Source organism: Pseudomonas sp. NKUCC02_KPG (assembly GCF_019345465.1).
Lineage (GTDB): Bacteria > Pseudomonadota > Gammaproteobacteria > Pseudomonadales > Pseudomonadaceae > Aquipseudomonas.
Genome location: NZ_JAHKRC010000001.1, coordinates 1 through 57,162, shown reverse-complemented (window position 1 = coordinate 57,162; position 57,162 = coordinate 1). Strand labels below are relative to the sequence as shown.

Here is a 57,162-nt window from a genome sequence, read left to right as displayed (position 1 = left end):
ACAGCTGCGCAATGTGCGCGGACATCTGGTCCTGGAAAACGCGCCAGTCAGCGGCTACGAAATCCACGCGGGCGTAACCACGGGGGCGGCTCTGGAGCAGCCTGTGGTGCACCTGGATGACGGGCGCTGTGATGGCGCGCAAAGTGCGGACGGGCAAATTCTCGGCACCTACCTGCATGGTGTGTTCGAGTCGCCTGCGGCTTGCAGCGCGTTGCTGCGTTGGGCCGGTTTGCAGGATGTGCAAGAAGTGGACTACCACGCTCTTCGCGAACGGGATATCGAGCGGCTGGCGGATCTGGTGGAAAACCATCTGGATACCGCCTGCCTGCGAGCGTTGTGCGGGATTTGAGATTCATGGCGTCAATGGCCGCTAGAGGTTTAACACCATGCTGCAACTGATTCTGGGCGGTGCCCGCTCGGGTAAAAGTCGTCTGGCTGAAAAGCTGGCGGCCGAGTCCGGCTGTGCCGTCACCTACATAGCCACCAGTCAGCCGCTGGACGGTGAGATGAACGAGCGCGTGCGCCATCATCGCGAACGCCGTCCAGAACATTGGGCGCTTATCGAAGAGCCGATTGAACTGGCCCGCGTGCTGCGTGAAAACGCTCGCGCCGATACTTGCCTGTTGGTGGACTGCCTGACCCTGTGGCTGACCAACCTGCTGATGCTTGAAGACCTGCAGCGCCTGAATACCGAGCGCGATGCGCTGCTGGAATGCCTGGCTGATTTGCCGGGCGAAATTGTGTTTGTCAGCAACGAAACCGGAATGGGTGTCGTGCCGCTGGGCGAATTGACTCGCCGCTATGTCGATGAAGCCGGTTGGTTGCATCAAGCCCTGGCCGAGCGCTGTCAGCGAGTCGTGCTGACAGTGGCGGGCCTGCCCCTGACGTTGAAAGGAACTGCACTATGAGCACCCCTTGGTGGCTGAACCCCTGCAAGCCCGTTGACCGTGACATGCAAGCGGCCGCGGCCGAGCGTCAGCAGCAACTGACCAAACCCGCAGGCTCCCTGGGCCAGCTTGAGGCCCTGGCGGTGCAACTGGCCGGTTTGCAAGGGCGGCTCAAACCCCGTGTCGATCAGTTGTGGATCGGGATTTTTGCAGGTGATCACGGTGTGGTCGCCGAAGGTGTGTCGGCCTATCCGCAAGCGGTCACCGGGCAAATGCTGCACAACTTTGTCAGTGGGGGGGCGGCAATCAGCGTGTTGGCCCGCCAATTGGGCGCGCAGCTGGATGTGGTGGACCTGGGCACGGTGACGCCGATGCTGGATCTGGCGGGGGTACGGCACTTGCAGTTGGGTGCGGGTACAACCAATTTTGCGACGGGCCCTGCGATGTCCGACGCTCAGGGTCTGAAAGCCCTGCAGGCCGGGCGCGACAGCGTGTTGCGGGCGCAGGCGGCGGGCAGCGAGGTGTTTATCGGCGGTGAAATGGGCATTGGCAACACGGCGTCTGCCAGTGCCGTGGCCAGTGCGCTGCTGGATTGCCCTGCCTCGCAATTGACCGGGCCAGGCACTGGTCTGGATGCAGCCGGTGTCAGCCACAAGGCGGGGGTGATTGACCGTGCACTGGCGTTGCATGCCGGTCACCTCGACGATCCATTGCAGACACTGTTTCGCCTGGGTGGCTTTGAAATTGCCGCCTTGGTCGGCGCCTATGTGGCCTGCGCACAGGAAGGCGTGGTGGCGGTGGTGGATGGCTTTATCTGCACGGTGGCGGCCATGGTCGCGGTGCGTATGAATCCTGACTGCCGCGCGTGGCTGATCTTCAGTCATCGCGGAGCTGAGCAGGGTCATCGCCATGTGTTGGAAAGCTTGCAGGCCGAGCCGTTGCTGGACCTGGGCCTGCGTCTGGGCGAGGGCAGCGGTGCTGCGTTGGCGGTGCCGTTGATGCGTCTGGCGTGTGATCTGCACGGGCAGATGGCGACCTTTGCCGAAGCCGCCGTGGCAGATCGTCCGGCATGACCGTGCAGCTCGATTTGCTGCGTCACGGCGAGACTGAGCTGGGTGGCGGTTTGCGCGGCAGCATCGACGATGCCTTGACGGCGCTGGGCTGGGCGCAAATGCGTGATGCCGTGAAAGGCCAGGGGCCGTGGGATCGCATCGTCAGCTCACCGTTGCAACGTTGCGCATTGTTTGCCCGAGAACTGAGTGAGCAGCTCGATCTTCCGGTGTCTATGGACAAGGATCTGCAGGAACTTCATTTTGGTGCGTGGGAAGGGCAGAGCGCGGCAGCGCTGATGGAGGTTGATGAGCAGGCCTTGGGCTTGTTCTGGGCCGACCCCTACGCCTTTACCCCACCCGACGGTGAGCCAGTGCTTGAGTTCTCGGCGCGGGTGTTGTCAGCCGTCAGCCGTTTGCAGCAGGACTTCGCAGGGCAGCGGGTGCTGGTGGTATGCCATGGCGGGGTGATGAAATTGCTGCTGGCTCAGGCCCGTGGCTTGCCTCGCGAGCAGTTACTGCAAGTGCCGGTGATCCACGGCGCACTGTTCGGGCTGCAGGTCGACGCCGATGGGCAGCTCACCGAGGCCAACAGGTGATGCTGCCTTTCTGGATTGCATTGCAGTTTTTAAGCAGCTTGCCGATTCGATTGCCGGGTATGCCGCAGCCTCAGGAACTGGGGCGTTCCCTGCTGTTTTATCCGCTGGTGGGTTTGCTGTTTGGCGGGCTGTTGTGGGGCCTGAGTGCGCTGCTGGCCGGTGCACCGCTGATGTTGCACGCGGCGTTGCTGCTGACGGTATGGGTGTTGCTCAGTGGCGGGCTGCATCTGGATGGCCTGGCTGACAGTGCAGATGCCTGGCTGGGGGGCTTTGGCGACCACGAGCGCACCCTGACCATCATGAAAGACCCCCGCAGCGGACCGATCGCGGTGGTGACGCTGGTATTGGTGCTGTTGCTCAAGTTCTGCGCGCTGCTCGCACTGATTGAGCAGCAAAACAGCGCGGTGCTTCTGGTCGCGCCGTTGATCGGGCGCAGCGCTTTGCTGGCCGTATTCCTGACGACCCCGTACGTGCGGGCCGGTGGATTGGGTCAGGCGCTGGCCGATCATTTGCCACGCAGGGCGGGATGGTGGGTGTTGGGGCTCAGTGCCCTGGGGTGTGTGGTGTTGGCCGGGTATGCCGGGTTATGGGCCCTGGTGCTGGCAACAGCGGGGTTTGTATGGCTGCGCCGGGTGGTGATGCGCCGTCTGGGGGGCACCACGGGCGATACCGCCGGTGCGCTGCTGGAGTTGCTGGAAGTGCTGGTGCTGGTGGGGCTGGCGTTGATCGTTGCTTGACCAGTTGCCAGTTTCACCAAGGTTGATCGCTCCGAGATAAATCTTGATTCTGTTTTATTGCGGGTATATACATACAAAATGTTACCAACTCAGTGTTTATGCACCAATCTGCGACGTGCTGCGCGTGGCGTGAGCAGGCATTACGACGGCGCTCTCGACGGCTTCGGGATCAACGTCGCCCAGTATTCTTTGCTGTGTAATCTCAAGCGGCTCGATCAACCCAGCATTTCCAGCCTGGCAGAAGCCATGGGGCTGGATCGCAGTACGTTGGGGCGTAACGTGCGGGTGCTTGAGGGCGCTGGTCTGTTGAAACTGATGGAGGGGGCTGATCAGCGTAATCGTCTGGTTTGCCTGACTCCGGCAGGGGACGAGTGCCTGAAGGCTGCCTTGCCTGCCTGGGAGGACGCTCAGCAGCGCTTGATGGATCGTTTGGGTGAAGCCAAGCGCGCACAACTGTTACAGCTATTGGATGAGTTGGCAGGCACTGACTAGAGTTCAGTCGCTCGATTATAAATGGGTATATACCCGCTCCCGGAGAACAACAATGACATCGGTGTGGCGCAACAGTGGATGGGTCCTTCTTGGCAGTGCGCTTATCCTGGCCCTGTCTTTGGGCGTAAGGCATGGGTTCGGGCTGTTTCTGCCTCCCATGAGCGCGCAATTTGGCTGGGGGCGTGAGGTGTTTGCCTTTGCCATTGCCTTGCAGAACCTGATCTGGGGCCTGGCTCAGCCTTTTACCGGGGCACTGGCAGACCGCTTTGGCGCGGCCAGGGTGGTAATCGTCGGGGGTGTGTTGTATGCGGTGGGGCTGCTGCTGATGGGGCTGTCGGATTCGCCGCTGTCACTGTCGTTGAGCGCGGGGCTGCTGATCGGGATCGGTCTGTCCGGTACTTCGTTCTCGGTAATCCTGGGTGTCGTCGGGCGCGCCTTGCCCGCAGAAAAACGCAGTATGGGCATGGGGATTGCCAGTGCGGCGGGGTCTTTTGGTCAGTTCGCGATGTTGCCAGGCACTTTGGGGCTGATTGGCTGGCTCGGCTGGTCGACCGCGCTGTTGGTCTTGGGTGTGCTGGTGGCGCTGATTGTGCCGTTGGTCAGCATGCTCAAGGATCGGCCGCTGCCCAATCTGGGTGGGGAGCAAACTCTCAAGGACGCATTGCGTGAGGCGTGTTCGCACTCGGGCTTCTGGCTATTGGCGTTCGGGTTTTTTGTCTGCGGCTTTCAGGTGGTCTTCATTGGCATCCACTTGCCGGCATATCTGGTGGATCAGCATCTCCCCGCGACAGTGGGTACGACGGTGCTGGCGCTGATTGGCCTGTTCAATATTTTTGGTACCTACACCGCCGGTTGGCTCGGCGGGCGCATGTCCAAGCCCCGTTTGTTGACGGCTTTGTACCTGGCCCGGGCGGTGGTGATCGGGTTGTTCCTGTGGGCGCCAGTGACGCAGTTCAGTGCGTATCTGTTTGGCATGGTCATGGGCTTTTTGTGGCTGTCGACCGTGCCGCTGACCAATGGCACGGTGGCAACCATGTTTGGTGTGCGTAACTTGTCGATGCTGGGCGGGATCGTATTTCTGTTCCATCAGCTCGGAGCATTCCTGGGCGGCTGGATGGGAGGTGTGGTCTATGATCAGACAGGTAGTTACGATCTGATCTGGCAGGTCTCGATCTTGTTAAGTCTGTTGGCGGCGGCGTTGAACTGGCCGGTGCGCGAGCGCCCGGTGGCCCGTTTGCAGGCGCAGGGGAGTATGGGGTGAATTCGACCTGGATATGGCTCGGCGCAGCCAGTACTGGAGTGTTGTTGCTGGCCCTGATCTGGTGGGGCTGGCATCAAGGCGGATTGGCGTTAATGCAGTTGGGCATGGGCGCTTGCTAGTGTGGTCTCGGGTGAGTAAGTTCTGAGCCTGCCTCTTTTTCAAGGACACCGATGATGCTTAAGCGCTGGATTGCGATGCCTGTACTGCTGTTAGCCTGCGCCGGTACGGTTTGGGCGGCGGACTGTCCACCCTTGCTGGAAGGCACGCTGCCTAAATTGCGGGCCAAGGAATCGATTGATCTGTGCCAGCGCTTTGCCGGTAAACCACTGTTGATCGTCAATACGGCGAGCTTTTGCGGCTTTGCGCCACAGTTCAAGGGGCTTGAGGCGCTGAACCAGCGCTACAAGGGCCAGGGGCTGGAGTTGATTGGTGTGCCGTCGGATGACTTCAAGCAGGAATCCAAAGATGGCGAAGAGACGGCCAAGGTGTGTTACGTCAATTACGGTGTGACTTTCACCATGATCGATCCGCAGCATGTGCGTGGGCCTGATGCGACGCACTTGTTCAAGGTGCTGGCAGAACAGAGCAGCGCGCCAAAATGGAACTTCTATAAATACGTGGTTGATCGTCAGGGCAATGTGATTGCCAGCTTCTCCAGCCTGACCAAGCCCGATAGCCCTGAATTGATAGAGGCGATCGATAAGGCGATTGCTTCAAAGCCCTGAAACGCACCCATTAAAAATCCCCGCCTCGGTAACGAGAGCGGGGATTTTTTTGATTCAGCGGGCGAGGCGGTTGGCCTCGCAGTGAATCAGAACTTGTAGGTTGCGCCTACTGCAAAGCCGTTTGCGCTGTTTTCATATTTGGAGCTGTAGTAGCTACCGATCTGAGGTTTGGCATCATCCACCTTGACCGACTCTTCCTTGAGGTAGGAGTAAGCCACGTCAATGCTCAGGTTGTCATTGACGGCATAACCGGCGCCCAGGCTGAAAATCGTACGGTCGCCGGTAGGGATACGAGGCGAGCGATTTTCATTGTTGGTAGGCGACTGATCCCAGGTCAGGCCAGTACGCAGTACCCACTGCTTGTTCAGCTGGTACGAGGTACCGATGGCGTATGCCCAAGTATCGTGCCAGTTTTGCTCTTCTTTAATCGTGGAGAAAAGAGCTGGGGCTGCACCACCACCGGCTGCAGCAGTAACGCCCTCGTTCTGGACGGTGATGTCTTTCAGGCGGCTCCAGCGAGTCCATGTACTACCTGCATAGACCTTCCACGCATCATTGATCTCTTGAGTAACCGACAGATCCCAGGATTCAGGGGTGTCGATTTTCAGTGTGGCGTCATAGCGGTTGCTTTTCAGGCGGGCGGCAGTGAACGGGTCGCTGCTGGCTGTGACGTTAGTGTGACCTTCGAGTTTGTATTTGACCTTGGAATGATAAGTCAAACCAACGCGCGTGGTATCAGTGGCTTGTACCAGGATGCCGGCGTTGAAACCTAGCGCGGTATCGTCACCCTTGATTTTTACATTGCTGTCGCCTGCCCCGGCCAGTGGGTTGGGGGTCAGTCTGACTTCGGACTCAAGCGTACCGGCGATGCGGTTGATGGTCGGACCGAAACCAATCGACACGCGATCATTGAAGGCATAGCTCACGGTTGGTTGCAGGGTAACAACCTTAACTTCGCTTTTGCTGCCAAAGCCGCGGCCCTGGAAGCTGCTTTCATAGTCTGTTACTAGACCGAAAGGTGCATAAACACCGAAGCCTACAGCCCACTCGTCGTTGAGCTTGTTAGTGTAAAAGCCCATAGGCACCGCAGTGAACGGAACCATGTCGCCTTTATTGGTGCCGGAGATACTGCCTCGGGCATCCTTGATGTCGGTCGAAGCGTCGATCACGGCGATACCGCCAGTCACTTGCTGGCCGCTCAGGCGGGACATACCGGCAGGGTTACCAAAAACGGTACTTGCATCGTCGGCAGAAGATGAACGACCTGCGAAACCGGTCCCCATACCGCTTACGCTTTGTTCGTTAAGTGCGAAGCCACTAGCGAAAATCTGGCTGGAAGCCAAAGTGACAGCGAGGCCAAGTGTGGTCTTGAGCATTACTTTTTTCATTATTAGAACTCCTTATGATCACCGGACGAAAACTACCAACATTTTTGTGGAAGCGCTATAGGCTAAATCGCAGAAGATAGCGATGTTTTGTAGGACAATCCGACCGGTTTCAGGCTTTTTGCAGATTATTGCAAGTGATGGAAATCTCAAGCCACTTGGTTGAGAGGTGTAACGCAGGTGCGCCAAGCATGGGCGAAATCTCGCAAACGTCCATGTGGCTCAAAGGCTTGGCGCCAAATTCTTGCCATGCCCAGCAGGTCATCTGCTGAGGGGATGGCTATTTTTTGCTGTTCGATCAGCAGCCAGGCAATGGCTGTGGCGTACCGCAAATTAACCGTGAGCTCCAGGTGAGGGCTGCACAGGAATGCATGCTGACTGGCCAGTCCACGTACCAGGCTCGCCAGGTCCGGGTCGTGGGCCAGGTACTGATCCCACAGGGCGGTATGGCGAGGTTCGCGTATGCAGTAGAGCCCGTGACCATGACGATCATGCAGGGCCGAGCCTAAATTTGACTGGCTGGCTGCAATACCCAGCAACAAAGCTTCTGCATCCGGGTTGTCCTGCCCCAGATACAGAAGCGTTGGTCGAATCACGTAATGGCTCAACTCCCTGGCGGCGATACCCATAAAGTCCTCGAGGCCCGAAATGACCAGCGATACCCCATGGCTTGGCAGCTGTGAATCGAAAGGGTTCGCTGGAAGCGGAACGTACCGCTCAAGTTGAAGTGTAGTGTCATATCTTTGCTGTAACGGCCTGTTTTTAAAACATTTAAAGCTTCGGGCCGTTGGCTATATATCCGCAAGGACTTAAGCGATGCCGAATGTTTCTTAAATAGAAGGCAACAAAAAGCCCTGCGGATCAGGCAGGGCTTGTTGTGTAACGCTCAAGCTTTCAGGCGATAAGGGCCTGACGAGTACGCTCGATCACAGCTTGCAGGGGTTCTGCGCTGGAGTATTGGTCAGGGTACAGGCGCTCGCTGTGACGCGCGATGCCGTGTTCGTTGACCAGGGTGAAGCTGAAGCATCCTTTGCGAGCGGCCATAATCAGGCAGTTCATTGGAGCAAAGGCGTTGGTTAGGGTGCGAATGGCATCCTGAGTATGGATTTGAGTAGACATAGTTATTAGGTGTTCCTACAAATGACACGGATTCAGATCCGTGCTGCGTTAAAACGTTCCAGTGACGTCGAGCCATTCTTTGGCTGGACGAAGAACCTGACTGGAACAAAGCCGCCAGTTGGAGCGCATTAATTATGTGGCGCTTGGGCTGGCAGGTAGGTACTTAGGAGGGCAGGCAATCACAACTGGAGCTAAGGTTCCGTGCTCCGGGTGAAGATCCTGATCAATTTGCAGGTTGGTTCGGTCAGAGTAAAAGAACTTCGCGATACCCTGTGCGTTTGTGCAAAGGCCGTATCGTCGCAAGTTTTACCTGGAAACCATCTAGGGGGTCGATCCCGTTTTGTCAGCGCTGCTTTGCTTTACGCAAGGTGGCTGGGAGGATTTGTTCGGCCCGAATTGACTTTCAGCTTGGTACTAACGCTGCGGATACTAACGGCTTGAAATGTTAAACGCAAGTGTGCTAGAAAAAATACTTTCTGTAGCCTTGGTTCAAGATGGGATAAATCATCTGGCCGCAGCGTGATCAGGTAGCGTTTTTGTTTGGTAGTAGTACATTTTTGGGAGTTTTCCTGGGGGCGTAAAGCTTGGATTGTTGCCCAAATATCTGCAAAACATCGCTCTGTCGCGGTGCGCTGGCCGACAGGTTGTGCTCTTTAAAGGCCCGAATTCCTGCTCTGAATGTGAACTTGTGCACATTTGCAGTGCTGCGGGCAAAATCAGCGCAGATACCCGTGTGTTCGTCCTCCTAGCCTGTCTGGTAAATTTAAGTCAATGAAAAACATCGTTTTTTTTAATTGGTGAAAAAATCGACAGTTTGACCCGAGGCCCCGTAGGGTGGGCCTTTGCGGGGGTTAAACTTGGGTTGTCCACTGACTTATCCACAGGATCTGTGGATTGTCCCGAGCGCTTGCTCTAGATCAAGGGTGTAGACTTTTTTCGACTTTACCCAAAGAAAAAAAGGAGTAGAGTGGCGCGCCTTCTGTTCTGCCCACAGTGTCGTATGAAGTTCCGCACAGCTACTTCCTCTGTTACTCGCTCAAATACCTCCAATGATGCCCCCAAGCGCTTTTCTTTGCGGGTGGCTATCTGGTTGCTGGATAACCCGCGTCTGGGTGCCAACCCAAGCATCCAGCACGTTGCCGGACATTTGCTCAAACAGCCCGCGCGCCAGGGTGTCGTGCTGGCCCAGAGCCGATTGGGGCAATTGATGTGCCGTGAATGCGGCAGCGCCCGTGATCAGCGTATCGGCCATGAACTGTTGCGTCAGGCCGCCCGTGCTGGTGATCGTCTGGCACAGCAGGAACTGAACAAGACCGAAGACTGAACTGTCTTCGGTGCCGTCTGTTGAGTACCCTTGATCTTTTACCTCGCGTGGAGGGGTTATGGCCCTGGATCTGAGCAGTCTGTTGCTTGGCTTGGCAGTAGCAGGTGTGCCATTGCTGGCGCTTGTCTGGCAGTTGCAACGCCGTGCCAGCGGTCATCATGCTGAGCTTGCGTTGATCGGTGAGCGCTTGAGTACGGCTCAGTTGGCCCAGGAAGGCCTGAGTGCCCAACTGGATGCCTGTCGCGATGAGATCAGTGATCTTGGGCATGCCAATGCAGCCAAGCAGGCAGAGCTGGCCGCGCTGCGTCGAGAGGTCGAGTTGTTGCAGGTTGAGCGCGATAATGGGCGCGATGCAGCTCACGCCTGGAACCTGGAGCGCAATCAAAAAGAAGTCGAGCTGCGTCGCCTGGATGCCCATGCGTCTGCGCTGGCTGCCGAGTTGCGCGAGCAGCAAGACAGCCATCAGCAGCGACTCAATGACCTGCAGGGTTCACGTGATGAACTGCGGGCTCAATTTGCCGAGCTGGCGGGCAAGATCTTCGATGAGCGCGAGCAGCGTTTTGCGGAGACGAGTAATGAACGCCTTGGACAACTGCTCGATCCGCTGAAAGAGCGCATCCAGTCGTTTGAAAAGCGTGTTGAAGAGAGTTATCAGCAGGAGTCGCGAGAGCGTTTCTCCCTCGGCAAAGAGCTGGAGCGCTTGCAGCAACTGAATCTGCGATTGAGTGATGAGGCGACCAACCTGACTCGCGCCCTGAAAGGCCAGAAAACCCAGGGCAACTGGGGTGAGTTGATTCTGGAACGGGTGCTGGAGCACGCAGGGCTTGAGAAAGGCCGTGAATATCAGACCCAGGTGAGCCTCAAGGGCCCCGACGGCGAGCGTTTCCAACCAGATGTGCTGATCATGTTGCCGGGTGACAAGCAGGTTGTAGTCGATTCCAAGGTTAGCCTGACGGCGTATCAACAATATGTAGCCGCAGATGACGACGTGATTGGGCAGGCGGCACTCAAGCAGCACGTGCTGTCGCTGCGCAATCATGTAAAGGGCCTGGCCGGCAAAGACTACAAGCGTCTGGAAGGGCTCCACAGTCTGGATTTCGTCTTGTTGTTCGTACCGATCGAGGCGGCATTTTCGGCGGCGTTGCAAGCCGAGCCGAACCTGTTCCAGGAAGCTTTTGATCGTCATATCGTGATCGTCAGCCCCACCACCCTGCTTGCCACCTTGCGAGTGATCGACAGCCTCTGGAAGCAGGAGCGTCAAGGCCAGAATGCCCGTGAAATTGCCGAGCGCGCCGGTTGGCTGTACGACAAATTCGTATTGTTTATTCAGGATCTGGATGAGGTAGGCAATCGCCTTCAGCAGTTGGACAAAGCCTACAGTTCAGCACGAAACAAGCTGACTGAAGGGCGAGGCAATCTGGTCAGCCGCAGCGAGCAGCTCAGGTTGCTGGGCGCTCGGGCCAGTAAAAGCTTGCCTGCCGATTTGCTGGAGCGAGCCATGACCGACGCTGATGGCGTGGCGCATCCTGCGGAGTAAGGCAAGCGCCCTTTCTGTCAAAGCGGCACATGCCTGCTCAGCAATGCTCTCAGAACCGCAGGCTTTACCGGCTTGGGCAGGTATTCAAGGCCTGCGGCATGCACCTCGGCAATCATCTCAGGGCGGCCATCGGCACTGATCACCACGCCGGGCACTGGTTCGCCCAATTGTGCCCGCAGCCAGCCCATCAGTTCTGTACCGACCTCGCCGTCATCCAGGTGGTAGTCAACCAATATCAGTTGCGGGCGCACGCCCTCGTTAAGCAGTGCCGCGCACTCTTCGCGGTTGCGTGCGGTCCAGACACGGCAGCCCCATCGAGTAAGCAGGCTCTGCATGCCGATCAGGATGCTGTCTTCATTATCGATACACAGCACCTGGGCGCCTGTCAGAGGTTGGCCATTCTGCTCGACGACGACGGGCTGCGGTGAGGCCTGGCTCTTTGCCATCGGCACGCGGACGCTGAACACGCTGCCAAAACCGGGCCATGAGCGCACTTGCAGGGTGTGGCCGAGCACCTGGCACAAGCCGTCGGCAATCGCCAGGCCCAGGCCCAGGCCTTTTTCGGCACGGGTCTGGTGGCTGTCGAGGCGTTTGAACTCTTCAAAAATGACCTGCAGTTTGTCTGCCGGGATGCCCGGTCCTCGGTCCCACACCTCAAGGCACAGTTCGCCGCCGCGTCGCCGTACGCCCAGCAACACAGGGCCTTTGGCGTAGCGAAAGGCGTTTGTCAGGAAGTTCTGCAAGATGCGGCGCAGTAACTTGATGTCGCTGTTGATCCGTACACGGCTGCCGCGAACTCTGAAGTTCAAGCCCTGTTCCTGTGCCTGGGCGGTGAACTCATTGCCCAGGGTTTCAAACAGATCGTTAATGGCGAAAGGCTTGATGTCGGGGGTGATCTTGCCGTTTTCCAGGCGCGAAATGTCCAGCAGGTCGCTGATCAGGTCTTCTGCGGAGCGCAATGAACTGTCCAGATGCTGCACCAGCTTCTGGGCATCCGCGCTCAAGCCATCTTCCTGATGAGAGAGGGCGGCCGAGAACAGTCGTGCGGCGTTCATCGGCTGCATCAGGTCATGGCTGACGGCAGCCAGGAACCGGGTTTTGGACTGGCTGGCAGTTTCGGCCACGCCTTTGGCTTCGGTCAGCGCCTGATTCAACTGCGACAGTTCAAATGTTCGCTCGGCCACCCTTTGCTCCAGGCCCTCATTGGCCTCGGTCAAGGCCTGTTCGGCTTCGCGGAACGCGGTGATGTCGGTAAAACTCATCACGAAACCGCCGCCCGGCATGGGGTTGCCGATCAGTTCAATCACACGGCCATTGGGAAACAGGCGTTCAGACGTGTGCGCCCGACCCTGACGCATCCAGTGCAGGCGACGGGCCACATGAACTTCAGCTTCGCCGGGGCCGCACAGGCCCCGTTCTGCATTGTGACGAATGATGTCTGCAATCGGGCGGCCTACGCTGATTAACCCGTCGGGGTAGTCGAACAGCTCAAGATAGCGGCGATTCCAGGCCACCAGTTTGAGTGACTGGTCGACTACGCTGATGCCCTGAGTAATGTTTTCAATCGCGCCCTGAAGCAGCGCGCGGTTGAACTGCAGCACTTCCGAAGCTTCATCGGCAATGCGTACCACGTCCTCCAGTTGCATTTCCCGGCCTTCAATGGCCGCTTTTACGACCGCGCGAGTAGATGACGCGCCAAGTACCCCGGCCAGAAGCCGTTCTGTGTGGGCGATCCACTCGCCGTTGGCGTTCTGGTTGGGGTTGAAGCCCTTGCCCTGACGGTACGCGAAGCGAATAAAGCTCTGGTGGGCGCGTTCTTCGCCGACAAAACGTGCCGCGAGGGCGAGCAGGTCGTTGACCTGTACCGAGAGCATGGAGCGGCCACTGGGGTGGCTGCTCAACTCCTGGCCGATAAAACGCCCGGCCTGCCAGTGCTCTGACACCCGGGTGCGCGACAGCACCGAGACCCAGGCGAACAGGGTGAAGTTGCCGGCCAGCGACAGCACCACGCCTTGGGTCAGCGGGGTGATGGACAGGCCCAGCGGGTTGCTGTGCAGCCACGCCAGCCCCGGGAAGTGGCTCAGATGCCAGCCAAAGCTATGGGCGATGATCGGCAGCACCAGGGTGTAAAACCAGATAAAGGTGCCTGTGGCCAGCCCGGCAAAAACCCCCCGGCGGTTGGCTTGCTTCCAGTACAGGGCGCCGAGCATGGCCGGGGCCAGTTGAGTGACGGCAGCGAAAGCGATCTGGCCAATGGTGGCAAGGCTGGCGGTCGAACCCAGCAAGCGGTAGCTGACATAGGCCAGCAGTAAAATCACCACAATCGATACGCGCCGGACCGAGAGCATCCAGTGGCGGAACACTTCGAACGGGCGCTCGGCGTTTTTGTGTCGCAGTAGCCACGGCAGGAGCATGTCGTTGGAGACCATGGTCGACAGCGCGACACTGGCAACGATCACCATGCCGGTAGCAGCCGATGCCCCCCCAATAAATGCCAGCAATGCCAGTGCCGGGTGAGCCTGGGCCAGCGGCAGGCTGATCACGAACGAGTCGGGCAATACTGAGCTGGGCAGCAACATTTGCCCGGCCAGGGCAATCGGCACCACAAACAGGCCCGCGAGAATCAGGTAGGCCGGAAACACCCATTTGGCCAGTTGCAGGTCTTGGGGCTCGATGTTTTCAACCACCGTGACGTGGAACTGTCGGGGCAGGCAAATGATCGCCATCATGGCCACGCCGGTCTGGACCACCATCGAAGGCCAATTGATGGTTTCCTTCCAGTACTGCTCAAGTCGCGGCGCTAGCATCGCCTGGTTGAACAGGTCGTCGAAACCGTCATACAGGCCATAAGTCACAAAGGCGCCTACCGCGAGAAAGGCGAACAGTTTGACCAGCGACTCAAAGGCAATGGCCAGCACCATGCCCCGGTGGTGTTCTGTGGCGTCGAGGTTGCGCGTGCCAAACAAGATAGTGAACAGCGCCAGCACCAGCGTCACGATCAGTGCCGTGTCCTCGACCCGGGAGCCGGTGGCGTCGGCGCCAGCCCCGATCAGCAGGTTAACCCCGAGCACAATACCTTTGAGTTGCAGGGCGATATAAGGCAGCACTCCCACCAGGCAGATCAGTGCCACCACAATCGCCAGCGACTGGGATTTGCCGTAGCGGGCGGCGATAAAGTCGGCAATGGAAGTGATGTTCTCCTGCTTGCTGATCATCACCATCTTTTGCAGTACCCAGGGCGCGCATACCAGTAGCAGCACAGGTCCCAGGTAAATCGGCAAGAACGCCCAGAGCTGCTCGGCAGCCTGACCAACGGCGCCGAAGAAGGTCCAACTGGTGCAGTACACGGCCAGCGACAGGCTATACACCCACGCGCGAACCCGCGGCGGCAGCGGTTTGCTGCGCCGGTCACCATAAAAGGCAATGGCGAACATGATGGCCATATAGGCGAGGGCGACGGCGGCGATAAGCCCGCTGGACAACGACATGAACACTCCTGAACGTGTAAGACCCGAGCAATCCGGCTGCGGGAAGCTAGTCTCGCATGATGTTCGGAGCGCGTCAGTGTCGACCATGGTCTGAGCGTGGTCAGGTGTCGCAGAGGTTGAGATGGTGCAGAAAAGCTATATATAGGAAAAACAGATAACAGTTAGAGAAATTACCAGTTATATAGATATTCGATTTGGTTCTACTCTAGTCCTACCTCACTTGAGGAACAGGAGGAACCCATGACTTGCCCTAACAAAGCCAATGCCGGTTTTCGGCCATTCAGCCACTTGCAGCACCCTCGCGAAGTGATCCGCCAGTTCACTCCGAACTGGTTTGCCGCGACCATGGGTACGGGGGTGTTGGCGTTGGCCCTGGCCCAGTTGCCGGTTCATATCCCTGGCCTGCGTGCCTTTGCCGAGGGGCTATGGCTGTTCAATATCGGTTTGTTCATCCTGTTCAGCGTGCTGTATGGCGCGCGCTGGATGCTTTACTTCGACGAGGCGCGACGTATTTTCGGGCACTCCACGGTGTCGATGTTCTTCGGCACCATCCCTATGGGCCTGGCGACCATCATTAACGGCTTTCTGGTGTTCGGCGTGCCGCGCTGGGGCAGCGAGATGGTGCAGGTGGCCGAGGTGCTGTGGTGGATTGATGTGGCCATGGCTCTGGGCTGCGGCGTGCTGATCCCTTATCTGATGTTTACCCGCCAGGATCACAGCATCGACCAGATGACCGCTGTCTGGCTGTTGCCGGTAGTCGCAGCAGAGGTCGCGGCGGCCAGTGGCGGGCTGTTGGCGCCCTATCTGACGGATACCGCAGCGCAGTTCCATGTGCTGATTACCAGCTATGTGCTGTGGGCATTTTCGGTACCAGTAGCGTTCAGTATTTTGACCATTTTGATCCTGCGCATGGCGCTGCATAAGTTGCCCCACGAGAGCATGGCGGCTTCCAGCTGGCTGGCCTTGGGGCCCATTGGCACGGGCGCCCTGGGCCTGTTGCTGCTGGGGGCCGATGCTCCGGCGATTTTTGCCGCCCATGGCCTGGCGCGGATCGGTGAAATTGCGGAAGGTCTGGGGCTGATCTCCGGGGTTATTTTGTGGGGCGTTGGCTTGTGGTGGATCGTTATCGCGGCGCTGATCACGATTCGTTACTTCCGCTCGGGTATCCCGTTCAATCTGGGGTGGTGGGGCTTTACCTTCCCGCTGGGCGTGTACTCGCTGGCCACCTTGCGCCTGGGCAGCATGTTGCAGCTGACCTTCTTAGATGTGGCCGGTTGTGTGCTGGTGGTGGCGCTGGCGCTGATGTGGCTGCTGGTAGGGACTCGCACGGTGCAAGGCGCTTATCGTGGTGAGCTATTTGTGTCGCCGTGTATTGCAGGCTTGAAGAAGTGAGACTTGTGCTCGGGTTCTGTGGGGAAACGCTGAAAAAGGTGTAGCCGCAAACAGAACCCGAGCAAGGTTGTGTCCTGAGTGTTACAACGGCCCTCCAAAGAGAAAGCCTATCAGCGCAACGTGAGTACATGGACGATGAGCCACCCCTCGCAATTCAGTTTGCTAAGCAAGCGCCGCTTCCTGCCTTTCTTCGTGACCCAGTCCCTGGGCGCTCTCAATGACAACCTGTTCAAGCAATCCCTGATTCTGGCCATCCTTTATAAGTTGAACATCGAGGGTGATCGGGGAATTTGGGTCAACCTCTGTGCGCTGCTCTTCATCGTGCCGTTTTTTCTGTTCTCGGCGCTGGCTGGTCAGTTCGGTGAAAAATACCCCAAGGACCGCCTGATTCGTCTGATCAAGTTGGGTGAGATTGCGATCATGATCGTCGCGGCCATAGGGTTTGCCTTCGATCATCTGGTCCTGATGTTGATTGCCTTGTTTGCAATGGGCACACATTCGGCACTGTTCGGGCCGGTGAAGTATTCGATCCTGCCGCAAACCCTGCGTGAAGAAGAGTTGGTCGGGGGGAATGGCCTGGTCGAGATGGGCACTTTTCTGTCGATTCTGGCGGGGACCATAGGGGCCGGGATCATGCTGTCGTCGAGCAATTACACCGTGGTTGTTTCAGGGGTGATCATTGCCGTGGCGGTGCTGGGCTATGTGGCCAGCCGTGGTATTCCGGCCGCGCCGGCGGATACACCACAACTGCGGCTGAACTGGAATATCTTCAGCGAATCATGGGCGACGTTGCGCATGGGGCTAAATCAGACCCCAGCCGTGTCGCGTTCTGTAGTGGGGAACTCGTGGTTCTGGTTTGTCGGTGCGATTTACCTGACGCAGATCCCGGCCTATGCTAAAGACTGGCTGTATGGCGACGAGACCGTGGTGACGTTGATCCTCACGGTATTCTCGGTGGGCATCGCTCTGGGATCGCTGCTGTGCGAGAAACTGTCGGGGCGCAAGGTCGAGATTGGTCTGGTGCCCTTCGGCTCATTTGGCCTGACAGTCTTCGGTCTGCTGCTGTGGTGGCATTCGGGGCAGATGCCGCAAAACATTCAGGCCAACGATTGGCTGGGGGTGCTGGGGTTCAGCCAGGCCTGGTGGGTGCTGTTCGATATTCTCGGGCTGGGGGTGTTTGGTGGTTTCTATATAGTGCCGCTGTACGCACTGATTCAGTCGCGTACCTCGGAAAGTGAGCGGGCGCGGGTCATTGCCGCCAACAACATTCTCAATGCGCTGTTTATGGTGGTGTCGGCGCTCGTCACCATCCTGTTGCTCAGTGTGGCCAAGCTGACGATTCCCGAGTTGTTTCTCGTGGTGTCGTTGATGAATATCGCGGTCAACACTTACATTTTCAAAATCGTTCCTGAATTCAGCATGCGTTTCATGATCTGGCTGTTGAGCCATTCCATGTACCGCGTGCAGCACAAACATCTGGAACTGATCCCCGATGAGGGGGCGGCATTGTTGGTCTGCAACCATGTGTCATTTGTAGATGCCTTGCTGATAGGCGGGGCGGTACGTCGTCCAATTCGCTTTGTGATGTATTACAAAATCTACAATCTGCCGGTGCTCAACTTTATCTTCCGCACTGCAGGCACGATTCCCATTGCCGGGCGTGCTGAAGACGAAGCTATTTATGAGAAGGCGTTCGACAAGATTGCCCAGTATCTGAACGATGGCGAACTGGTGTGCATCTTCCCGGAGGGCAAACTCACCACGGATGGGCAGATCAATGAATTCAAGGCGGGAGTGAGGCACATTCTGGAGCGCACGCCGGTGCCGGTGATTCCGATGGCGTTGCAGGGGTTGTGGGGCAGCTTTTTCAGTCGCGACCCGAACAAGGGTTTTTTCCATCGACTGTGGTCGCGGGTAACGCTGGTTGCCGGTACACCGATAGCGCCTGGTGACGCCACGCAAAAACTGTTGCGTGAACGGGTGATGGCGTTGCGCGGGGCGGTCAAATAGGGAACGCAAATGTGGGAGCGGGCTTGCTCGCGATGCAGGCGCTGCGGTTCTTCATTAAAACCGCGTCGATCGCCATCGCGAGCAAGTCCGCTCCCACCGTTTATTGTGTTATGCGCTGATTTTTAGACCTACCAGGCCAGCAATGATCAGTGCAACACTGGCCAGTCGGAACAGCGCCATCGATTCACCAAACAGGATGATTCCTGCGATGACCGTACCGACTGCGCCGACACCCGTCCAGATTGCGTAGGCAGTGCCCAGTGGCAGTTCTTTCATGGCCAGGCCCAGCAAGCCAAGGCTGATAATCATGGCGCCGACGGTCAGGGTTGTAGGTAGCGGGCGGGTAAAGCCTTCGGTGTATTTCAGGCCGACGGCCCAGCCAACTTCAAACAGGCCGGCGAAAAACAGAATGATCCAGGACATGGTTATCTCCATCAACTGACGGGGTCGTCCCCAGAATAATCACTCGATGAGTCGCGAGGTCGTCCTCGCAGTGCGCAGTATATTGCACATGATTATTCCGTCAGGCAACCCCGAAATTTCACTCAGTTGCAGCCTTGGCTGCTGCCAGGCGATCTTCTTTCTCGCTCATGCGACGGAAATACGTCGACAGCAACGCCCCCGAAATGTTGTGCCATACACTGAACAGCGCGCTGGGTACGGCCGCCAGCGGTGAGAAGTGTGCGCTGGCCAGTGCCGCGCCCAGCCCGGAGTTCTGCATACCGACTTCCAGGGCCAGAGATTTACGCTGGGCCAGCGGCAGCTTGAACAGACGACCGGTAAAGTAGCCGAGCAAATAGCCGAAGCTGTTATGCAGCATGACCACGGCCATGATCAGCAATCCTGACTTGGCGATCTGAGCCTGACTGGCCGCTACGACGGCGGCGACGATGATCACAATGCTGACCACCGAGACCAGGGGCAGTACGTCGACGGCAAAGCGCACCCGTGCGCCGAGCAGGCGTTGGGCCAGTACCCCCAGCACGATGGGTAACAGCACAACTTGCAGGATCGACCAGAACAACTCCATAAATGAAACCGGCAACCAGGCGGAAGCCAGCAACCAGATGAGCGCCGGGGTCAGCAATGGTGCGAGGAGGGTGGTCACGGCGGCAATCGCAACAGACAGTGCAAGATCGCCGCGTGCCAGCCAGGTCATGACGTTGGACGATGTGCCGCTTGGGCAGCAGCCGACCAGAATCACGCCAACGGCGATTTCGGGTGGCAAGTGGAACACTTGGCAGAGCAACCACGCCACGCCGGGCATGATCACGAAATGAGCGACCACGCCCAGTGCCACGCGCCACGGATGGCGGGCGACTTCGGCGAAGTCTTCGAGTTTGAGTGTCAGCCCCATACCGAACATCACGACACCCAACAGGGGCACGATGTAGCCTTTAAGGCCGACAAACCAGGCAGGTTCAAGAAACGCCAGCACGGCGAAAATCAGCACCCAGTAAGCAAAGGTATTACCGACAAAGCGGCTTAAAGCAGCAAGTGCGCGCATGGTGGTCCTTTTTATAGTTGTGTTGAACCTGTAGTCGCTGCCGCAGGCTGCGATGGTTGCGAAGCGACACCCCGCTTCCATTTATAGAAAGCGAAGGTCCTTCGGCCCTTTTCGCAGCCTTCGGCAGCTGCTACGGGAGGAGAGCTATTAGATCCCTTGTGGAATCTCTTCGCCGCCCAATGCTTCGAACAGCTGCGGCAAGAACTCGCCGAAGGTCAGCATCATCAGGGTGAAGCTGGCGTCCTGCTGGCCCAGGTCGTCGTCACCGCCGTCCTGTTCAGCCTGGTCTTGCAGCAAGTCTTCGAACTTGAGGCGTTTGACCACCAGTTTGTCGTCCAGCACGAACGACAGTTTGTCCTGCCACGCCAGCGACAGTTGGGTAACCACTTTACCGGTGCTCAAGTGCAGCTGGATTTCGTCGCTGGTCAGGTCCTGACGCTTGCAGCGAATGATGCCGCCGTCTTCATGGGTATCGCGCAGCTCGCATTCGTCGAGGACGAAGAAGTTGTCGGCGGCTTTTTGGGTCTTGACCCATTCGGTCATGACGGCGCTAGGTGCGATTTTGACTGCGAGAGGGCGAACGGGCAGCGAGCCGATCACTTCACGCAAGGTAGACAGCAGGTCTTCGGCGCGTTTTGGGCTTGAAGCATTGACCAGGATCAGGCCCTGCTTGGGAGCGATGGCGGCAAAGGTCGCCGAGCGGCGAATAAAGGCACGCGGCAGAAAAGCCTGGATAATTTCATCCTTGAGCTGATCGCGCTCCTTCTTGTAGACCTTGCGCATTTGCTCGGCTTCGATCTCTTCGACCTTCTCCTTCAAAGCATCACGTACAACGCTGCTTGGCAGGATACGTTCTTCTTTACGGGCGGCGATCAGCAGGAAGTCCTGGCTGACGTGAACCAGTGGCGCGTCTTCGCCTTTGCCGAACGGGGCAACGAAACCGTAGGTGGCTACTTCCTGGCTTGAACACGGGCGGGCCAATTTGGTGGCCAGTGCAGTTTCCAGCACCTGCGCATCAAAAGGCAGATCTTGGGTCAGGCGATAGATAAGCAGGTTTTTGAACCACATGGGGTGAATCACTCCTTTATACAAAGACGCATTATTCGCTTGATAGCCTTAATAGGCCAACCCTGCGCTAAGCCTTTGTCACCGTTAGAAAAATTATTTTAAAAAGTGCTTGCCAGACTATAGGTCGCTACGTAGAATGCGCGCCACACCGAGAGTGAAAGGGTGATTAGCTCAGCTGGGAGAGCATCTGCCTTACAAGCAGAGGGTCGGCGGTTCGATCCCGTCATCACCCACCATTCGCTCACAGTGTTACGCGCAGCGGTAGTTCAGTCGGTTAGAATACCGGCCTGTCACGCCGGGGGTCGCGGGTTCGAGTCCCGTCCGCTGCGCCATTTTTTGTACCACAAGCCCCTTGAACGCTTGTGGTTGGGCAAGCTCGCTGAATGCAGGCTTTCCTGAAAGGCTTCGATTTTGCAGTTCGCTGCAAAATCAAAGATGCAGGGCGTTGGAAACGGAAGTTTTTACCGGGTTTTGAAAAAAACTTGAATAAAAACAACCACTTACACAAAAAGTGTGAGAGAATGCGCCCCGCAACGAAAGTGAAGTAAAGGGTGATTAGCTCAGCTGGGAGAGCATCTGCCTTACAAGCAGAGGGTCGGCGGTTCGATCCCGTCATCACCCACCACTTACTTTCAATGTTACGCGCAGCGGTAGTTCAGTCGGTTAGAATACCGGCCTGTCACGCCGGGGGTCGCGGGTTCGAGTCCCGTCCGCTGCGCCATATTTTGAACACAAGCCCCTTGAACGCTTGTGATCAGCAAGAAGCCTGCCTAGTGCAGGCTTTTTTGTGCGCGTGTGTTTTTGTTGACGGTCAAAAACCCGTAGCAGCAGCCTCGTTCCTTCGGCAGTTGCTACGGTAACGCTTTTATCGTCTAGAAATCCCAGCGCGTTGTCACCATGACGTTGCGCGGGTCTCCGTAGTACGACGAGTTGTAAAAACCGATGTTGGTGTAATACGCCTTGTCGAACACGTTGTTGAGGTTGACGGTAGCCGAGAGGTTTTTTGAAATCTGATAGCGCGCCATCAAATCAACCAGCCAGTACGGATCCTGGGAGAATTTTTCCTCGACGCCGCCTTTGTTCCAGTTGGTCAGCACCTGCCAGCCCGTGCTTTGCCACCGAACGCCGCCGCCCAGGGTCAATTTGTCGAGATCACCGGTCAGCTTGTAGCTGGTATACAGGTTGATCTGGTCCTCAGGCTCCCATGTCGAAACCTTTTTCCCGCTCTGGTCACGCACCACCTTGTGTGTGTAGCCCGCCTGCAACTGCCAACCCGGCATCAGCTCCCCGGAGATTTCTGCTTCGTAACCCTTGGTCGTGGCTTTGATGCCTTTATAGGCGTAGTCAATGTCCGGGTTGGTTGGATTGCCGTTGTAGGCCGTATCTGCTTCAGGGCGGTTGTCCTGATGCACTTCGAAATACGCGAGGCTTGAGTTCAGGCGACCATCAAAGAATTCGCCTTTCAGCCCCAGCTCGTAGTTGGTGCCTTCATCGGGTTCAAGCATCTTGTTGTCGCGATTGCGGTAGTACGACTGTGGCAAGAAGATTTCTGTATAGCTGGTGTAGGCAGAAATAGTGTCGTTGATGTCGTAGATCAAGGCGGCATATGGGAGCACTTTGCCAGTGTCTTTGGCGTGGCTGGTACCAGTCAGTGTGTAGTTGGCCACTCGGGTGCCCAGCATCAGCTTCAAGTCGTCTGTCAGGCTGAAGCGGCCGGTCATGTAGGTGCCGACCTGGCGCGTGGTTTCATCATTGTATGAAGTCACGTTGCGCCAGTCCGGTTCCGGCGCGTCGCCTTTCCAGTTGTAGTAGTCGTAGGCGTTGTTGCCCATGTTGGCATTGGTGTAATCCTTGCCGGTCCAATGGGATCTGGATACCGAGCCGCCGACCACCAGTTCGTGCTCGCGCCCCAGCAGGCTGAAAGGGCCGGTGGCAAAAAGGTCGCCGCTGTCGCTGACGTATTCGCCGGTGTACTTGCGTGCAAGGATCGGCGCCAGGCCGGTGGTGGCGTCCGGGTCGAGCAGTGCGCCCAGTGGAGCGTTATAGCCGTTGATCTGGTGGTTGTACTGCCCTTTGACGACCCAGCCATTGTCGAAATTGTGTTCCAGGGTCGAGAACACGGTTCGGGTGTACTGCTTCCAGCTGCTCCACTTGGTACCGTTGTTGAACGAACGTGGGGTGCTGATGCGATCTCCGTTGGAGTTGAACAGCGATGCGCTGCCCGACCAGCTGGAGCCTTTTGGGTTGTTGTCCTGATAGTCGGCGCCAAGTGTCAGCAGGGTGTCAGGGCTCAGATCTACCTCAAGAATCCCGTAGTAGACCTCGCTGTCGCGCTTGTAATGGTCCATGAACGAGTGTTTGTCCTGATAGGCCGCCACAGCCCGGCCACGGACATTGCCGCTCTCGGTCAAAGGGCCGCTGACATCGATCTCGGAGCGGTAGTTGTTCCAGGAGCCAGCGCCTACGTCGATGTGTGCCTTGAATTCCCGGGTGGGTTTTTTACGCACCATATTGATCGTGCCGCCCGGCCCGCCAGCGCCGGTGAGCAGTCCGGTTGCCCCCTTGAGGATCTCGACCCGGTCATAGATCGCGGTGTCGGTCAGTGTGTGCCCGGCAGAATATTGCGGGTCTTGCAGAATAGGGATGCCATCGTATTGAAAGTTCTTGATCGCAAAGCCGCGGGAGTAATAGCTGGTGCGATCACTGTCGTAGGTGGCCACGGTGATGCCGGGGGTGTGGCGCATCACATCATCGATCGAGTTGAGGCCAAAGTCGTCCATTGCCTGGCGCGTCACTACGGAAATCGACTGCGGTGTTTCTCGCGGTGTCAGCACCATGCGTGTTGCGGTGGCGATGGAGCCTGGGGTGTAGGAACCGGAACCTTCGGTAATAGTGCCCAGCTGATTGGCGCTGACCTGTGTGGCGCCCAACTCCAGCGAGCCGCCTGCAGCCGGTAGAGCGTCGAGCATATAGCCATTGGCGCTTTTAACCGCGGTGTAGCCGCTGCCACGCAACAATGCTTCGAATCCGCTTTGTTCGTTGTAGGCGCCATGCAGGCCGGGAGTCGACAGGCCTTCCAGGTTGCTTGACTGAAAAATGATTGCCACACCGGCCTGTTGCGCGAAGCGATTGAGCGCGTTGCTCAGCGGGCCGGCTGGAATGTCATAGGTTTGCACGGCCGCCGATTGTGCCTGAGCGGTCGAGGTGCAGAGCACTCCGGTCGCCGAGGCGACAATCAAGTGAATTGCCAGGGCCAGCGGCGTGCAGGTACGCGGGCCAAAGCGCCCGCGCAGGTTGGAGGAAGTCAGCATGGAAAGCGCAGTCCTTTATGAGTCGTTGTACCTACCTTGACGGCTGACTCGGGAAAAGCGGAACGAATGGGAATTATTATTTTTTAGGCGGCTGCAGCTGGCTGATCACAATGAGCCACGGGGTGTAGTTCTTTATCTGCAGGGGCAGGGTTTCGGCGATCAGTTGCAGTGCCTGATCGGTATCGTCCAGAGGCAGCACTGCCGAAACGCGCAAGCTGGCCAGGGCCTCGCGATCAAACTGGAGATGGCCCCGTCGATGCCGGGAAATTTCGTCAAGAACCTGGGGCAGGGGCTGGTTTTCAACCACCAGTTGATGGCGCTCCCAGGCTTGATTGATGCTCGCGGCAGAGACCGTTCCCGAGAGCTCGACCGAGTCGCTGCGAATCAATGCCCGGGAACCAGCACCCACTTCCAGAGTTTGCTGCTCGTTTGCGCTCTGCGCCGCGACTCTCGACTGCAACATGCTCAAGACGGTGGTATCACCCTGGCGTTTGACCACGAAGCGGGTGCCCAGTGCGCGCATGCTGCCTTGAGCCGTCTGTACGAAAAAGGGGCGGGCGCTGTCGTGCGCAACGTCGACCAGTACTTCACCCTGCAGCAATTCAATACGCCGCTCTTGACCATCGAAATGCACGTTGACCGCGCTGGTGCCGTTGAGGGTAAGGGTCGAGTTGTCGGCAAGGCGCTGGGTCTTCCAGTCGTTGGGGCCGGTGCTGATATCGGCCATCCATTGTTCGGGATAAGGGCTTTTCATGACCAGCGTGACGGGGACTGCCAGGCAGCCGGCAATCAGCAGTGCGCGCAGGACCTGCTTGCGTTGGGTTGCAGGTTTGCGCCGATTGAACCCTGCGTTGAGGGCCGCTTTTGCCGGAGCCGAGTGTTCGCGCAAGGACTGCAGGCGGTTGATCACATCCTGCATGCGCAGGGCGGCGCCAGCGTGTTTCGGGCTTTGTTGCTTCCAGCGCTCGAACTCCAGGCGCAGTGATTCACTGAAGCCTTCTTCGTGCAGGCGCAAAATCCATTCGGCGGCTTGCTCGTCTATTGTCTGGCGCGGCTCTGGCATGGCGGTTTCAGGTATCCAGGCTGTGACTGCAGTGCAGCAGGGCCTGGATCAGATACTTGCGCACCGTACGATCAGATAACCCCAGTTGTCGGGCAATCTCACACTGGGTCAGGCCGTCCAGGTAATACAGCACAAACGCCTGGCGCGCCTTGTCCTGCATGCCCTCAAGGATAAACGCTATCTGCTCGAGGGCTTCCAGGGTGGCAAGGATCTGCTCGGGTGATTGAAAGTTCTCGAGTGTTTCTGTCGTGAGGGCCAGCTCCTGGAGGTAGGCGTTCTCTATTTGTTTGCGGCGCACCTGATCGATGATCAGTCGGCGTGCCGTAGTGCTCAAGAAGGCGCGGGGCTCACGCAGAGTCGCCACCGACTCGCGGGCATTGAGAATTCGGGTGAAGGTGTCCTGTGCCAGATCCGCCGCATTGTGTGCGCAACCAAGCTTTCTGCGCAGCCAGCCAAACAGCCAGCCGTGATGTTCGCAGTACAGCTCAGTAATAGTTGCCTGGTAAGGGGGTTCACCCGAAGACATAGGACTTTGCCCAAACGTTATTGAGAATAATTACCAATTCTTAACGAAAGTCTGGGGTAAACGCAAGGTGGACGGCAGAAGATGTAGTCGCTGCCGCAGGCGGCGAGCTTTTGACTCAATCACCCAATCAAAAGCTCGCCGCCTTCGGCAGCGACTACGGGAAACGGATCAATTCTTGGCGATCAGATTGCCGGCATGCAGCCCGCATTCTTTCTGCGTGGCTTCTTCCCACCACCAGCGGCCTTCGCGCTCGTGCTGGTTGGGCAGGACCGGACGGGTGCAGGGCTCGCAGCCGATGCTGATAAAACCGCGCTCATGCAGGCTGTTGTACGGCAGTTCCAGCATGCGGATATAGCCCCAGACCTCTTCGCTGGTCATCTGTGCCAGCGGGTTGAACTTGTACAGGGTGCGTTCCGGCGTCGAGAACGCGCCGTCGATTTCCAGTGCTGCGACCTGGCTGCGAGTGCCCGGGCTCTGGTCGCGGCGCTGGCCGGTCGCCCAGGCTTTGACTGTCGACAGTTTGCGGCGCAGCGGCTCGATTTTGCGCACGCCACAGCATTCGCCATGCCCGTCCTTATAGAAGCTGAACAGGCCTTTTTCCTTCACGAACGGTTCAAGCCTGGTTTGATCCGGCGAGATCAGCTCGATCTGAATCTTGTAGTGATCGCGCACTTGCTCGATGAACCGGTAGGTCTCGGGGTGCAGGCGGCCGGTGTCGAGGCTGAAAACCTTGACGTTCTTGTTGAGTTTCCAGGCCATGTCCACCAGCACCACGTCTTCGGCGCCACTGAAGGAAATCCAGAGGTCGTCGCCAAAGTGTTCGAAGGCGAGTTTGAGTATGTCTTGCGGGGACTTGCTGGCGTATGTCGCGGCGAGTTCAGCGACGTCGAACGGATGGCTCATCAGGCGGCTTCCTACAGTAAATGGCGCTTGGCGCTCTCTAGTGACGCGATCTTAGCAAAAAGCGCGGGCTACAGGGTTCGCAGCGTATCGAGCAGTACCTTCACTTTGGTGATGGATTCCTGGTACTCGTCCTGCCAGTCGGAGTCGGCAACGATTCCGCCGCCGCCCCAGCAGCTGACCCGTCCGTCCTTGATCAGCAGGCTGCGGATTGCGATGGAGCTGTCCATTTCTCCGCGCACATCAAGGTACAGCAGTGAGCCGCAGTAAATGCTGCGGCGCGTGGGTTCCAGTTCATCGATGATTTGCATCGCGCGGATCTTCGGGGCCCCGGTAATCGAGCCGCCCGGGAAGCTGTCGCCGATCAGGTCCAGGGCGTCTTTGCCGTCAGCCAGCTCGCCGATGACGCTGCTCACCAGGTGGTGGACATTGGGATAGCTTTCGAGGGTAAACAGCTGCGGCACGCTCACTGAACCGGTACGGCACGTGCGCCCCAGGTCATTGCGCAACAGGTCGACGATCATCAGGTTTTCTGCTCGATCCTTGGGACTGGCGAGCAGTTCGGCGGCGTTCGCAGCATCTTCGGCGCTGTCTTTGCCCCGTGGGCGGGTGCCTTTGATCGGGCGCGTTTCCACATGATTGTGGCTGACACGCACAAAGCGTTCGGGGGACAGGCTCAAAATGGCGTTGCCGTCAGGCAGGCTCGCAAACCCGGAAAAAGGCGTCGGGCAGGCAGCGCGCAAAGCGCAATAGGCGGTCCAGGCATCGCCTTCGCACTGGGCGCTGAAACGTTGGGTGTAATTGACCTGGTAACAGTCGCCGGCCTGAATGTAGCGATGGATTCGGGCCAGGGCCTGCTCGTACTGGCTGGCGCTGATGTCAGGCTGCATCGGTGTTTTGAGCGAAAACGGGCCGTTGTGTAACGCTGCGGGCTGAGAGAACAGCTGGATCAGATGCTCACGCTCCAGCGGCTCGCAGCCTGGGTGAAACACCAGTTGGCTGGTGGATGCCTGATGGTCGCTGATCAGTGCCCAGGTATACAGGCCCAGTCGCGCATCTGGCAGGTTCAGGTCGTCAAGGGCGTGGGCGGGCAGCTGTTCGAGCTGTCGGCCAAAGTCGTAGCTCAAGTAGCCGATCAACCCGCCGGCAAAGGGCAGGTCGTATTCGGGCGGGAGTGTGGCATTGCCCATTTGTGTGAGGTTGTCACGCAGGCGCTGTAAGAAAGCGCGCCCTGATTCGCCGGGTTGCAGGGACAGTTCTGCCTGTGGCCGGGCACTCATCAGGTCGTAGCGTCCGCGGTCTGCGGTGGGGCGGCCACTGTCGAGCAGTACGGCGCCAGGCGCATGACGAATCACCGCGAAATAGTCAGCGGGATTGGCGAGATAGGGCAGCGGGTGTACAGAACAGGTCAACATGCGAAGCAAATCAGCCATCGGAGCGGGGTGCCGATTGTAGTCCTGTGCAGGACTGCAAATCTATGTGGCTTGTGGGAACTGTGGGAGCGGGCTTGTTCGCGATGGCGTCGATGCGGTCTGTCAGGCCAACCGAGTTGATAGCATCGCGAGCAAGTCCGCTCCCACAGGTTTTGAAACGCTTATTCGGGCTGGTGAATATGACCGAACAGTTCCTGGGCAAAGCGCACGCGCTCTTCCGGGGTTTCCTTGATGCCTTTGGCTGCCAGCTCTTCGAGGTGAGCCTCGACCGCATGGGTGCGCAGGGTCAGGCCACAGTCGTTGGCGATCTGGATATTCAGGCCCGGGCGGGCGTTGAGCTCCAGAATCAGCGGGCCTTTGTCCTGGTCAAGCACCATGTCGACACCAATGTATCCCAGGCCGCACAGCTCGTAACATCCGGCCGCCAGTTTCATGAAACCGTCCCAGTTGGGCAGTTGCACGCCATCCACCGCATTGGTGGTGTCGGGGTGTTTGCTGATGATGTTGTTCAGCCAGGTACCGCGCAGGGTCAGGCCAGTGGCCAGATCCACGCCCACACCGATGGCGCCCTGGTGCAGGTTGGCCTTGCCGCCCGATTGACGGGTCGGCAAACGCAGCATGGCCATCACCGGATAGCCCATCAGTACGATGATGCGGATATCCGGCACACCTTCGTAGCTGATGCTTTTGAAGATCTGGTCCGGCGTAACACGGTACTCGATCAGTGCCCGGTCACGGTGGCCGCCCAGGGAGTAGAGGCCGGTCAGGATGCTGGAGATCTGATGCTCGATTTCTTCATGGCTGATGATCTTGCCCGAGACCGTACGAAAACGGTCTTCGAAACGATCGGCGATCACCAGAATGCCATCACCGCCCGCACCTTGTGCAGGCTTGATCACGAAGTCGCTGCGATCACCGATGATTTCATCAAGCTTGTCGATTTCTTTCTCGGTGGAAATCACGCCGTACATTTCGGGCACGTGAATGCCCGCTTTGATGGCGCGTTCCTTGGTGATGATCTTGTCATCCACAATCGGGTACAGGCTGCGTTTGTTGTACTTGAGTACGTAGTCCGCATTGCGCCGATTGATGCCCATGATGCCCTTGGCTTCCAGGGCCTTCCAGGTCTTCCAGAAGCCGAACATCAGGAGTCAGCCTTCAAGAACGCTTTGAAACGCACCAGCTCGGTCAGGCGGTAGCCGCGATAGCGACCCATTGCCAGCATAAAGCCAACCATGATCAGCAGGACTGCCGGGAAGGTAAACACGAAGTAGACCAGTTCCGGGATGCTCATCACCAGGTACGCCAGCGTGGCGGCGAACAGTGTGCCGATTGCGACTTTCATCGCATGCCCGCCACCTCGTTCTTCCCATGTGATCGACAGGCGTTCGATGGTCATTGTCAGAATCACCATCGGGAACAGTGCCACGGAAAGTCCGCGCTCCAGGCCCAGCTTGTGGCTGAACAGGCTGATGGCTGCGATCAATATCACCACGAACGTCAGCACCACTGACAGGCGCGGCAGCATTTGCAGTTTCAAGTGTTCAAGGTAGGAGCGCAGCGTCAGCCCGAGTGCGGTGATCACTGTAAACAGGATGATCCCGAAGCCCAGCTGGGTTTCGCGGAAGGCCAGGGCGATCAGTACCGGGGTAAATGTACCCAGGGTTTGCAGGCCGATCAGGTTGCGCAGAATCAGGATCACCAGCACGCCAATCGGGATCATCACCATGATCATGAAGGTTTGCTGGGTCTGCAGCGGCAAGCCGTAGAGCGAGTACTCAAGGAAGTTGGCGTCGGTGTTTTCGTCTGTCAGCTTGGCCAGGCGAATGGCGTTCATTTCGCTGTTGTTCAGGCTGAAGGTGACGTTGGGTTTTTTACCGCCATCGACCGTGACCATCGGCTCGTCACCGATCCACCACAACAGGCGGTCATTCGGCAGGCCTTGCTCGCCGGTCTCGGGGTTGAAGTACAGCCAGTCGTTGCCGTTAAAGCTGCGCAGCCACAATTCCGGGTTTTGCGGCTGATCGGCCACCAGGCGGATGGTGTGGACCTTTTCCATCGGTACGTGGGCAATCGACAGCAGCAACTCGATGACCTGGGCCTTGTGTGCGGTCGACGGATCGCCAGCCAGCAGCAGCTTTACATTGTCATCATTGGGGTTGCTGACGCGTTTGATGGTCTCGCTGATAAAGGTTTCGACATCGGCAGAGTGCTGGCGGATCGGTGCGAGCAATGCTTCGGCAGCGATTTTTTCCGGGCCTTCCACGGCAATGCTGTCGCGGAATACCGGCCCTTTGATCTTGGTCTTGTCGCCCGAGTAGCGCTTGGTCAGCACCAGGCGATAGTAGAGGGTCTGCTTGCCACTGACCCGGCGTGCGGACCAGGTAACTTTGCGGTTGCCATCAACCCGGTTGACGCTCACCCCGTAGTTGTTGGAGATGAAACTCTCGTTGAGGCTGACGTAGTCGCGGTTCAGCGGCGGTACGAACATCTGGATCTTGACCGGGTCCTTGGAGCTGGCAACGAATTCGACCTTGGCGTCGATGTTCCAGAGGTCATCCGTAGCATCCTCGGTCACAGGTATGCCGAGGGCAAAAATCTGGTAGGCCGTAATCGAAATGCCCAGCACCACAAGGATGGTGATCAAGATTTTCAGGTGAAGGGTAAGAGCGCGCATTTCAATTACTCTGCGGTTTGAGCGTTAGCGGCGCAGGCAGGTTTGCCAGCAGCATATTTAAGACTTGGGTCAACCAGCGCATCAAAGCGTTTCAACGCTTCGGAGCCGATCAGCAGCGGGTATTGGAACGCACTTCTATCGGTCAAGTTCACTTCGATGGTGCGTAAAGCCTTGCCCATGCAGATTTCCAGGGAAATGACCGGGCGTGAGGTGTAGTTCTTGTCGGCCTGCGGGTCGTAGTCGCCAGAGCGGCGCTTGATCTTGCTGACCCGGGCCAGCGGGCGTTCGATGGGGTGCGAGTGAGCATCATCGATGGCCAGGTAAAAGCGTACCCAGCTCTCTCCGTCACGCTTGAAACGCTTGATGTCCCGTGCGCTGAGAGACGCGGTCTTGGCGCCGGTGTCGAGTTTGGCAGCCACCTGCAAGTTGATGCCTGCGAGTTCGGCGTATTCATTGAGGCCGTACACTGTTTTTTCGGCGCCAAGGCTCAAGCCCGGTACGCACAGCAGGCAAGTGAGGATGTAGATGGTGGGAAATTTCATAAATCGGGGCACGTCTCTTGCAATCTTCAGTTCAAGGCACTGGCAGTACAGAGCAAGTTTCCTCGTGCGGCTGCCCGGTGGATGGGGGCAGGGCTGATGCGGTCGGCATTCTAACATGATGGTTTTATGGCGCCAGCGCCGGGGTGCTTTGAACCGGGGGCAAGTCCTGTCGATTAAACCAAGGTCGTATTAGGCGATTGTCGACAATATCTATTTATTCTTTGACTCTTTGCGGCTAAATGGCTAATTTTGGCGCTATTGATTTTCAAGGTGTCGACAATATGCTGCAAGCACTGGAACCTGTCCCGATCACCCAAGACGACTCGGAAACCCTCTCCGAGAACGTGTTCCGGCGTATTCAGGCAGCTATTGTCAAAGGCGAGATCGCCCCGGGCAGCAAGATCTCCGAGCCTGAACTGGCGCGCACCTACGGCATCAGCCGTGGGCCATTACGTGAAGCCATTCATCGTCTTGAAGGCCAGCGTTTGCTGGTGCGCATACCCCATGTAGGTGCGCGGGTCGTGTCGCTGAGCCACGCCGAGCTGATCGAACTCTACGAAATTCGCGAGTCCCTTGAAGGCATGGCCTGTCGTCTGGCCGCCGAGCGCATGAGCGATGAAGACATCGCCGACTTGCGCCGGGTGCTCGAAACCCACGAGCGCGATGAAGCGTTTCAGGCGGGTGTCGGCTACTACCAGCAGGAAGGCGACTTCGATTTTCATTACAAGATCATTCAGGGCAGCGGCAACCGCACCCTGACGCAAATGCTCTGCGGCGAGTTGTATCAATTGGTGCGCATGTACCGCATCCAGTTTTCAACGACGCCCAATCGCCCGCATCAGGCGTTTGCCGAGCATCACCGCATTCTCGATGCCATTGCCGATCGCGACGGCGAACTGGCCGAGTTGTTGATGCGCCGACATATCGGCGCCTCGAAACGCAATATTGCGCGTCACTACCAAGACGACGCCCAGCAGACAGCCACTCCACGAGGTGAGTCATGAGCAATAAGAACAGTCCAGGCCAGCGTTTCCGTGATGCAGTCGCCAGCGAACATCCCTTGCAAGTGGTAGGCGCAATCAACGCCAACCATGCGTTGCTGGCCAAGCGTGCCGGCTTCAAGGCGATCTACCTGTCGGGTGGCGGCGTCGCTGCCGGGTCCTTGGGCGTACCGGATCTGGGTATTACCGGCCTGGACGATGTATTGACAGATGTTCGCCGCATTACCGATGTATGCGACCTGCCGCTGCTGGTGGATGTGGACACCGGTTTCGGCTCCTCATTCTTCAACGTGTCGCGCACCGTGAAGTCGATGATCAAGTTTGGCGCGGCGGCGATTCATATCGAAGACCAGGTTGGCGCCAAGCGTTGCGGCCATCGCCCAAACAAGGAAATCGTCTCGCTGCAAGAGATGGTCGACCGTATCAAGGCCGCCGTCGATGCCCGCACCGATGACAGCTTTGTGATCATGGCGCGTACCGATGCACTGGCCGTTGAAGGTCTGGAGTCTGCCCTGGAGCGTGCAGCGGCCTGCGTTGAAGCGGGCGCGGACATGGTGTTCCCCGAAGCCATCACCGAACTGGACATGTACAAGCTGTTCGCCAACCGGGTGAAGGCGCCTATTCTGGCCAACATCACCGAGTTCGGCGCGACACCGCTGTACACCACAGAGCAGCTGGCTGGCGCTGATGTCTCGCTGGTGCTGTACCCGCTGTCGGCATTCCGGGCGATGAACAAGGCGGCAGAAAACGTCTACACCGCCATCCGCCGCGACGGTACCCAGCAAAACGTGATCGACACCATGCAAACCCGCATGGAGCTATACGACGCCATCAACTATCACGAGTTCGAACAGAAGCTCGATGCGTTGTTTGCCTCAAAGAAATAACAAGACGCTGTGATCCTGTGGGAGCGGGCGGGTCAGCGCAATGATTCAGGCAAACCGTGTTGCCTGAATCGCGAGCAAGCCCGCTCCCACCTGTACATTGAATAAAGAACTTGCCGAATCCCTAACAAATTCAAGATTGGAGAGCGCAATGGCCGAAGCAAAAGTATTGAGTGGTGCCGGATTACGCGGCCAGGTTGCCGGGCAAACAGCCCTGTCCACCGTAGGTCAAGAAGGTGCGGGCCTCACTTATCGTGGTTATGACGTACGTGAACTGGCAGCCGATGCCCGCTTCGAAGAAGTGGCTTACCTGCTGCTGTACGGCGAACTGCCAAGCCAAACCGAACTGGCTGCCTACACGGCCAAGCTGCAAAAGCTGCGTGATTTGCCTCAGGCATTGAAAGAGGTGCTGGAACGCATCCCTGCCGACGCCCACCCGATGGACGTGATGCGCACCGGTTGCTCTTTCCTGGGCAATATCGAGCCGGAGAAGGACTTTTCCGAGCAGCACGACAAGACCGACCGTCTGCTGGCAGCCTTCCCGGCGATCATGTGCTACTGGTACCGCTTCAGCCACGACGGCAAACGCATCAACTGCGTAACCGACGAAGAGTCCATCGGCGGCCACTTCCTGCACTTGCTGCACGACAAGAGGCCAAGCGAGTTGCACGTCAAAGTGATGAACGTGTCGCTGATTCTCTATGCCGAGCACGAATTCAACGCTTCGACCTTTACCGCACGGGTTTGCGCATCGACCTTGTCCGACCTGTATTCGTGCATCACGGCGGCCATCGGCTCGCTGCGCGGCCCGTTGCACGGTGGTGCAAACGAAGCAGCGATGGAAATGATCGAGCGCTTCGGCTCGGCGCAAGAAGCGGTCGAAGGCACCCTCGGCATGCTGGCGCGCAAGGACAAGATCATGGGCTTCGGCCACGCGATCTACAAAGACAGCGACCCGCGTAACGAAGTGATCAAGGGCTGGTCGAAAAAACTGGCTGACGAAGTGGGCGACACCGTGCTGTTTCCGGTCTCCGAAGCCATCGACAAAACCATGTGGGAGCAAAAGAAGCTGTTCCCCAACGCCGATTTCTACCATGCCTCGGCGTACCACTTCATGGGAATCCCGACCAAGCTTTTCACCCCGATCTTTGTCTGCTCACGCCTGACCGGCTGGGCGGCGCATGTGTTCGAGCAGCGTGCCAATAACCGCATCATCCGTCCGAGCGCCGAGTACATCGGCGTAGAACAGCGCAAGTTCGTGGCAATCGAACGTCGCTGATCAAGCAGGCAGAGAGCCGACTGAAGGGTGGGAGCGGGCTTGCCCGCGATGGAATCAACGCGGTTTGACTGATAAACCCAGCGTCGGCATCGCGAGCAAGCCCGCTCCCACATGAGTCCTTTGCCCTTTTGTAACTACCGTGATCGAGTCCTGCGCCAATGAATACTGAATTTCGCAAAACACTACCGGGCACCCGGCTGGATTATTTCGACACCCGTGGGGCAGTCGACGCGATCAAGCCCGGTGCTTACGACACCCTGCCTTATACCTCCCGCGTACTGGCCGAAAACCTGGTTCGCCGCTGCGATCCTGCCACCCTGAATGCATCGCTGAGCCAGTTGATTGATCGCAAGCGCGATCTCGACTTTCCATGGTTCCCGGCACGTGTGGTGTGCCACGACATTCTGGGCCAGACCGCGCTGGTCGACCTTGCCGGCCTGCGTGACGCCATCGCCTTGCAGGGCGGTGATCCGGCCCAGGTCAATCCGGTCGTGCCGACTCAACTGATCGTTGACCACTCGCTGGCTGTCGAGTGCGGTGGTTACGACCCCGAGGCGTTCGAAAAGAACCGCGCCATCGAGGACCGTCGTAACGAAGACCGTTTCCACTTTATCGAGTGGACCAAAAAAGCGTTCAAAAACGTCGATGTGATCCCGCCGGGCAACGGCATCATGCACCAGATCAACCTGGAGAAAATGTCTCCGGTGATCCAGGTGCGCGACGGTGTGGCATTCCCGGATACCTGCGTGGGCACAGACAGCCACACGCCTCATGTGGATTCACTGGGCGTAATCGCCATCGGTGTGGGCGGCCTTGAAGCCGAAAGCGTGATGCTTGGCCGTGCGTCTTGGATGCGTTTGCCGGAAATCGTCGGCGTGGAGCTGACCGGCAAGCTGCAGCCGGGCATTACCGCCACCGATATGGTGCTGGCGCTGACCGAGTTCCTGCGCAAGCAAAAAGTAGTGGGTGCCTGGCTGGAGTTTTTCGGCGAAGGCGCTGCGGCACTCACCCTGGGCGATCGCGCGACGATCTCCAACATGGCCCCGGAATACGGCGCCACGGCCGCGATGTTCTACATCGACCAGCAAACCATCGACTACCTCAAACTGACTGGCCGCGAAGACCAGCAAGTGCAGTTGGTGGAGAACTACGCCAAGGTCAGCGGCCTTTGGGCAGACAGCCTCAAGGGCGCGCAATACGAGCGCAGCCTGAGCTTTGACCTGTCATCGGTCGTGCGCAACATGGCTGGCCCGAGCAACCCTCACGCCCGTGTGGCCACCACTGACCTTGCCGCGAAGGGCATTGCCGGACAGTGGGACGAAGTGCCAGGTCAAATGCCCGACGGTGCGGTCATCATCGCGGCCATTACCAGTTGCACCAACACCAGCAACCCGCGCAACGTGATTGCGGCGGGGCTGATGGCGCGCAACGCCAACAAGCTCGGCTTGAGCCGCAAACCGTGGGTCAAGACCTCTCTGGCACCGGGCTCCAAAACCGTTGCGCTTTACCTCGATGAAGCCGGTTTGACTCACGAACTGGAAAAGTTGGGCTTTGGCGTCGTGGCGTTTGCATGCACGACCTGCAACGGCATGTCCGGTGCGCTGGACCCTGCCATTCAGCAGGAAATCATCGACCGCGACTTGTACGCCACTGCCGTACTGTCGGGTAACCGCAATTTTGACGGGCGTATTCACCCTTACGCCAAACAGGCGTTTTTGGCCTCCCCGCCGTTGGTGGTGGCCTACGCGATTGCCGGAACCATCCGTTTTGATATCGAAAAAGATGTGCTGGGCCTGGATGCCCAAGGCAAGGAAATCCGCCTGAAAGATATCTGGCCCAGCGACGAAGAAATCGACGCGGTGGTCAAGGCCGCGGTCAAGCCCGAACAGTTCCGTCAGGTTTACATCCCGATGTTTGCCATTCATGAAGACACCGGCCCGAAAGTCGAGCCACTGTATGACTGGCGCCCGCAAAGTACTTACATCCGTCGTCCGCCCTATTGGGAAGGTGCATTGGCCGGTGCGCGTCCACTCAAAGGCATGCGCCCGCTGGCGGTGCTGCCGGACAACATCACCACTGACCATTTGTCGCCGTCCAACGCCATCATGCTCGACAGCGCCGCGGGTGAATACCTGGCGAAAATGGGCTTGCCGGAAGTCGACTTCAACTCCTATGCGACTCACCGTGGCGACCACCTGACCGCACAGCGGGCAACCTTCGCCAATCCGAAACTGTTCAACGAGATGGTGATCGAGGACGGCAAGGTCAAACAGGGTTCGCTGACCCGTCTCGAGCCGGAAGGCCAAGTGATGCGCATGTGGGAAGCCATCGAGACCTACATGGACCGCAAGCAGCCGCTGATCATCATCGCCGGTGCCGACTATGGCCAGGGCTCGTCCCGCGACTGGGCTGCCAAAGGTGTGCGTCTGGCGGGTGTCGAGGCCATTGCTGCCGAAGGCTTTGAGCGTATTCACCGCACCAACCTGGTGGGTATGGGTGTATTGCCGCTGGAGTTCATGCCGGGTACCAACCGTAAAACCCTGCAGATCGACGGCAGTGAAATTTACGATGTGATCGGCGAGCGCACCCCGCGAGCCACCCTGACACTGGTGATCACCCGCAAAAATGGCGAGCGCCTCGAAGTCCCCGTGACCTGCCGCCTGGATACCGCTGAAGAGGTATCGATCTATGAGGCGGGTGGCGTGTTGCAGCGCTTTGCCCAGGACTTCCTGGAATCAGCCACCGTTTGATCACTGCGCCGGGGTCACGTGCCCCGGCCTCAAGAGGACTGTGTGTTATGGCCTATGCAGCGCAAATCAGAATTCCCGCGACTTATATGCGTGGCGGCACCAGCAAGGGCGTGTTCTTCAGCCTCCTGGACCTGCCTGCCGCGGCTCAGGTGCCGGGTGCAGCCCGTGATGCCTTGCTGCTGCGAGTAATCGGCAGCCCCGACCCGTACGAAAAGCAGATCGACGGCATGGGGGCTGCCACTTCCAGTACCAGCAAGACCGTGATCGTGAGCAAAAGCCTGCATGCCGATCACGACGTGGATTACCTGTTCGGCCAGGTCGCCATCGACAAGCCATTTGTGGACTGGAGCGGCAACTGCGGCAATCTGTCGGCGGCCGTGGGTTCGTTCGCCGTCAGCAGCGGCTTGGTGGATGCGGCACGCATTCCCGATAACGGCACGGCCGTGGTGCGTATCTGGCAGGCCAATATCGGCAAGACCATCATTGCCCATGTGCCGATCACCGACGGTGCCGTGCAGGAAACCGGCGATTTCGAGCTGGATGGCGTGACCTTTCCGGCGGCTGAAGTTCAGCTGGAGTTTCTCAATCCGGCAGCGGATGAAGAGGGGGCGGGCGGCTCGATGTTCCCGACGGGCAATCTGGTGGACGACCTTGAAGTGCCGGGCGTTGGCACCTTGAACGTGACGATGATCAATGCCGGGATCCCGACGATTTTCGTTAACGCACGGGACATTGGCTATACCGGTGCGGAGCTGCAAAACGACATCAACAGTGACCCAAAAGCCCTGGCCATGTTCGAAACCATCCGCGCCCATGGTGCATTGCGCATGGGACTGATCGACACACTTGAAGACGCTGCCAAGCGTCAGCACACGCCCAAGGTCGCCTTCGTTGCGCCGCCTGCGGCGTATGTGTCGTCCAGTGGCAAGCCGGTGGCTGCGCAGGATGTGGACTTGCTGGTACGGGCCTTGTCGATGGGCAAATTGCACCACGCTATGATGGGAACCGCAGCCGTTGCCATTGGTACGGCGGCGGCGATTCCGGGCACGCTGGTCAATCTGGCGGCGGGTGGTGAATTGCGCAGTGCCGTGCGTTTCGGCCATCCGTCAGGCACCTTGCGTGTGGGGGCGCAGGCGCGCCAGGTCAACGGCGAATGGACCGTGACCAAAGCCATCATGAGCCGCAGTGCGCGGGTGTTGATGGAAGGCTGGGTGCGGGTGCCGGGCGACTCGTTCTAAATCCGGTGGGGGCGGGCCTGCCCGCTCCCACTGACTGACATCAGTATTTCAGAGCAGGCATTCAGATCTGCCATGCAACGACCCTGACCCTGAGGATGGAACACGACACCTACCCACTCTTTGGAGACACCCCATGAGCGCCAACGTCGACCTCAACAACCGCCCCGACTATGACCGTGTTTTGCAGGACATTGCCGATTACGTCCTGACCTACACCATCACCTCCCCCGAAGCCCTGAATACTGCGCGTAACTGCCTGATGGACACCTTGGGCTGCGGCCTGCTGGCGCTGCGTTTTCCGGAATGCACCAAGCACCTGGGGCCCATCGTCGAGGGCACCGTGGTGCCGTTTGGCGCTCGCGTGCCGGGTACGTCGTATCGTCTCGATCCGGTCAAGGCAGCGTGGGACATCGGCTGCATCGTGCGTTGGCTGGATTACAACGACACCTGGCTGGCGGCTGAGTGGGGTCATCCCTCGGACAATCTGGGCGGCATCCTGGCGGTGGCCGATCACCTGTCGCAAAAGCGTATCGCCCAGGGTGAAGCGCCGCTGACGGTACGGGCTGTGCTGGAAGCCATGATCATGGCTCACGAGATTCAGGGGGTGATTGCCCTGGAAAACTCCTTCAACCGTGTCGGGCTGGATCATGTGTTGCTGGTCAAGGTCGCTTCCACAGCGGTATGCGCCAAGTTGATGGGCGCCAATCGCGAACAGTTGCTGTCGGCGCTGTCCCACGCATTTGTGGATGGGCAGGCGCTGCGCACTTATCGCCATGCGCCGAATGCGGGGTCGCGAAAGTCCTGGGCGGCAGGGGATGCGTCGAGCCGTGGCGTGCGTCTTGCCGATATTGCGTTGCGTGGCGAGATGGGCGTTCCCGGCGTACTCACGGCACCGCAGTGGGGTTTTTATGATGTGCTGTTCAGCCATACCAACAAGGATCTGGCGCTCAAGCCCGAAGGTCAGCGCGAGTTCAGCCTGAGTCAGCCCTACGGCACCTATGTGATGGAAAACGTGCTGTTCAAGATCAGTTTTCCGGCTGAGTTCCATGCGCAAACCGCATGCGAAGCTGCAGTGACACTGCATCCGCAGGTCAAGGATCGGCTGCATGAAATCGAAAAAATTGTGATTACAACCCATGAATCAGCGATTCGGATCATTTCCAAGCAAGGCAAATTGGCCAACGCGGCTGATCGCGATCACTGCATCCAATACATGACTGCAGTGCCGCTGGCTTTTGGCAACCTGGTAGCGGAGCAATACGAAGATGACTTCCACGCCGCGAACCCGATCATCGATCAGTTACGGGAAAAAATGGTAGTGGTCGAAGACCCGCGCTACACACGTGAATACCTGGAGGCTGACAAGCGCTCGATTGCCAATGGGATTCAGGTGTTTTTCAGTGATGGCACCCATACCGGGCAAGTGGTGGTGGAGTACCCGATTGGCCATCGTCGGCGTCGTGCAGAAGGTATTCCGTTACTGGAAGACAAGTTCAAGGCCAATCTGGCGACGCGCTTTGCAGGCCAGCGTTGTGCCGGGATTTTTGCGCTGTGCAAGGATCAGGCAGCGCTGGAAGCAATGCCGGTTAACAAGTTTGTGGATTTACTGGTGATTTAGAGTGTTGTAGTCGCTGCCGAAGGCTGCGATCGAGCGCGAAGCGGTCGCGCTCTCAGGGCCGCCGAAGGCCCTGCGGTCCTTATCGCAGCCTGCGGCAGCGACTACAGGTTGATGCAGAACTTACTTGAACCGCCGCTCCACGCCTTTTTCGACCAGGATCTTGGCCGAGATTTCTTCAACCGAGAAATGCGTGGAGTTGATGTGCGGGATGTTTTCGCGCTGGAACAGGCGTTCGACTTCTCGGACTTCAAATTCGCACTGGGCAAAACTGGAGTAGCGGCTGTTGGGCTTGCGTTCGTTGCGAATGGCGGTCAAACGGTCCGGATCGATCGTCAGGCCGAACAGCTTGTGTTTGTGTTCACGCAGGGCCGCAGGCAGCTTGAGGCTTTCCATGTCGTCATCGGTCAACGGGTAGTTGGCCGCGCGGATGCCGAATTGCATGGCCATGTACAGGCATGTAGGGGTTTTGCCGCAGCGCGACACGCCCACCAGAATCAGGTCGGCCTTGTCGTATTTGTGGGTGCGGGCGCCGTCGTCGTTGTCGAGGGCGAAGTTCACCGCCTCGATACGCTCCATGTAGTTGGAGTTGTGGCCAATGGAGTGGGATTTTCCCACCGAATACGAGGAATGCTCGCCCAGTGCCTGCTCCAGCGGGGCCAGGAAGCTGGAGAAGATGTCGATCATGAAACCATTGGACGTGGCGAGGATCTCGCGAATGTCCTGATTGACGATAGTGTCGAAAATTATCGGGCTATAACCGTCTTTTTCGGCGGCGATATCGATTTGTTGTACCATTGCCCGCGCTTTGTCCACGCTGTCTATATAAGGGCGCGTGAACTTGCTGAAGGTCACATTTTCGAATTGAGCCAACAAACTTTGGCCCAGGGTTTCGGCAGTTATGCCCGTGCCATCGGAGATAAAGAAAGCAGATCGTTTCATTTGCGCCTGGGGCCTTAAGCTGGTGACGATTCTTGGATATGATAGGCGCGCTTTTGTCGCGCTACATGACAGGCAGTGTCACTTATTTTCCGGGTCCAGGCCACAATCGCTGCGATGACTCATGATGAGTATTCAGCGCCCTGAGCTTTTCCAACACAGTTAGTGGAGAGATCACCTTGGTAGAGTACGTAGTTTCCCTCGATAAGCTCGGCGTCCATGATGTAGAGCACGTAGGGGGCAAGAACGCATCCCTCGGCGAGATGATCAGTAATCTTGCAGGCGCTGGTGTTTCAGTTCCAGGTGGCTTCGCCACTACTTCTCAGGCATATCGTGATTTTCTTGAACTGAGCGGTTTGAACGACCAGATCCATGCTGCGCTGGATGCGCTCGATGTTGATGACGTTAATGCCCTGGCCAAAACCGGTGCCCAGATCCGTCAATGGATCATGGAAGCCGAGTTCCCGGAGAAGCTTAACGCCGAAATTCGTACCGCCTTCGCTGCTCTGTCCCAGGGCAATCCGGACATGGCCGTTGCCGTGCGTTCCTCGGCCACCGCCGAAGACTTGCCGGACGCGTCCTTTGCCGGTCAGCAAGAAACCTTCCTGAACATCCGTGGCGTTGAAAACGTGATTCGTGCGGCCAAGGAGGTTTTTGCCTCCCTGTTCAACGACCGTGCAATTTCCTACCGAGTGCATCAGGGCTTTGACCATAAACTGGTCGCTCTGTCGGCTGGCGTACAGCGCATGGTGCGCTCTGAAACCGGCACTGCAGGCGTGATGTTCACCCTGGATACCGAGTCGGGCTTTCGCGATGTAGTGTTCATTACTGGCGCCTACGGCCTGGGTGAAACCGTCGTACAAGGCGCGGTAAACCCGGATGAGTTCTACGTTCACAAGCAAACCCTCGAAGCTGGCCGCCCTGCGATTTTGCGTCGCAACCTGGGCAGCAAAGCCATCAAGATGATCTACGGCGACGAAGCGAAGGCCGGCAAGTCGGTCAAGGTGATCGACGTTGATAAAGCCGACCGCGCACGCTTCTGCCTGACCGACGCTGAAGTCAGCGAACTGGCCAAGCAAGCGATGATCATCGAGAAGCACTACAAGTGTCCGATGGACATTGAGTGGGCCAAAGACGGCGATGACGGCAAGCTGTACATCGTTCAGGCCCGCCCTGAAACCGTGAAGAGCCGCAGCGCCGGCAATGTCATGGAGCGCTACCTGCTCAAGGAAACCGGTACGGTACTGGCTGAAGGCCGTGCCATTGGCCAGCGTATTGGCGCGGGCAAGGTTCGCATCATCAAGGACGTGTCGGAAATGGACAAAGTCCAGCCAGGCGACGTGCTTGTATCGGACATGACCGACCCGGACTGGGAACCCGTGATGAAGCGCGCGAGCGCCATCGTGACCAACCGTGGCGGTCGTACCTGCCATGCGGCGATCATCGCTCGCGAACTGGGTATTCCGGCCGTGGTGGGTTGCGGCAACGCCACCCAACTGCTGAAAGACGGCCAGGGCGTTACCGTGTCGTGTGCTGAAGGCGATACCGGGTTCATCTTCGAAGGCGAACTGGGCTTCGACATCAAGAAGAACTCCGTGGATGCCATGCCGGATCTGCCGTTCAAAATCATGATGAACGTCGGCAACCCGGACCGCGCCTTTGACTTCGCACAGCTGCCGAACGCCGGTGTGGGCCTGGCCCGCCTGGAGTTCATCATCAACCGCATGATCGGTGTGCACCCTAAAGCGCTGCTGAACTACGATGGCCTGCCTCAGGAAATCAAGGACAGCGTCGACAAGCGCATTGCGGGCTACAACGACCCCGTTGGCTTCTATGTAGAGAAGCTGGTTGAAGGCATCAGCACCTTGGCTGGCGCGTTCACACCGAAGAAAGTGATTGTGCGTCTGTCGGACTTCAAGTCCAACGAATACGCGAATTTGATTGGCGGCAAACTGTACGAGCCGGAAGAAGAAAACCCGATGTTGGGCTTCCGCGGTGCTTCGCGTTACATCAGCGAAAACTTCCGTGATTGCTTTGAACTCGAGTGCCGTGCGCTCAAGCGTGTGCGCAACGAGATGGGCTTTACCAACGTCGAAATCATGGTGCCGTTCGTACGTACCCTGGGTGAGGCGAGCCAGGTCATCGACCTGCTGGCTGAAAACGGCCTCAAGCGCGGCGAAAACGGCCTGCGCATCATCATGATGTGCGAACTGCCGTCCAACGCGATTCTGGCTGAAGAGTTCCTCGAGTTCTTCGACGGTTTCTCCATTGGCTCCAACGACCTGACTCAGCTCACCCTGGGCCTGGACCGCGACTCGGGTGTGATCGCGCACCTGTTTGACGAGCGCAACCCTGCCGTCAAAAAGCTGCTGTCCAACGCCATTCAGGCGTGCAACAAGGCTGGCAAATACATCGGCATTTGCGGTCAGGGCCCATCCGATCACCCGGACCTCGCGCTGTGGTTGATGGAGCAGGGCATCGAAAGCGTGTCGCTGAACCCGGACTCCGTGCTGGAAACCTGGTTCTTCCTGGCAGAAGGCCAAGCTCAGGCTTGAGTCGTTGAGCGAGGAGCAGGGTAGCCGTCAGGGCTGCCCTGCTCTTTATAGGCAGTAGGGCGAGTTCCTGTGTGAAGTCGCCCTTTTTTGTGCAAGAGCATTATGCAAAGCAGCAGTCTCCTTTTTCCCGTTGCCCTGATCAGCGCTGAGCGTCGGGGCGATCTGAGCGAAGATGTTTATCGCTTGAAGCCTGCCAACAGCTCGGATATTTCCGTTGAACTGGTGGTCACTCGACTGGGCATGGCCGACGACACTCAGGTGCGTGGTGTGCCGGTCATTCTGTTACATGGCAGCTTTTCCAACCGGCGTTTTTGGTACTCGCCCAAAGGCGTAGGGTTGGGGGCATTTTTGGCCCGTGCCGGTTTTGATGTATGGCTGCCTGAAATGCGCGGTCACGGCCTTTCGTCGCGCAATATTGCCTGGAACAAGAACCGTGTTGCGGATTACGCCCGGTACGATTTGCCGGCCATTGCAGCGTTTGTCCGTGAGCAGAGCGGGCAAGTTGCGCACTGGATCGGCCACTCCCAGGGCGCCATCAGTTTGGCGGCAGCCCTTGGCGGACAGTATCTGGACGATAAGGACGTCGCGTCGGCAGCGTTTTTCGGCTGTCAGATCAATCGTCGTTATTGGTCGCTGAAAATCCCGCCGGTGCAGTGGGGGGCTTATTTGTTGTTGAAGCGATTTGCGCAACTGTCGGGCACACGACTCAAGCGTGGCCCGGAAGACGAGCCGATCAGCATTGCCCTTGAAACACTGCGCTGGAACGGCTTTATGGGGCGCTTCAAGGACTCCGAGCGAGATTGGTGGGCCGGGCTGGCCGAAGTTCAGATCCCGTCGCTGGTGGTGGCAGCCGTGGGCGATCGGCAAACGCCGCAATGGGCTTGCCGCAAATTGTTCGATCAGTTGGGTGGCGAGCAGCGCAGGTTCGTGGCGCTTGGCCGCGAACATGGCTTCAGCTCTGACTTCAGCCATGTTGAAATGCTGGTCAGCCAGCCTGCCCAGCAGGAAGTGTGGCCGTTGGTGCGCAGTTGGTTGAACGAACTTTAGTGCTATCGTTGTTCTCTCTGCTGTGCCCACTCTGAACAGGAGCTTTCTCGTGAACCACTACATCACTCCCGATCTGTGCGATGCCTACCCTGAGCTAGTGCAAGTGCTTGAACCGATGTTCAGCAACTTTGGCGGGCGCGACTCCTTTGGTGGCGAGATCGTGACCATCAAGTGCTTCGAGGACAATTCGCGTGTCAAGGAGCAGGCCGAACTCAACGGGCAGGGCAAAGTACTGGTAGTTGATGGCGGTGGTTCTCTGCGCCATGCCTTGCTGGGCGACATGATTGCCGAGAAAGCCGCGAAAAATGGCTGGGAAGGGATCGTGATTTACGGCTGTATCCGCGATGTCGATGTGCTCGCGCAAACCGATCTGGGCGTGCAGGCTCTGGCCAGTCACCCGCTCAAGAGCATCAGGCGCGGTGTGGGGGATGTGAATGTGCCGGTCACGTTTGCCGGTGTCACGTTCCGCCCCGGAGAATTTATTTATGCCGACAACAATGGCGTTATCATTTCGCCCACGGCTCTGAAAATACCGGCCTGAAGGCAATACCACTAAGGATCACGGATGTTCGAGGACGAAAACGCTCAATGGGGGCTGGTGCATGCACTGGTATTGGATGGGGAAGGTGGTGCGCGTCCGATCGCACGTACCGAGCTGAACGATCTGCAGTTGCAGGCCCACGAAAGCATCTGGTTGCACTGGGATCGCAGTCATCCGCAGACCCAGAGCTGGTTGCGTGACTCGAGTGGTTTAAGTGATTTCAGCTGTGACTTGCTGCTTGAGGAAAACACCCGTCCGCGTTTAGTGCCTGTCCCCAACAATGAGCTGCTGCTGTTTATGCGCGGGGTCAACCTGAATCCGGGTGCAGAGCCTGAAGACATGGTTTCGCTGCGCATCTTTGGCAGCGCGCAGCGAGTGATCTCGCTGCGCATGCGTCCACTTCGGGCCACTGATGAACTGCTCGGTGAATTCTCCCAGGGCGAAGGTCCGAAAACCCCCTCTGAACTGATTCTTTATCTGGCACAGCACCTGACGTTGAAGGTGCAGGATTTGATCGGAGATCTGTCAGAAATCGTCGATGACGAAGAAGATAAGATAGATGCCGACGAACGGTATACCCCTGACCACAACTCCATTTTGCAGGTTCGACGACGGGCTGCCGCCTTGCGTCGTTTTCTGGCCCCGCAGCGGGATATTTTCGGCCAGCTCACGCGTACCAAATTACCGTGGTTCAGCGCCGATGATGCCGACTACTGGAACGAACTGAACAACAGCCTGACCCGTTATCTGGAGGAGCTTGAACTGACCCGCGAGCGCGTGGGGCTGGTGCTTGAGTCCGAAGACCGACGTTTGAACGTGCGCATGAGCCGCATCATGTATCGCTTCGGCGTACTCACCGGGATCTTTCTGCCGATCACGTTTATTACCGGTTTACTGGGGATCAATGTGGGGGGCGTTCCGTTCTCCAATGACTCTTATGGGTTTGCTGTGACGTGCGGTGTGATGCTGCTCATCGGGGTGGGGCAGTGGTGGTTTTATCGCCGACTGCAGTGGCTTTGAGTGAGCCTGATGTGACCTCGATAAATGTGCCTTCGTCTTTTACTGACTTACCGAGAGGTGCTTATGCACGATCCGTTTGAACAGTCCTTACGTGAAATGCTCAAGGCTCCTACGTCCAATCGTGACGACGACGCCTGCCTGGGTCGCGTACTGAAAACCGCCAACCGTCAGGTCGGCGCGGGAGATCTTTTCAGTCTGCTGGGGCGCTGGATGCAAGCACTGATGATTGCTTTGAATAGCGGTTCAGCTCATATTGCGCCCGTTTCGCGGCGCAAACCTGCTGCTCGCCCTGTTGATAAGGCTGATTGAACATGGAATTGAATGTCTGGACCCAGAGCCTGGTCGCGGCAATGACTGCCTTGTGGACTAAGATTGCGAACTTCATTCCCAACCTCTTCGGGGCGTTGGTGGTAGTACTGCTGGGCTTCGTGGTTGCAAAACTGCTCGATGCCCTGCTGTCCAAGCTGCTTGCCAAATTGGGCCTTGATCGCCTGATGGGTGGCACGGGCCTGACCAAAATATTGGCACGGGTCGGGATTCAAGTGCCGATCTCGACGCTGATCGGCAAGATCGTGTACTGGTTTGTGCTGCTGGTGTTCCTGGTTTCGGCGGCTCAGTCGCTGGGTCTTGATCGCGTTTCATCTGCGCTTGACCTGCTGACAGTGTATCTGCCCAAGGTGTTTGGTGCGTTGCTGGTCCTGTTGGCCGGCGTGCTGCTGGCACAGGTACTTAACGGCCTGGTTCGTGGCGCTGCCGAAAGTGTCGGTTTTGATTACGCCAGCGGGCTGGGCCGGGTGACTCAAGGCCTGGTCATTATCATCAGTATTTCGGTTGCCATCAGCCAGCTGGAGGTCAAAACCGACCTCCTGAACCATGTGATTGTGATTGTGTTGATTACCGTTGGTCTGGCCATTGCCTTGGCAATGGGGCTGGGCAGTCGGGAAATCGCGGGGCAGATACTTGCCGGCATTTATGTGCGTGAGCTGTATCAAGTTGGGCAGGAAGTCCGTGTGGGCGAGGTTGAAGGGCAGATCGAAGAGATTGGCACGGTTAAAACCACGTTGCTGACCGATGAGGGTGAGCTAGTCTCCATCTCGAATCGGATCTTGTTGGAGCAGCACGTAACCAGTCGCTGAGGCGGCAAACCCTGCTAATGTACGCCGCCGCAAAAAAGCCATGATTGATAGGCTGCGGCGGACATTGACCTGACTGCTGGCACAACTCGTTTTGAATAAAGCCCAATCGCTATCCATGCGCTACGACCCCCGCGAGCTCTCTGATGAGGAGCTGGTGGCGCGCTCGCATGATGAGTTGTTTCACGTGACGCGTGCTTATGAAGAGCTGATGCGGCGCTATCAACGTACTTTGTTCAACGTTTGTTCAAGGTATTTAGGGAACGATAGGGACGCTGATGATGTCTGTCAGGAAGTCATGCTGAAAGTGCTGTACGGTTTGAAGAATTTTGAAGGGAAGTCGAAATTCAAGACATGGCTATATAGCATCACTTACAACGAATGCATTACACAGTATCGAAAGGAACGGCGAAAGCGTCGCTTGATGGACGCATTAAGTATTGACCCCCTCGAGGAAGCGTCCGAAGAAAAGGCGCCGAAACCTGAGGAAAAGGGCGGACTTGATCGCTGGCTGGTGCATGTAAACCCGATTGATCGGGAAATTCTCGTGCTGCGTTTTGTCGCAGAACTGGAATTTCAGGAAATCGCGGACATAATGCATATGGGTTTGAGTGCGACAAAGATGCGTTACAAGCGCGCTCTAGATAAATTGCGTGAGAAATTTGCAGGTATTGCTGAAACTTAGTTCAGCGCAAATGGCTCTACGTGTAGGCAAGGTCTGATAGACTTGCCGCCGAGTTGTCCCCCGGTATGTGGGACTGCTTTACAATCACCAGATGGGGATTTAACGGATGAAACTGAAAAACACCTTGGGCATTGCCATTGGTTCCTTTGTAGCCGCAACTTCGTTCGGTGCCCTGGCACAAGGCCAAGGCGCGGTCGAGGGTGAACTGTTCTACAAAAAACAGTACAACGACAGCGTCAAGCACGTAGAAGACGGCTACAACCCAGGCGCATCGATCGGTTACTTCCTGACCGACGACGTTTCGTTGAACCTGACCTACGACAAAACCAACCACACCCGTTCGAATGACGGCACTGGCAACCAGAAAATCAAAGGCGACAACTTTGGTCTGAACGCTCAGTACCACTTCGGCACCGTAGGCGACGCTCTGCGTCCATACGTTTCCGGCGGTGTTGCTCACAAGAGCATGACCAACGTGATCGCAGACGGCCACAGCGGTCGTGACCAGTCGACTTTCCTGACTGCAGGCGCTGGTGTTAAGTGGTACATCACTGACAACCTGTTCGCCCGTGCTGGCGTTGAAGCTGACTACAAACTGGACAACGGCAAGTGGGACTACGCTCCTACCGTTGGTCTGGGTGTGAACTTCGGCGGTAACGGCGGTAAAGTCGCTCCTGCTCCAGTTCCAGCTCCAGCACCAATCGCTGAGCCAGAACCAGAAGCTCCAATCGCTGAAGTTGTTCGCGTTGAACTTGACGTGAAATTCGACTTCGACAAATCCAACGTTAAGCCGCAGTACGCAGCTGATATCAACAACGTTGCTGATTTCATGAAGCAGTACCCAGCTACTACCACCACTGTTGCTGGTTACACTGACAGCGTTGGTACCGATGCCTACAACCAGAAACTGTCGCAGCGTCGTGCTGACGCCGTTCGTGCAGCCCTGGTTAACCAAGGTGTTGCAGCTAACCGTGTAGACGCTGTCGGTCACGGTAAAGCCAACCCAGTTGCAAGCAACGCAACTGCAGAAGGCCGTGAACTGAACCGTCGCGTAGAAGCGACCGTTCAAGCAGAAGCTAAGTAATTATTTAGCTCGGCTGTTCAGAAAAACCCGGCTTAGGCCGGGTTTTTCTTTGCCTGTGATTTAGCGGTCCGCGCAGCTATAATCGCGCACTCTTCAAGTACCCCATTGAGTCCAATCAGCCCATGTATAACCTGGCCCGCCAGTTGCTCTTCAAACTCTCCCCTGAAACCTCTCACGATTTGTCCCTGGACTTGATCGGTGCGGGCGGCCGTCTTGGGCTCAACGGTTTGTTGTGCAAGGCGCCGGCAAGGCTGCCAGTGAAGGTCATGGGGCTCGATTTTCCGAACCCGGTCGGGCTGGCCGCAGGTCTGGACAAAAACGGTGCAGCCATTGATGGTTTTGCACAGTTGGGTTTTGGATTTGTCGAGATCGGCACGGTGACGCCGCGCCCTCAGCCAGGCAATCCCAAGCCACGCATTTTCCGACTGCCTGAAGCGCAGGCAATCATCAACCGCATGGGGTTTAACAACCTTGGGGTTGATCATTTGCTGACGCGGGTTCAGGCGGCCAAGTACACCGGTATTCTGGGGATCAACATTGGCAAGAACTTCGACACGCCGGTAGAGCGCGCGGTCGATGACTACCTGATCTGCCTGGATAAGGTGTATGCCCACGCCAGTTATGTCACCGTAAACGTGAGTTCGCCCAATACTCCAGGCCTGCGCAGCCTGCAATTTGGCGATTCGCTTAAGCAGTTGCTTGAAGCCCTACAAGTGCGTCAGAACGAACTGACACAGCGTCACGGTAAGCGCGTACCGCTGGCAATCAAGATCGCACCTGACATGACCGACGAAGAAACCGTGCTCGTGGCTCAGGCGCTGCTTGAGACGGGTATGGACGCGGTCATTGCGACCAACACTACCCTGAGTCGCGTAGGTGTTGAGGGCATGGAACATGGCGACGAGGCTGGCGGCCTGTCGGGCGCGCCGGTGCGTGACAAGAGCACCCATACGGTCAAGGTGCTGGCAGGAGAGCTGGCAGGTCGTATGCCGATCATTGCGGCGGGCGGAATCACCGAAGGCAAGTACGCGGCTGAGAAAATCGCTGCGGGTGCGAGCCTGGTGCAGATTTACTCGGGTTTCATCTACAAGGGCCCGGCCCTGATTCGCGAATCCGTCGATGCCATTTCCGCCTTGGCGCGGTCATAAATCGGCAGGCAATAAAAAGGGCTCCCTGAGGAGCCCCTGGGCCGAAGCCCGCCGCCCGGATAGGACGGCATGGTTGAGTCATTGCATCTTCGAGGTGATGTCGGATTTGCCCAGAGTTAGCCGACGGCGTGAAGTTCGTTGAGTCTGTGGATGCCCGCAGTGCCAGTCATACCGTCCCAGTTGTCGCCGCGTCCTTCGCGCCAGCCGTTAATCCAGGCTTGGCGTACCGACGGTAGAGTAAAAGGGCAAAGCTCGCGGGATTTTCCATTAACACCGTATTGATATCCGCGTAAGAAAGCTTTTTCCAACGGATCACGCTTAAGTCTTCTCATAGGGTATTGCCCTCACTTGTTGACTGTTTTATTTAGCGTCGACCTTCTGAAGGTCGGGGCAGAGTGTTCTGCCGTTGGTGTGCTCGCTGCCGGCGTGGCGAGCAGTTCGTTATGGCCTGTGCGGCGATAACCTGAGTTGAGTTCTAACCAATGCGCCAAGGCGTGTGAATGATCGTTTTGTCATAAGCACGTAACGATATTGGTGTTATGGCCATAAGTAAGGTCGCTTTTCTGCTGCGAAATGCGACCAAAGCCTGTCAGGGCGAGTGTTTACAAATATGATGCGTTTCATTCTCCGCTGCGAATATCCCCCTGTTTTGCTGGGGCACTATTCGACGAAGGGTCTGAATATGACCAATTGTTTCTCGATGAATGACCTGCCTCTGCGTCTAAACTCTTCGTGCCTCAGGGCATGAAAAACGCATCGGTGGAACGGCACATTTTCGTGCCACACGAGCGCTCTTCAAGAAAAGCGCTTGATTGAAAACGGAGCAGGCAATGCGTTGCCTCTTCACTGATAGCTAAAAGCTCAGGAATCCCATGTCGGATCGTTACGAACTCTTCCTTACCTGCCCTAAAGGCCTTGAAGGCCTTCTCCTCGAAGAGGCCACCGGCCTTGGCCTTGAGGAAGCTCGCGAGCACACCTCGGCCATTCGTGGCATGGCAGATATGGAAACTGCCTACCGTTTGTGTCTATGGTCGCGCCTTGCCAACCGTGTGTTGCTGGTGCTCAAGCGTTTTCCGATGAAAGATGCGGAAGACCTGTACCACGGCGTTCTGGACATTGACTGGCATGACCACATGGTCCCGGATGGCACGCTGGCTGTTGAATTCAGCGGTCATGGTTCGGGTATCGACAACACGCACTTTGGTGCGTTGAAAGTAAAAGACGCAATCGTCGACAAGTTGCGTACGCCGTCTGGCGAGCGTCCGTCCATCGACAAGATCAGCCCGGACATTCGTATCCACCTGCGACTGGATCGCGGCGAAGCCATTCTGTCCTTGGACCTGTCAGGTCACAGCTTGCACCAGCGTGGCTACCGTCTGCAGCAAGGTGCTGCACCGCTGAAGGAAAACCTCGCGGCTGCCATCCTGATTCGTTCGGGCTGGCCACGTATGGCAGCCGAAGGCGCTGCCTTGGCTGACCCGATGTGTGGTGTGGGTACGTTCCTGGTTGAAGGCGCAATGATTGCTGCCGACATGGCGCCTAACCTGAACCGCATTCACTGGGGGTTCGATGCCTGGCTGGGCCACGTGCCGGCTATCTGGAAAAAACTTCATCAGGAAGCCACTGAGCGTGCAGAAGTCGGCATGGCCAAGCCGCCTCTGTGGATTCGTGGTTATGAAGCCGACCCGCGCCTGATCCAGCCTGCGCGCAATAACATAGAGCGCGCCGGTCTGAGCCACTGGATCAAGATTTACCAGGGCGAGGTTGCGACCTTCGAACCGCGTCCGGACCAGAACCAGAAAGGCCTGGTGATCTGCAACCCTCCGTACGGCGAGCGTCTGGGCGACGAGGCGAGCTTGCTCTATCTCTACCAGAATCTCGGCGAGCGTCTGCGTCAGGCTTGCTTGAACTGGGAGGCCGCGGTGTTTACCGGCGCTCCGGATCTGGGCAAGCGCATGGGGATTCGCAGCCACAAGCAGTACTCGTTCTGGAACGGCGCGTTGCCGTGCAAGCTGCTGTTGATCAAGGTTGTGCCGGATCAGTTTGTGACGGGTGAGCGACGTACGCCTGAGCAGCGTCAGATTGATCGCGAGCAGGCTGAGTCCGATCTGCCGTCGAACATCGAAGCGCCAGGTAAATACGAGAAGTTCAACAAGAACGGCAACCCGATCAAGCCAGTGCCGGTGGTGATCGAACAGCCGCGCTTGAGCGAGGGCGGGCAGATGTTTGCCAACCGCCTGCAAAAAAATCTCAAAGCGCTGAGCAAGTGGGTCAAGCGTGAAGGGATCGATTGCTATCGTGTCTACGACGCCGATATGCCGGAATATGCCATGGCGATCGACCTGTACCACGACTGGGTTCACGTTCAGGAGTATGTGGCACCGAAATCCATTGATCCGGAAAAAGCTTCGGCGCGCATGTTCGATGCCTTGGCAGCCATTCCCCAGGCGCTGAACATCGACAAGAGTCGTGTGATCGTCAAGCGTCGTGAGCGCCAGAGCGGCACCAAGCAGTACGAGCGTCAAAGTGCCCAGGGCAAGTTCACCGAGGTCAATGAAGGCGGTGTGAAGCTGCTGGTGAACCTCACGGACTATCTGGATACCGGTCTGTTCCTGGATCACCGCCCAATGCGCATGCGCATTCAGAAAGAGGCTGCAGGCAAGCGCTTCCTCAATCTGTACTGCTACACCGCGACCGCCAGCGTCCATGCTGCCAAGGGCGGTGCTCGCAGCACCACCAGCGTCGACTTGTCCAAGACTTATCTGGACTGGGCGCGCCGTAACCTGTCTCTGAACGGTTTTTCGGACAAAAACCGCCTGGAGCAGGGCGATGTGATGGTGTGGCTGGATGCCTGTCGTGAAGAGTACGACCTGATCTTTATTGATCCGCCGACCTTCTCCAACTCCAAGCGCATGGAAGGGATCTTCGATGTGCAGCGCGATCACGTGCAGTTGCTGGATCTGGCCATGGCGCGTCTGGCGCCGGGTGGGGTGCTGTATTTCTCGAACAACTTCCGCAAATTCATCCTCGATGAAAATCTGGAAGCGCGTTATGCCGTGGAAGAAATAACCGCCAGCACCATTGATCCGGACTTTGCCCGCAACAGCAAAATTCACCGTGCCTGGAAAATCATGGCCCGGTAATACCGGTGCTGTAAGGGTGGGGGCGGGCTTGTTCTCGATGGGCAGCTCGCAGTGTTGCCAGCGCGAGCAAGCCCGCCCCCATAAAAAAACGCCCCTGATCTTGCGATCAGGGGCGTTTTTTATTGCCTGGTCAACGCCTTACTGGGCTATGGAGACCGCACTGTTGGGGACTTGTGGCTGGCGATACAGATCGAGCAGCACTTGATCGAGAATGGCCGAGGCGCCCCACGGGCGAGGGTCGTTGAGGATGGCGACCACCGCCCAGGTATTGCCGTTGCTGTCGCGGCTAAATCCGGAAATGGCGCGCACTGTATTGAGTGTGCCGGTCTTGATGTGAGCCTGGCCGTTCATGGCGGTGGTTTTCAGGCGTTTGCGCATGGTGCCGTCTTTGCCGGCAATCGGCATGGAGCTGATGAATTCGGCAGCGTAGGGGCTTTGCCAGGCGGCCTGGAGCATCTGCGCCATTTCACGTGCGCTCACGCGTTCGGCCCGGGACAAGCCGGAACCGTTTTCCATGACCAGATGGGGTGCGGTGATGCCTTTTTTGGCCAGCCATTGGCGTACTACACGCTGTGCAGCTTTGGCATCGTCACCGTCGGCGTCGTTGCGAAACTGTGCGCCCAGGCTCAGGAACAGCTGCTGGGCCATGGTGTTGTTACTGTATTTGTTGATGTCGCGAATGATTTCGGCCAGATCCGGAGAGAATGCCCGTGCCAGCAGTTTCGAGTTCTTCGGCACGCCGGCCTGGCGGTCCTGGCCTTGAATGCTGCCGCCCAGCTCTTTCCAGATGGCGCGTACAGCGCCGGCTGTGTAGGTCGCGTGATCAAGCAGGGACAAGTAGGTTTGCGAGTTGCAGCCGTCGGCCAGCTGTCCGCTCACGGTGACGAGTACCGAGCCGTCGGCTTGGGGTACCGGGTTGTAGCGCACGTCACCGGTGCATTGCTTGGCATTGACGGCCTTGACCTGATTGTCGATTTTGATGCTGGCAATCGGTGGTTCGACTGATATCAGGACTTTGCCCCCGTCGTTGCGGGCCACGAAGCGCAAGGCTTTAAGGTTGACCAGCAGCGAGTCGGGCTTGACCAGGAAGGGTTTGTTTTTATCGTTGCCGTCGTCGTTGAAGACGGGCAATTGCGGTTGATTGAAGAAGTTGCGATCAAGTACCAGGTCGCCGGTTACCTGTTGCACGCCATTGGCGCGCAGGTCGCGCATCAACAGCCATAGTTTTTCCATGTTCAGCTTGGGATCGCCGCCGCCCTTGAGGTAAAGGTTACCTTGCAGGATGCCGTTGTTCAGGGTGCCATCTGTGTAGAACTCGGTTTTCCACTGATGGGTGGGGCCGAGCATTTCCAGGGCCGCGTAAGTGGTCACCAGTTTCATGGTGGAGGCCGGGTTCATGGATACATCGGCATTGAATACGGTTGGAATGCCCGGGCCGTTGAGCGGCAGGAGGACCAATGACAGTGCGTCGTTCTGCAGTTTATTGGTTTTGAGTGCTTGCTGAACTTTGGGCGAGAGCGTTGTGTTGACAGGGGCGGCGTTGGCGCCGAAGGCCAGTGGCAAAAGAAGACTGGCAAGAAGCAATGGCCGTAAAGATTTGATCATAAGAAGTAAAACCCTGCAGGCGAGGGAAAAAAATAAGAGGGATGATGAAAAGTTCCCTCAATGGTCTTAAAAGTGTTGGCATTATGCCCCAAGGTTGTTGGGCTTGTGCATCCACCTGTAACAGGGTTTGGCGGATTAAGTATAGAAAACGATGAACCGTTCACACGGAACCGGGCAAGCGTTGCCTTAAGCTGCTAAAGTGCCGCCCGTTATTACTTAAGAGGATTGTTCAATGGCTACTAATCGTTCCCAGCGTCTGCGCAAAAAACTGTGCGTTGATGAATTTCAGGAGTTGGGTTTTGAGCTGAACCTGGATTTCAAAGAAGACCTGTCGGAAGAGGCTATCGATGCATTCCTGGCAGACTTCCTGGCGCAAGCCATGGAAGCTAACGGCCTGGGTTATGTTGGCGGCGACGACTACGGTCTGGTTTGCCTGCAGAAGCGCGGCTCGGTCAGCGAAGAACAGCGTGCAGCTGTTGAATCCTGGTTGAAAGCGCGCCCAGAGCTGAGCAGCGTTGAAGTTAGCCCGCTGTTGGACGTGTGGTACCCGGAAAAGCCAATCAATCCGGTAGCCTGACGTCAAACGCAAAGGCGGCCCGAGCGGCTGCCTTTGTGTGTTACGCCCTCTGACCCGTCCCGGGTTTTGCAGCATTTCCTTCCACTTTATTGCCCGCACTGATCTGCGTGATTTTTCGTGGGTGCCACTAACGTGTTCGGTCAGACACGTCGCCTCGCTTTTGATCGCGAGCACGCCCGCTCCCACAAGAGCGGTATTGATCACCCATTTTGGGTGCCTTAGTCGTAAATGGCTTTCTTCTTCCAGTCAGCATCCGCGTCGTCGGTTTTCAAGCCTTCAGTCAGTTCATTGACTTCACCCGTGGTCGGCTCAAGTGCGTTCAGCACCTGTGCGTTGGCGCGTGCAAGCTGGGTCTCGAAGTCCTTGATTTGTGCGTTGTACATGGCGGGTACCGGCTGCTTGCGCAAGTATTGCACCGCGCGCTCAAAAGCCAGGCGCGCCTGTGCGGGCTGATTCTTTTGCAGGGCGAGCTTGCCCAGGTTGTTGAAAAATTCGATATGCAGCACGACCAGCAAATTACGAATCTCTTTGATCCACTGCTTGGCTTCGTTGGTCGGTAAAAAACCATCCTGGGCCGCCCGGGTAATTTGCCCGTGCAGCGTTTCAAGCAAAAAGCGCACGTCTTTGGCTTTTGCTTCGCTCAGGACAGGGTTTGGCGGGTTGTTGACGGGGATAGACTCGCCTTTGGCAATCAGCCCGTTAAGCTCTGCAACTTGTGCTTTTAAAGCCGCACTGGATTTTTGCAGGAGCAGCAGGCGTTGCGTGGCATTGAGCTCAAGGCGCGTGAGCAGCAGCTTGAGGGCAGGGAACATCAACTGGCCGGGAAAGGTCTCGTTGACTTCGCTGCAGCGACGTATGCGGTCGTTGAGTTCGACCTTGAGTCGGGCTTTTTCCAGTTTGTTGTTTTCCACTACATGGTTCATGTAGACGATTGCGATCAGCAGTGCGATCCCGACGACGACAAGCAGGGCGATCATGGAGGGCGTCAACGTTAAAACCTCTTCTGAATGTGGGTGCGCTGTCTCGGTGAGGTCGGCGTGCCTGTCTATATAGAGAGGCTGGGAATAGGCGGGCAGCAATCTGCCATCACTGAGGTCGGGCCATCATAACCCCTTGTAGGGTGACGGAATATAGGCGCCAAGAGTTGGTCGACATACTGCGTAGGAAAGCGCCGAGAGAAGAGGGAAGTCATTGATTTCAATATATTTTCATATTGGGGTTGACGACTTTCAAATCCATCCCTAGAATGCGCGCCAATTGCAGCGTAAAGCGAACAGCCAAACGCATGTAACCAGTGAAGTTGTAGTGTGTCCCCTTCGTCTAGTGGCCTAGGACACCGCCCTTTCACGGCGGTAACAGGGGTTCGAGTCCCCTAGGGGACGCCATTGCGGGAATAGCTCAGTTGGTAGAGCACGACCTTGCCAAGGTCGGGGTCGCGAGTTCGAGTCTCGTTTCCCGCTCCATTTTTAAGCAGCTTCGCTTTCGGGCGGAGTTGAGTGAAAGCCAAGACATTAGCGTTAGTTAGTGATCTGGCACTGAAATGTACATGTACATTTCGGGCAACGTCCCCTTCGTCTAGTGGCCTAGGACACCGCCCTTTCACGGCGGTAACAGGGGTTCGAGTCCCCTAGGGGACGCCATTATTGCGGGAATAGCTCAGTTGGTAGAGCACGACCTTGCCAAGGTCGGGGTCGCGAGTTCGAGTCTCGTTTCCCGCTCCATTTTTAAGCAGCTTCGCTTTCGGGCGAGGTTGAGTGAAAGCCAAGACATTAGCATTAGTTAGTGATCTGGCACTGAAATGTACATGTACATTTCGGGCAACGTCCCCTTCGTCTAGTGGCCTAGGACACCGCCCTTTCACGGCGGTAACAGGGGTTCGAGTCCCC

General features: G+C 57.5%; 49 protein-coding genes and 8 tRNA genes (1 of these 57 only partly in view). 38 read left to right on the top strand and 19 right to left on the bottom strand.

The features are described 5' to 3' along the window. The 9 genes from KO536_RS00280 to KO536_RS00245 form a co-directional block, all read left to right on the top strand. A protein-coding gene (locus KO536_RS00280; protein WP_219260717.1) for a cobyric acid synthase crosses the window boundary here: on the top strand, positions 1 to 349 show its final stretch. The gene continues 1,103 nt to the left of window position 1, outside the view; 349 of the gene's 1,452 nt are visible here — the last part of the coding sequence; its start codon lies off the left edge, out of view; its stop codon occupies positions 347 to 349. A gap of 37 nt (positions 350 to 386) precedes the next feature. After that, positions 387 to 908, top strand: a complete 522-nt coding sequence (gene cobU, locus KO536_RS00275) for a bifunctional adenosylcobinamide kinase/adenosylcobinamide-phosphate guanylyltransferase (protein ID WP_219260715.1) — start codon at positions 387 to 389, stop codon at positions 906 to 908. Then, positions 905 to 1,960, top strand: coding sequence for a nicotinate-nucleotide--dimethylbenzimidazole phosphoribosyltransferase (gene cobT / locus KO536_RS00270; RefSeq protein ID WP_219260713.1), 1,056 nt, complete (start codon positions 905 to 907; stop codon positions 1,958 to 1,960). Before cobU ends, cobT begins: the two co-directional genes overlap by 4 nt. Beyond that, entirely contained in the window at positions 1,957 to 2,535 is a 579-nt protein-coding gene (gene cobC / locus KO536_RS00265; protein ID WP_219260712.1) for an alpha-ribazole phosphatase family protein, read from the top strand. The genes cobT and cobC overlap by 4 nt, the downstream gene beginning before the upstream one ends. Next, a complete protein-coding gene (locus KO536_RS00260; RefSeq protein ID WP_219260711.1) occupies positions 2,535 to 3,272 on the top strand; it encodes an adenosylcobinamide-GDP ribazoletransferase in 738 nt (245 codons plus the stop codon). Before cobC ends, KO536_RS00260 begins: the two co-directional genes overlap by 1 nt. Before the next feature lie 78 nt (positions 3,273 to 3,350). Further along, a complete protein-coding gene (locus tag KO536_RS00255) occupies positions 3,351 to 3,764 on the top strand; it encodes a MarR family winged helix-turn-helix transcriptional regulator (RefSeq protein ID WP_133075733.1) in 414 nt (137 codons plus the stop codon). Positions 3,765 to 3,816: 52 nt separating this feature from the next. Further along, positions 3,817 to 5,025, top strand: a complete 1,209-nt coding sequence (locus KO536_RS00250) for an MFS transporter (protein ID WP_133075732.1) — start codon at positions 3,817 to 3,819, stop codon at positions 5,023 to 5,025. Then, positions 5,022 to 5,144, top strand: coding sequence for a hypothetical protein (locus tag KO536_RS24160; RefSeq protein ID WP_257622754.1), 123 nt, complete (start codon positions 5,022 to 5,024; stop codon positions 5,142 to 5,144). Before KO536_RS00250 ends, KO536_RS24160 begins: the two co-directional genes overlap by 4 nt. 54 nt (positions 5,145 to 5,198) lie before the next feature. Then, on the top strand, positions 5,199 to 5,750 hold the full coding sequence (locus tag KO536_RS00245) for a glutathione peroxidase (RefSeq protein ID WP_219260710.1): 552 nt from the start codon (positions 5,199 to 5,201) through the stop codon (positions 5,748 to 5,750). Positions 5,751 to 5,836: 86 nt separating this feature from the next. Here KO536_RS00245 and KO536_RS00240 read toward each other — a convergent pair whose 3' ends face one another. The 3 genes from KO536_RS00240 to KO536_RS00230 all read right to left on the bottom strand — a co-directional run bounded on the left by KO536_RS00240 (position 5,837) and on the right by KO536_RS00230 (position 8,254). Continuing rightward, positions 5,837 to 7,138, bottom strand: a complete 1,302-nt coding sequence (locus KO536_RS00240; protein WP_133075730.1) for an OmpP1/FadL family transporter — start codon at positions 7,136 to 7,138, stop codon at positions 5,837 to 5,839. 146 nt (positions 7,139 to 7,284) lie between these two features. Then, positions 7,285 to 7,764, bottom strand: a complete 480-nt coding sequence (locus tag KO536_RS00235; RefSeq protein ID WP_219260709.1) for a hypothetical protein — start codon at positions 7,762 to 7,764, stop codon at positions 7,285 to 7,287. Positions 7,765 to 8,029: 265 nt separating this feature from the next. Beyond that, positions 8,030 to 8,254 (bottom strand): hypothetical protein, encoded by a 225-nt coding sequence (locus tag KO536_RS00230; protein ID WP_019407963.1) that lies wholly within the window; start codon positions 8,252 to 8,254, stop codon positions 8,030 to 8,032. Positions 8,255 to 9,254: 1,000 nt separating this feature from the next. On the opposite strand from KO536_RS00230, the gene KO536_RS00225 reads away from it, so the two are divergent. Both KO536_RS00225 and rmuC read left to right on the top strand, forming a co-directional pair. Then, on the top strand, positions 9,255 to 9,578 hold the full coding sequence (locus tag KO536_RS00225) for a sel1 repeat family protein (RefSeq protein ID WP_133075728.1): 324 nt from the start codon (positions 9,255 to 9,257) through the stop codon (positions 9,576 to 9,578). A gap of 172 nt (positions 9,579 to 9,750) precedes the next feature. After that, positions 9,751 to 11,115, top strand: coding sequence for a DNA recombination protein RmuC (gene rmuC, locus KO536_RS00220; RefSeq protein WP_219260989.1), 1,365 nt, complete (start codon positions 9,751 to 9,753; stop codon positions 11,113 to 11,115). Positions 11,116 to 11,132: 17 nt separating this feature from the next. Here rmuC and KO536_RS00215 read toward each other — a convergent pair whose 3' ends face one another. Next, a complete protein-coding gene (locus KO536_RS00215) occupies positions 11,133 to 14,603 on the bottom strand; it encodes a PAS domain-containing hybrid sensor histidine kinase/response regulator (RefSeq protein ID WP_219260708.1) in 3,471 nt (1,156 codons plus the stop codon). Positions 14,604 to 14,843: 240 nt separating this feature from the next. Here KO536_RS00215 and KO536_RS00210 point away from each other — a divergent pair, with 240 nt between their 5' ends. Further along, positions 14,844 to 15,995 (top strand): TDT family transporter, encoded by a 1,152-nt coding sequence (locus KO536_RS00210; protein ID WP_219260706.1) that lies wholly within the window; start codon positions 14,844 to 14,846, stop codon positions 15,993 to 15,995. Between the two features lie 135 nt (positions 15,996 to 16,130). Next, positions 16,131 to 18,005, top strand: coding sequence for an MFS transporter (locus KO536_RS00205; protein WP_133075724.1), 1,875 nt, complete (start codon positions 16,131 to 16,133; stop codon positions 18,003 to 18,005). Between the two features lie 108 nt (positions 18,006 to 18,113). On the opposite strand, the gene sugE is transcribed toward KO536_RS00205, so the two are convergent. The 3 genes from sugE to rdgC form a co-directional block, all read right to left on the bottom strand. Continuing rightward, complete coding sequence (gene sugE, locus KO536_RS00200; protein WP_133075723.1) at positions 18,114 to 18,428, bottom strand: quaternary ammonium compound efflux SMR transporter SugE; 315 nt, start codon at positions 18,426 to 18,428, stop codon at positions 18,114 to 18,116. Between the two features lie 118 nt (positions 18,429 to 18,546). Then, complete coding sequence (locus KO536_RS00195) at positions 18,547 to 19,512, bottom strand: bile acid:sodium symporter family protein (protein WP_133075722.1); 966 nt, start codon at positions 19,510 to 19,512, stop codon at positions 18,547 to 18,549. A 147-nt stretch (positions 19,513 to 19,659) separates the two neighbouring features. Continuing rightward, positions 19,660 to 20,580, bottom strand: a complete 921-nt coding sequence (gene rdgC, locus KO536_RS00190) for a recombination-associated protein RdgC (RefSeq protein WP_095037579.1) — start codon at positions 20,578 to 20,580, stop codon at positions 19,660 to 19,662. Between the two features lie 160 nt (positions 20,581 to 20,740). Between rdgC and KO536_RS00185 the strand changes: the two genes are divergently transcribed. The 4 genes from KO536_RS00185 (at position 20,741) to KO536_RS00170 (ending at position 21,301) form a co-directional block, all read left to right on the top strand. After that, positions 20,741 to 20,816, top strand: a tRNA-Val gene (locus KO536_RS00185). Between the two features lie 19 nt (positions 20,817 to 20,835). Then, a tRNA-Asp gene (locus tag KO536_RS00180) sits at positions 20,836 to 20,912 on the top strand. 217 nt (positions 20,913 to 21,129) lie between these two features. Continuing rightward, a tRNA-Val gene (locus tag KO536_RS00175) sits at positions 21,130 to 21,205 on the top strand. A gap of 19 nt (positions 21,206 to 21,224) precedes the next feature. Further along, positions 21,225 to 21,301 (top strand) — tRNA-Asp (locus tag KO536_RS00170). 151 nt (positions 21,302 to 21,452) lie between these two features. On the opposite strand, the gene KO536_RS00165 is transcribed toward KO536_RS00170, so the two are convergent. The 8 genes from KO536_RS00165 to KO536_RS00130 form a co-directional block, all read right to left on the bottom strand. Beyond that, on the bottom strand, positions 21,453 to 23,891 hold the full coding sequence (locus tag KO536_RS00165) for a TonB-dependent siderophore receptor (RefSeq protein WP_219260704.1): 2,439 nt from the start codon (positions 23,889 to 23,891) through the stop codon (positions 21,453 to 21,455). Between the two features lie 76 nt (positions 23,892 to 23,967). Next, a complete protein-coding gene (locus KO536_RS00160) occupies positions 23,968 to 24,954 on the bottom strand; it encodes a FecR family protein (RefSeq protein ID WP_133075720.1) in 987 nt (328 codons plus the stop codon). Positions 24,955 to 24,961: 7 nt separating this feature from the next. Continuing rightward, positions 24,962 to 25,480 (bottom strand): sigma-70 family RNA polymerase sigma factor, encoded by a 519-nt coding sequence (locus KO536_RS00155; protein ID WP_219260703.1) that lies wholly within the window; start codon positions 25,478 to 25,480, stop codon positions 24,962 to 24,964. Positions 25,481 to 25,648: 168 nt separating this feature from the next. Further along, positions 25,649 to 26,383, bottom strand: a complete 735-nt coding sequence (locus KO536_RS00150; RefSeq protein ID WP_133075718.1) for a phosphoadenylyl-sulfate reductase — start codon at positions 26,381 to 26,383, stop codon at positions 25,649 to 25,651. 68 nt (positions 26,384 to 26,451) lie between these two features. After that, on the bottom strand, positions 26,452 to 27,795 hold the full coding sequence (gene pabB / locus KO536_RS00145) for an aminodeoxychorismate synthase component I (RefSeq protein ID WP_219260702.1): 1,344 nt from the start codon (positions 27,793 to 27,795) through the stop codon (positions 26,452 to 26,454). A gap of 179 nt (positions 27,796 to 27,974) precedes the next feature. Beyond that, a complete protein-coding gene (locus KO536_RS00140; RefSeq protein ID WP_133075716.1) occupies positions 27,975 to 28,958 on the bottom strand; it encodes an alpha-L-glutamate ligase-like protein in 984 nt (327 codons plus the stop codon). After that, a complete protein-coding gene (locus KO536_RS00135; protein ID WP_133075715.1) occupies positions 28,958 to 30,490 on the bottom strand; it encodes an inactive transglutaminase family protein in 1,533 nt (510 codons plus the stop codon). The genes KO536_RS00140 and KO536_RS00135 overlap by 1 nt, the downstream gene beginning before the upstream one ends. A gap of 5 nt (positions 30,491 to 30,495) precedes the next feature. Next, positions 30,496 to 31,032, bottom strand: coding sequence for an ATP-dependent zinc protease (locus tag KO536_RS00130; RefSeq protein WP_219260700.1), 537 nt, complete (start codon positions 31,030 to 31,032; stop codon positions 30,496 to 30,498). Positions 31,033 to 31,313: 281 nt separating this feature from the next. On the opposite strand from KO536_RS00130, the gene KO536_RS00125 reads away from it, so the two are divergent. From KO536_RS00125 to prpD, 6 genes are all read left to right on the top strand, one after another. Then, a complete protein-coding gene (locus KO536_RS00125) occupies positions 31,314 to 32,036 on the top strand; it encodes a GntR family transcriptional regulator (RefSeq protein WP_133075713.1) in 723 nt (240 codons plus the stop codon). Then, positions 32,033 to 32,920, top strand: a complete 888-nt coding sequence (prpB, locus tag KO536_RS00120; RefSeq protein ID WP_133075712.1) for a methylisocitrate lyase — start codon at positions 32,033 to 32,035, stop codon at positions 32,918 to 32,920. Before KO536_RS00125 ends, prpB begins: the two co-directional genes overlap by 4 nt. Positions 32,921 to 33,068: 148 nt before the next feature. Beyond that, entirely contained in the window at positions 33,069 to 34,196 is a 1,128-nt protein-coding gene (gene prpC, locus KO536_RS00115) for a 2-methylcitrate synthase (protein WP_219260699.1), read from the top strand. 158 nt (positions 34,197 to 34,354) lie between these two features. Beyond that, the gene (gene acnD, locus KO536_RS00110) at positions 34,355 to 36,946 is read left to right on the top strand and encodes a Fe/S-dependent 2-methylisocitrate dehydratase AcnD (RefSeq protein ID WP_219260698.1); all 2,592 of its coding nucleotides are present in this window, start codon (positions 34,355 to 34,357) and stop codon (positions 36,944 to 36,946) included. Positions 36,947 to 36,993: 47 nt separating this feature from the next. Beyond that, on the top strand, positions 36,994 to 38,184 hold the full coding sequence (prpF, locus tag KO536_RS00105) for a 2-methylaconitate cis-trans isomerase PrpF (RefSeq protein WP_133075709.1): 1,191 nt from the start codon (positions 36,994 to 36,996) through the stop codon (positions 38,182 to 38,184). Positions 38,185 to 38,317: 133 nt separating this feature from the next. Next, positions 38,318 to 39,802 (top strand): 2-methylcitrate dehydratase, encoded by a 1,485-nt coding sequence (gene prpD, locus KO536_RS00100; protein ID WP_219260697.1) that lies wholly within the window; start codon positions 38,318 to 38,320, stop codon positions 39,800 to 39,802. A gap of 120 nt (positions 39,803 to 39,922) precedes the next feature. On the opposite strand, the gene KO536_RS00095 is transcribed toward prpD, so the two are convergent. Further along, positions 39,923 to 40,741 (bottom strand): pyruvate, water dikinase regulatory protein, encoded by an 819-nt coding sequence (locus KO536_RS00095; RefSeq protein WP_133075707.1) that lies wholly within the window; start codon positions 40,739 to 40,741, stop codon positions 39,923 to 39,925. Positions 40,742 to 40,917: 176 nt separating this feature from the next. Between KO536_RS00095 and ppsA the strand changes: the two genes are divergently transcribed. From ppsA to KO536_RS00050, 9 genes are all read left to right on the top strand, one after another. Further along, the gene (ppsA, locus tag KO536_RS00090; RefSeq protein WP_219260696.1) at positions 40,918 to 43,293 is read left to right on the top strand and encodes a phosphoenolpyruvate synthase; all 2,376 of its coding nucleotides are present in this window, start codon (positions 40,918 to 40,920) and stop codon (positions 43,291 to 43,293) included. A 102-nt stretch (positions 43,294 to 43,395) separates the two neighbouring features. Further along, positions 43,396 to 44,340, top strand: coding sequence for an alpha/beta fold hydrolase (locus KO536_RS00085; protein WP_219260695.1), 945 nt, complete (start codon positions 43,396 to 43,398; stop codon positions 44,338 to 44,340). 49 nt (positions 44,341 to 44,389) lie between these two features. Further along, positions 44,390 to 44,881, top strand: a complete 492-nt coding sequence (rraA, locus tag KO536_RS00080) for a ribonuclease E activity regulator RraA (RefSeq protein ID WP_133075704.1) — start codon at positions 44,390 to 44,392, stop codon at positions 44,879 to 44,881. 24 nt (positions 44,882 to 44,905) lie between these two features. After that, the gene (locus KO536_RS00075; protein WP_133075703.1) at positions 44,906 to 45,901 is read left to right on the top strand and encodes a CorA family divalent cation transporter; all 996 of its coding nucleotides are present in this window, start codon (positions 44,906 to 44,908) and stop codon (positions 45,899 to 45,901) included. 63 nt (positions 45,902 to 45,964) lie between these two features. After that, on the top strand, positions 45,965 to 46,210 hold the full coding sequence (locus KO536_RS00070; RefSeq protein WP_019827671.1) for a hypothetical protein: 246 nt from the start codon (positions 45,965 to 45,967) through the stop codon (positions 46,208 to 46,210). A gap of 2 nt (positions 46,211 to 46,212) precedes the next feature. Continuing rightward, complete coding sequence (locus KO536_RS00065) at positions 46,213 to 47,037, top strand: mechanosensitive ion channel domain-containing protein (RefSeq protein ID WP_016779913.1); 825 nt, start codon at positions 46,213 to 46,215, stop codon at positions 47,035 to 47,037. Positions 47,038 to 47,128: 91 nt separating this feature from the next. Continuing rightward, complete coding sequence (sigX, locus tag KO536_RS00060; protein WP_029611289.1) at positions 47,129 to 47,719, top strand: RNA polymerase sigma factor SigX; 591 nt, start codon at positions 47,129 to 47,131, stop codon at positions 47,717 to 47,719. A gap of 106 nt (positions 47,720 to 47,825) precedes the next feature. After that, positions 47,826 to 48,803, top strand: coding sequence for an OmpA family protein (locus tag KO536_RS00055; RefSeq protein ID WP_048358833.1), 978 nt, complete (start codon positions 47,826 to 47,828; stop codon positions 48,801 to 48,803). Positions 48,804 to 48,925: 122 nt separating this feature from the next. Further along, a complete protein-coding gene (locus KO536_RS00050; RefSeq protein ID WP_133075702.1) occupies positions 48,926 to 49,951 on the top strand; it encodes a quinone-dependent dihydroorotate dehydrogenase in 1,026 nt (341 codons plus the stop codon). Positions 49,952 to 50,067: 116 nt separating this feature from the next. Here KO536_RS00050 and rmf read toward each other — a convergent pair whose 3' ends face one another. After that, the gene (gene rmf, locus KO536_RS00045) at positions 50,068 to 50,283 is read right to left on the bottom strand and encodes a ribosome modulation factor (protein ID WP_095003125.1); all 216 of its coding nucleotides are present in this window, start codon (positions 50,281 to 50,283) and stop codon (positions 50,068 to 50,070) included. Positions 50,284 to 50,823: 540 nt separating this feature from the next. Here rmf and rlmKL point away from each other — a divergent pair. Beyond that, positions 50,824 to 53,094 carry a bifunctional 23S rRNA (guanine(2069)-N(7))-methyltransferase RlmK/23S rRNA (guanine(2445)-N(2))-methyltransferase RlmL gene (gene rlmKL, locus KO536_RS00040; protein WP_133075701.1) on the top strand — a complete coding sequence of 757 codons (2,271 nt, stop codon included), beginning with the start codon at positions 50,824 to 50,826 and terminating at the stop codon, positions 53,092 to 53,094. Between the two features lie 138 nt (positions 53,095 to 53,232). On the opposite strand, the gene dacB is transcribed toward rlmKL, so the two are convergent. Continuing rightward, positions 53,233 to 54,699: a D-alanyl-D-alanine carboxypeptidase/D-alanyl-D-alanine-endopeptidase gene (gene dacB / locus KO536_RS00035; protein WP_219260694.1), complete on the bottom strand. Its 1,467-nt coding sequence runs from the start codon at positions 54,697 to 54,699 to the stop codon at positions 53,233 to 53,235. 232 nt (positions 54,700 to 54,931) lie between these two features. Between dacB and KO536_RS00030 the strand changes: the two genes are divergently transcribed. After that, complete coding sequence (locus KO536_RS00030) at positions 54,932 to 55,276, top strand: YggL family protein (RefSeq protein ID WP_019827656.1); 345 nt, start codon at positions 54,932 to 54,934, stop codon at positions 55,274 to 55,276. Positions 55,277 to 55,494: 218 nt separating this feature from the next. Here KO536_RS00030 and KO536_RS00025 read toward each other — a convergent pair whose 3' ends face one another. Then, the gene (locus KO536_RS00025) at positions 55,495 to 56,253 is read right to left on the bottom strand and encodes a hypothetical protein (RefSeq protein WP_219260692.1); all 759 of its coding nucleotides are present in this window, start codon (positions 56,251 to 56,253) and stop codon (positions 55,495 to 55,497) included. A 332-nt stretch (positions 56,254 to 56,585) separates the two neighbouring features. On the opposite strand from KO536_RS00025, the gene KO536_RS00020 reads away from it, so the two are divergent. From KO536_RS00020 to KO536_RS00005, 4 genes are all read left to right on the top strand, one after another. Beyond that, positions 56,586 to 56,661, top strand: a tRNA-Glu gene (locus KO536_RS00020). 2 nt (positions 56,662 to 56,663) lie between these two features. Further along, positions 56,664 to 56,739, top strand: a tRNA-Gly gene (locus KO536_RS00015). A 101-nt stretch (positions 56,740 to 56,840) separates the two neighbouring features. After that, positions 56,841 to 56,916, top strand: a tRNA-Glu gene (locus tag KO536_RS00010). Between the two features lie 5 nt (positions 56,917 to 56,921). Then, positions 56,922 to 56,997, top strand: a tRNA-Gly gene (locus KO536_RS00005). The last annotated feature ends 165 nt before the right edge of the window (positions 56,998 to 57,162 follow it).

Bases quoted from the DNA above. Each gene is read 5' to 3' on its own strand.
- pabB (WP_219260702.1), bottom strand. From the start codon at position 27,795: ATGTTGACCTGTTCTGTACACCCGCTGCCCTATCTCGCCAATCCCGCT.
- KO536_RS00250 (WP_133075732.1), top strand. From the start codon at position 3,817: ATGACATCGGTGTGGCGCAACAGTGGATGGGTCCTTCTTGGCAGTGCG.
- KO536_RS00245 (WP_219260710.1), top strand. From the start codon at position 5,199: ATGCTTAAGCGCTGGATTGCGATGCCTGTACTGCTGTTAGCCTGCGCC.
- cobC (WP_219260712.1), top strand. From the start codon at position 1,957: ATGACCGTGCAGCTCGATTTGCTGCGTCACGGCGAGACTGAGCTGGGT.
- KO536_RS00135 (WP_133075715.1), bottom strand. From the start codon at position 30,490: ATGCGCGCTCTTACCCTTCACCTGAAAATCTTGATCACCATCCTTGTG.
- KO536_RS00205 (WP_133075724.1), top strand. From the start codon at position 16,131: ATGAGCCACCCCTCGCAATTCAGTTTGCTAAGCAAGCGCCGCTTCCTG.
- KO536_RS00165 (WP_219260704.1), bottom strand. From the start codon at position 23,891: ATGCTGACTTCCTCCAACCTGCGCGGGCGCTTTGGCCCGCGTACCTGC.
- KO536_RS00225 (WP_133075728.1), top strand. From the start codon at position 9,255: ATGAAGTTCCGCACAGCTACTTCCTCTGTTACTCGCTCAAATACCTCC.
- KO536_RS00195 (WP_133075722.1), bottom strand. From the start codon at position 19,512: ATGCGCGCACTTGCTGCTTTAAGCCGCTTTGTCGGTAATACCTTTGCT.
- KO536_RS00055 (WP_048358833.1), top strand. From the start codon at position 47,826: ATGAAACTGAAAAACACCTTGGGCATTGCCATTGGTTCCTTTGTAGCC.
- KO536_RS00065 (WP_016779913.1), top strand. From the start codon at position 46,213: ATGGAATTGAATGTCTGGACCCAGAGCCTGGTCGCGGCAATGACTGCC.
- KO536_RS00070 (WP_019827671.1), top strand. From the start codon at position 45,965: ATGCACGATCCGTTTGAACAGTCCTTACGTGAAATGCTCAAGGCTCCT.
- KO536_RS00210 (WP_219260706.1), top strand. From the start codon at position 14,844: ATGACTTGCCCTAACAAAGCCAATGCCGGTTTTCGGCCATTCAGCCAC.
- KO536_RS00155 (WP_219260703.1), bottom strand. From the start codon at position 25,480: ATGTCTTCGGGTGAACCCCCTTACCAGGCAACTATTACTGAGCTGTAC.
- KO536_RS00150 (WP_133075718.1), bottom strand. From the start codon at position 26,383: ATGAGCCATCCGTTCGACGTCGCTGAACTCGCCGCGACATACGCCAGC.
- KO536_RS00235 (WP_219260709.1), bottom strand. From the start codon at position 7,764: ATGGGTATCGCCGCCAGGGAGTTGAGCCATTACGTGATTCGACCAACG.
- KO536_RS00025 (WP_219260692.1), bottom strand. From the start codon at position 56,253: ATGATCGCCCTGCTTGTCGTCGTCGGGATCGCACTGCTGATCGCAATC.
- KO536_RS00160 (WP_133075720.1), bottom strand. From the start codon at position 24,954: ATGCCAGAGCCGCGCCAGACAATAGACGAGCAAGCCGCCGAATGGATT.
- KO536_RS00085 (WP_219260695.1), top strand. From the start codon at position 43,396: ATGCAAAGCAGCAGTCTCCTTTTTCCCGTTGCCCTGATCAGCGCTGAG.
- KO536_RS00130 (WP_219260700.1), bottom strand. From the start codon at position 31,032: ATGAAATTTCCCACCATCTACATCCTCACTTGCCTGCTGTGCGTACCG.
- sugE (WP_133075723.1), bottom strand. From the start codon at position 18,428: ATGTCCTGGATCATTCTGTTTTTCGCCGGCCTGTTTGAAGTTGGCTGG.
- KO536_RS00230 (WP_019407963.1), bottom strand. From the start codon at position 8,254: ATGTCTACTCAAATCCATACTCAGGATGCCATTCGCACCCTAACCAAC.
- KO536_RS00240 (WP_133075730.1), bottom strand. From the start codon at position 7,138: ATGAAAAAAGTAATGCTCAAGACCACACTTGGCCTCGCTGTCACTTTG.
- prpF (WP_133075709.1), top strand. From the start codon at position 36,994: ATGGCCTATGCAGCGCAAATCAGAATTCCCGCGACTTATATGCGTGGC.
- rlmKL (WP_133075701.1), top strand. From the start codon at position 50,824: ATGTCGGATCGTTACGAACTCTTCCTTACCTGCCCTAAAGGCCTTGAA.
- KO536_RS00050 (WP_133075702.1), top strand. From the start codon at position 48,926: ATGTATAACCTGGCCCGCCAGTTGCTCTTCAAACTCTCCCCTGAAACC.
- prpC (WP_219260699.1), top strand. From the start codon at position 33,069: ATGGCCGAAGCAAAAGTATTGAGTGGTGCCGGATTACGCGGCCAGGTT.
- acnD (WP_219260698.1), top strand. From the start codon at position 34,355: ATGAATACTGAATTTCGCAAAACACTACCGGGCACCCGGCTGGATTAT.
- KO536_RS00075 (WP_133075703.1), top strand. From the start codon at position 44,906: ATGTTCGAGGACGAAAACGCTCAATGGGGGCTGGTGCATGCACTGGTA.
- dacB (WP_219260694.1), bottom strand. From the start codon at position 54,699: ATGATCAAATCTTTACGGCCATTGCTTCTTGCCAGTCTTCTTTTGCCA.
- KO536_RS00260 (WP_219260711.1), top strand. From the start codon at position 2,535: ATGCTGCCTTTCTGGATTGCATTGCAGTTTTTAAGCAGCTTGCCGATT.
- KO536_RS00125 (WP_133075713.1), top strand. From the start codon at position 31,314: ATGCTGCAAGCACTGGAACCTGTCCCGATCACCCAAGACGACTCGGAA.
- KO536_RS00095 (WP_133075707.1), bottom strand. From the start codon at position 40,741: ATGAAACGATCTGCTTTCTTTATCTCCGATGGCACGGGCATAACTGCC.
- cobU (WP_219260715.1), top strand. From the start codon at position 387: ATGCTGCAACTGATTCTGGGCGGTGCCCGCTCGGGTAAAAGTCGTCTG.
- rdgC (WP_095037579.1), bottom strand. From the start codon at position 20,580: ATGTGGTTCAAAAACCTGCTTATCTATCGCCTGACCCAAGATCTGCCT.
- rmf (WP_095003125.1), bottom strand. From the start codon at position 50,283: ATGAGAAGACTTAAGCGTGATCCGTTGGAAAAAGCTTTCTTACGCGGA.
- KO536_RS00030 (WP_019827656.1), top strand. From the start codon at position 54,932: ATGGCTACTAATCGTTCCCAGCGTCTGCGCAAAAAACTGTGCGTTGAT.
- prpD (WP_219260697.1), top strand. From the start codon at position 38,318: ATGAGCGCCAACGTCGACCTCAACAACCGCCCCGACTATGACCGTGTT.
- cobT (WP_219260713.1), top strand. From the start codon at position 905: ATGAGCACCCCTTGGTGGCTGAACCCCTGCAAGCCCGTTGACCGTGAC.
- KO536_RS00215 (WP_219260708.1), bottom strand. From the start codon at position 14,603: ATGTCGTTGTCCAGCGGGCTTATCGCCGCCGTCGCCCTCGCCTATATG.
- KO536_RS00140 (WP_133075716.1), bottom strand. From the start codon at position 28,958: ATGTTCGGCTTCTGGAAGACCTGGAAGGCCCTGGAAGCCAAGGGCATC.
- KO536_RS00255 (WP_133075733.1), top strand. From the start codon at position 3,351: ATGTTACCAACTCAGTGTTTATGCACCAATCTGCGACGTGCTGCGCGT.
- prpB (WP_133075712.1), top strand. From the start codon at position 32,033: ATGAGCAATAAGAACAGTCCAGGCCAGCGTTTCCGTGATGCAGTCGCC.